This is a genomic window from Cupriavidus sp. MPR-AND1C, from assembly GCF_058809705.1.
In genome coordinates this window covers 1-46,078 of sequence record NZ_JBXASU010000060.1, presented here as the reverse complement: position 1 = coordinate 46,078, position 46,078 = coordinate 1, and the positions used below count along the sequence as shown (strand labels likewise).

35 protein-coding genes, 1 pseudogene and 1 riboswitch are annotated in these 46,078 nt (G+C 65.2%); of the genes and pseudogenes, 21 read left to right on the top strand and 15 right to left on the bottom strand.

Annotation, left to right across the window (positions count from 1 at the left end):
• Nucleotides 1-114: 114 nt before the first annotated feature.
• Genes AC1RWI_RS26350 through AC1RWI_RS26340 form a run of 3 tightly spaced genes read right to left on the bottom strand, consistent with a single transcriptional unit; the run spans nucleotide 115 to nucleotide 3,135 of the window.
• Nucleotides 115-1,137 carry a cytochrome d ubiquinol oxidase subunit II gene (locus tag AC1RWI_RS26350; RefSeq protein WP_492869763.1) on the bottom strand — a complete coding sequence of 341 codons (1,023 nt, stop codon included), beginning with the start codon at nucleotides 1,135-1,137 and terminating at the stop codon, nucleotides 115-117.
• Nucleotides 1,134-2,513 carry a cytochrome ubiquinol oxidase subunit I gene (locus AC1RWI_RS26345; protein WP_492869762.1) on the bottom strand — a complete coding sequence of 460 codons (1,380 nt, stop codon included), beginning with the start codon at nucleotides 2,511-2,513 and terminating at the stop codon, nucleotides 1,134-1,136. Before AC1RWI_RS26345 ends, AC1RWI_RS26350 begins: the two co-directional genes overlap by 4 nt.
• Before the next feature lie 4 nt (nucleotides 2,514-2,517).
• Entirely contained in the window at nucleotides 2,518-3,135 is a 618-nt protein-coding gene (locus tag AC1RWI_RS26340; protein ID WP_043354194.1) for a GbsR/MarR family transcriptional regulator, read from the bottom strand.
• A 637-nt stretch (nucleotides 3,136-3,772) separates the two neighbouring features.
• Here AC1RWI_RS26340 and AC1RWI_RS26335 point away from each other — a divergent pair.
• From AC1RWI_RS26335 to AC1RWI_RS26325, 3 genes are all read left to right on the top strand, one after another.
• On the top strand, nucleotides 3,773-5,353 hold the full coding sequence (locus tag AC1RWI_RS26335) for an isocitrate lyase (protein WP_043354195.1): 1,581 nt from the start codon (nucleotides 3,773-3,775) through the stop codon (nucleotides 5,351-5,353).
• A 494-nt stretch (nucleotides 5,354-5,847) separates the two neighbouring features.
• The gene (locus tag AC1RWI_RS26330; RefSeq protein ID WP_043354196.1) at nucleotides 5,848-7,218 is read left to right on the top strand and encodes a class-II fumarase/aspartase family protein; all 1,371 of its coding nucleotides are present in this window, start codon (nucleotides 5,848-5,850) and stop codon (nucleotides 7,216-7,218) included.
• 23 nt (nucleotides 7,219-7,241) lie between these two features.
• Nucleotides 7,242-8,648, top strand: a complete 1,407-nt coding sequence (locus AC1RWI_RS26325; RefSeq protein WP_492869761.1) for a cation:dicarboxylate symporter family transporter — start codon at nucleotides 7,242-7,244, stop codon at nucleotides 8,646-8,648.
• A 49-nt stretch (nucleotides 8,649-8,697) separates the two neighbouring features.
• Here AC1RWI_RS26325 and AC1RWI_RS26320 read toward each other — a convergent pair whose 3' ends face one another.
• Nucleotides 8,698-10,095 (bottom strand): MFS transporter, encoded by a 1,398-nt coding sequence (locus AC1RWI_RS26320; protein ID WP_492869760.1) that lies wholly within the window; start codon nucleotides 10,093-10,095, stop codon nucleotides 8,698-8,700.
• Between the two features lie 97 nt (nucleotides 10,096-10,192).
• On the opposite strand from AC1RWI_RS26320, the gene AC1RWI_RS26315 reads away from it, so the two are divergent.
• A complete protein-coding gene (locus tag AC1RWI_RS26315) occupies nucleotides 10,193-11,068 on the top strand; it encodes a LysR family transcriptional regulator (RefSeq protein ID WP_492869759.1) in 876 nt (291 codons plus the stop codon).
• 97 nt (nucleotides 11,069-11,165) lie between these two features.
• Here AC1RWI_RS26315 and AC1RWI_RS26310 read toward each other — a convergent pair.
• A pseudogene (locus tag AC1RWI_RS26310) lies at nucleotides 11,166-11,276 on the bottom strand (MBL fold metallo-hydrolase); the annotation flags it as partial.
• Nucleotides 11,277-11,464: 188 nt separating this feature from the next.
• Here AC1RWI_RS26310 and AC1RWI_RS26305 point away from each other — a divergent pair.
• On the top strand, nucleotides 11,465-12,589 hold the full coding sequence (locus tag AC1RWI_RS26305; protein WP_492869758.1) for a sterol desaturase family protein: 1,125 nt from the start codon (nucleotides 11,465-11,467) through the stop codon (nucleotides 12,587-12,589).
• Between the two features lie 112 nt (nucleotides 12,590-12,701).
• Here AC1RWI_RS26305 and AC1RWI_RS26300 read toward each other — a convergent pair whose 3' ends face one another.
• Both AC1RWI_RS26300 and AC1RWI_RS26295 read right to left on the bottom strand, forming a co-directional pair.
• The gene (locus AC1RWI_RS26300; RefSeq protein WP_492869757.1) at nucleotides 12,702-12,893 is read right to left on the bottom strand and encodes a hypothetical protein; all 192 of its coding nucleotides are present in this window, start codon (nucleotides 12,891-12,893) and stop codon (nucleotides 12,702-12,704) included.
• A 105-nt stretch (nucleotides 12,894-12,998) separates the two neighbouring features.
• Complete coding sequence (locus AC1RWI_RS26295; RefSeq protein WP_492869756.1) at nucleotides 12,999-13,823, bottom strand: ParB N-terminal domain-containing protein; 825 nt, start codon at nucleotides 13,821-13,823, stop codon at nucleotides 12,999-13,001.
• 477 nt (nucleotides 13,824-14,300) lie between these two features.
• On the opposite strand from AC1RWI_RS26295, the gene AC1RWI_RS26290 reads away from it, so the two are divergent.
• Nucleotides 14,301-15,443, top strand: a complete 1,143-nt coding sequence (locus AC1RWI_RS26290) for a GGDEF domain-containing protein (protein ID WP_492869755.1) — start codon at nucleotides 14,301-14,303, stop codon at nucleotides 15,441-15,443.
• 247 nt (nucleotides 15,444-15,690) lie between these two features.
• Nucleotides 15,691-16,782, top strand: a complete 1,092-nt coding sequence (locus AC1RWI_RS26285; RefSeq protein WP_043354210.1) for a branched-chain amino acid aminotransferase — start codon at nucleotides 15,691-15,693, stop codon at nucleotides 16,780-16,782.
• A gap of 148 nt (nucleotides 16,783-16,930) precedes the next feature.
• Here the strand turns inward: AC1RWI_RS26285 and AC1RWI_RS26280 are convergent, their stop codons facing one another.
• Entirely contained in the window at nucleotides 16,931-17,839 is a 909-nt protein-coding gene (locus AC1RWI_RS26280) for an IclR family transcriptional regulator (RefSeq protein WP_082055108.1), read from the bottom strand.
• Nucleotides 17,840-17,972: 133 nt separating this feature from the next.
• On the opposite strand from AC1RWI_RS26280, the gene AC1RWI_RS26275 reads away from it, so the two are divergent.
• The 6 genes from AC1RWI_RS26275 (at nucleotide 17,973) to AC1RWI_RS26250 (ending at nucleotide 24,954) form a co-directional block, all read left to right on the top strand.
• Nucleotides 17,973-18,749, top strand: a complete 777-nt coding sequence (locus AC1RWI_RS26275) for an enoyl-CoA hydratase/isomerase family protein (RefSeq protein ID WP_043354211.1) — start codon at nucleotides 17,973-17,975, stop codon at nucleotides 18,747-18,749.
• A gap of 9 nt (nucleotides 18,750-18,758) precedes the next feature.
• Entirely contained in the window at nucleotides 18,759-19,967 is a 1,209-nt protein-coding gene (locus AC1RWI_RS26270; RefSeq protein WP_492869754.1) for a CaiB/BaiF CoA transferase family protein, read from the top strand.
• A 31-nt stretch (nucleotides 19,968-19,998) separates the two neighbouring features.
• The gene (locus AC1RWI_RS26265) at nucleotides 19,999-21,165 is read left to right on the top strand and encodes an acyl-CoA dehydrogenase family protein (protein ID WP_043354214.1); all 1,167 of its coding nucleotides are present in this window, start codon (nucleotides 19,999-20,001) and stop codon (nucleotides 21,163-21,165) included.
• A 91-nt stretch (nucleotides 21,166-21,256) separates the two neighbouring features.
• Entirely contained in the window at nucleotides 21,257-22,258 is a 1,002-nt protein-coding gene (locus tag AC1RWI_RS26260) for a Bug family tripartite tricarboxylate transporter substrate binding protein (RefSeq protein WP_043354216.1), read from the top strand.
• A gap of 377 nt (nucleotides 22,259-22,635) precedes the next feature.
• On the top strand, nucleotides 22,636-23,322 hold the full coding sequence (locus AC1RWI_RS26255) for a hydrolase (RefSeq protein WP_043354220.1): 687 nt from the start codon (nucleotides 22,636-22,638) through the stop codon (nucleotides 23,320-23,322).
• Between the two features lie 98 nt (nucleotides 23,323-23,420).
• Nucleotides 23,421-23,517: riboswitch (glycine riboswitch) on the top strand.
• Nucleotides 23,518-23,685: 168 nt separating this feature from the next.
• Complete coding sequence (locus AC1RWI_RS26250; RefSeq protein ID WP_043354222.1) at nucleotides 23,686-24,954, top strand: D-amino acid dehydrogenase; 1,269 nt, start codon at nucleotides 23,686-23,688, stop codon at nucleotides 24,952-24,954.
• 17 nt (nucleotides 24,955-24,971) lie between these two features.
• Here the strand turns inward: AC1RWI_RS26250 and AC1RWI_RS26245 are convergent, their stop codons facing one another.
• Nucleotides 24,972-27,398 carry a DUF3772 domain-containing protein gene (locus AC1RWI_RS26245; RefSeq protein WP_082055294.1) on the bottom strand — a complete coding sequence of 809 codons (2,427 nt, stop codon included), beginning with the start codon at nucleotides 27,396-27,398 and terminating at the stop codon, nucleotides 24,972-24,974.
• A gap of 436 nt (nucleotides 27,399-27,834) precedes the next feature.
• Here AC1RWI_RS26245 and AC1RWI_RS26240 point away from each other — a divergent pair, with 436 nt between their 5' ends.
• Both AC1RWI_RS26240 and AC1RWI_RS26235 read left to right on the top strand, forming a co-directional pair.
• Nucleotides 27,835-28,752 (top strand): helix-turn-helix domain-containing protein, encoded by a 918-nt coding sequence (locus AC1RWI_RS26240; RefSeq protein WP_043354223.1) that lies wholly within the window; start codon nucleotides 27,835-27,837, stop codon nucleotides 28,750-28,752.
• A 187-nt stretch (nucleotides 28,753-28,939) separates the two neighbouring features.
• A complete protein-coding gene (locus AC1RWI_RS26235) occupies nucleotides 28,940-30,571 on the top strand; it encodes an MFS transporter (RefSeq protein WP_043354225.1) in 1,632 nt (543 codons plus the stop codon).
• A 16-nt stretch (nucleotides 30,572-30,587) separates the two neighbouring features.
• On the opposite strand, the gene AC1RWI_RS26230 is transcribed toward AC1RWI_RS26235, so the two are convergent.
• The gene (locus tag AC1RWI_RS26230; protein ID WP_492869753.1) at nucleotides 30,588-31,790 is read right to left on the bottom strand and encodes an MFS transporter; all 1,203 of its coding nucleotides are present in this window, start codon (nucleotides 31,788-31,790) and stop codon (nucleotides 30,588-30,590) included.
• Between the two features lie 5 nt (nucleotides 31,791-31,795).
• A complete protein-coding gene (locus AC1RWI_RS26225) occupies nucleotides 31,796-32,179 on the bottom strand; it encodes a response regulator transcription factor (RefSeq protein WP_492869752.1) in 384 nt (127 codons plus the stop codon).
• A gap of 374 nt (nucleotides 32,180-32,553) precedes the next feature.
• Between AC1RWI_RS26225 and AC1RWI_RS26220 the strand changes: the two genes are divergently transcribed.
• The 5 genes from AC1RWI_RS26220 (at nucleotide 32,554) to AC1RWI_RS26200 (ending at nucleotide 40,310) form a co-directional block, all read left to right on the top strand.
• Nucleotides 32,554-36,867, top strand: a complete 4,314-nt coding sequence (locus AC1RWI_RS26220; protein ID WP_492869751.1) for an ATP-binding protein — start codon at nucleotides 32,554-32,556, stop codon at nucleotides 36,865-36,867.
• Between the two features lie 305 nt (nucleotides 36,868-37,172).
• Nucleotides 37,173-37,832, top strand: a complete 660-nt coding sequence (locus tag AC1RWI_RS26215; protein WP_043354230.1) for a response regulator transcription factor — start codon at nucleotides 37,173-37,175, stop codon at nucleotides 37,830-37,832.
• A 124-nt stretch (nucleotides 37,833-37,956) separates the two neighbouring features.
• Complete coding sequence (locus AC1RWI_RS26210) at nucleotides 37,957-39,114, top strand: acyl-CoA dehydrogenase family protein (RefSeq protein WP_043357934.1); 1,158 nt, start codon at nucleotides 37,957-37,959, stop codon at nucleotides 39,112-39,114.
• A gap of 94 nt (nucleotides 39,115-39,208) precedes the next feature.
• Complete coding sequence (locus AC1RWI_RS26205) at nucleotides 39,209-39,448, top strand: DUF2789 domain-containing protein (protein ID WP_492869750.1); 240 nt, start codon at nucleotides 39,209-39,211, stop codon at nucleotides 39,446-39,448.
• Nucleotides 39,449-39,668: 220 nt separating this feature from the next.
• Nucleotides 39,669-40,310, top strand: a complete 642-nt coding sequence (locus AC1RWI_RS26200; RefSeq protein ID WP_492869749.1) for a hypothetical protein — start codon at nucleotides 39,669-39,671, stop codon at nucleotides 40,308-40,310.
• 90 nt (nucleotides 40,311-40,400) lie between these two features.
• Here AC1RWI_RS26200 and cyoD read toward each other — a convergent pair whose 3' ends face one another.
• The 4 genes from cyoD to cyoA all read right to left on the bottom strand — a co-directional run bounded on the left by cyoD (nucleotide 40,401) and on the right by cyoA (nucleotide 44,352).
• Complete coding sequence (gene cyoD / locus AC1RWI_RS26195) at nucleotides 40,401-40,775, bottom strand: cytochrome o ubiquinol oxidase subunit IV (RefSeq protein WP_043354233.1); 375 nt, start codon at nucleotides 40,773-40,775, stop codon at nucleotides 40,401-40,403.
• Nucleotides 40,772-41,374 carry a cytochrome o ubiquinol oxidase subunit III gene (gene cyoC, locus AC1RWI_RS26190; protein ID WP_492869747.1) on the bottom strand — a complete coding sequence of 201 codons (603 nt, stop codon included), beginning with the start codon at nucleotides 41,372-41,374 and terminating at the stop codon, nucleotides 40,772-40,774. The genes cyoD and cyoC overlap by 4 nt, the downstream gene beginning before the upstream one ends.
• Before the next feature lie 3 nt (nucleotides 41,375-41,377).
• Complete coding sequence (gene cyoB / locus AC1RWI_RS26185; protein WP_174425386.1) at nucleotides 41,378-43,354, bottom strand: cytochrome o ubiquinol oxidase subunit I; 1,977 nt, start codon at nucleotides 43,352-43,354, stop codon at nucleotides 41,378-41,380.
• 80 nt (nucleotides 43,355-43,434) lie between these two features.
• Complete coding sequence (gene cyoA / locus AC1RWI_RS26180; RefSeq protein WP_492869745.1) at nucleotides 43,435-44,352, bottom strand: ubiquinol oxidase subunit II; 918 nt, start codon at nucleotides 44,350-44,352, stop codon at nucleotides 43,435-43,437.
• Nucleotides 44,353-44,658: 306 nt separating this feature from the next.
• Here cyoA and AC1RWI_RS26175 point away from each other — a divergent pair, with 306 nt between their 5' ends.
• Nucleotides 44,659-46,062 carry an aminotransferase-like domain-containing protein gene (locus tag AC1RWI_RS26175; RefSeq protein ID WP_043354236.1) on the top strand — a complete coding sequence of 468 codons (1,404 nt, stop codon included), beginning with the start codon at nucleotides 44,659-44,661 and terminating at the stop codon, nucleotides 46,060-46,062.
• The last annotated feature ends 16 nt before the right edge of the window (nucleotides 46,063-46,078 follow it).

Here is a 46,078-nt window from a genome sequence, read left to right as displayed (position 1 = left end):
GGCGTGGAGGGTGGGGTGCCGGGTTGTTGGCCTTGCGAGCCGCTCATAGGTGCCAGGTGTGCGTGATATGCGAGGTTGATCGACCGCCGCTCAGTCAATGCTCAGTAGCCATGCTCAGTAGTAATGCAGGTCGGTCGCCTTCCCCCAGAATACACGGTAGGCATACACCGTGTAACCCAGGATGGTCGGCAGCACCACTGCCGCGCCTACCAGGATCACCCCCAGCGACTCCGGCGCGCTCGCAGCTTGCCAGATATCGATCTTGTCCACCACCAGGTACGGGAAAATGCTGTAGGCCAGGCCGTTGAACGCCATCAGGAAGATCACCGCCGTGCCGGCGAAGGGCACCCAGCACCAGCGGTCGTTGCCGCGGTCGTGCATGGCCGGCAGGCGCCGCAGCAGGCGGTCGATGAGGATGAACAGCGCCACCGTGATTAGCGGGATCGGCGCCAGCAGGATGATGTTGGGCAGCGAGAACCATTTGTCGAAGATGCGCTGGCTCACCATCGGCGTGACCAGCGAGATCGCCGCCACGCCAATGCCTGTCAGCCAAAGGCTGCGGCGTGCCCAGTACATGGCGCGCCGCTGCAGGCTGCCGCTGGTCTTCATGATCAGCCAGCCCGCGCCCAGCAGGCAGTAGCCCGCCACCAGGCACAGGCCCACCACTACCGCAAAGGCCAGGTCGAGCCAGCCGTGCTGGAATCCCGTGATATACAGGCCGAGCATCAGGCCCTGCGAGAACGCGGCCAGCAGCGAGCCGGCGTAGAACGCGCGGTTCCACCACGGCTTGTGGTGCGCGCGTGCCTTCACGCGGAAGTCGAACGCCACGCCGCGCAGGATCAGCCCTGCCAGCATCAGCGCCACCGGCAGGTAGAGCTGGGTCAGGATCACGCCGTGCGCAATGGGAAAGGCCACCAGCAGCAGGCCCACGCCCAGCACCAGCCAGGTCTCGTTGGCATCCCAGAACGGGCCGATGGAGGCGATCATGGTGTCCTTGTCAGCATCGTCCGCGCGGCGCAGCAGCACGCCCACGCCCAGGTCGTAGCCGTCCAGGATCACGTAGACCAGCATGGAGATGCCCATCAGGGCCAGGAACACCAGCGGCATCCAGCCGGCGGGTTGGGTCAGGTCGGTCATTCTGCGCTCCGCGGTTCGCCGGGCAACACGGCTTGAGGGGGGGCGGTCCGCGGGCTGTCCACCTTCGGGTCGGTCCCGGCCTTGCGTGCCAGGTGGAACACCACCGAGACATAGGCCGCGATCAGCGCCAGGTAGAGTGCCAGGTACATCGCCAGCGTGGAGGCGATCATCGCCGCCGGCACCTTGGACGCGGCCTGCGCTGTGGTCAGCACGCCGTACACCAGGTAAGGCTGGCGGCCGATCTCGGTCACGTACCAGCCAGCCACCAGGGCCACCCAGCCGGAGAAGGTCATGGCAATCAGTACGCGCGCCATCCACGGCGCAGGCTGGCCGCCACGGCGCAACTGCCACGCCGCCGCCCATGATGCCGCCAGCATCAGCAGGCCCACGCCCACCATGATCCGGAAGGCGAAGAACAGCGGCGCCACCGGCGGGTGCTTGTCGCCAAAGGCATCGATGCCCTTGATCTCGCCATCCATGTGATGCGTCAGGTAGAGCGAGGCCAGCTTTGGAATGGCGATCTCGAAATCATTGCTTTGCGTGCTTGCGTTGGGCACGCCGAACAATACGGCGGGCGCGCCCTTCTCCGTCTTCCAGATCCCCTCCATCGCAGCGATCTTGGCCGGCTGGTGGTGCAGCGTATTCAGGCCATGCAGGTCGCCCGCCACGATCTGCAGCGGGATCAGCACCGCGGCAATGGTCACGCCGGTGCGCAGCGACGACAGCACCTCCGGCGCGCGGTCGCCACGCAGCCAGCGATAGGCCGAGATGCCTGCCAGCAGGAACGCCACGGTCAGCCCCGACGCCAGCAGCATATGCACGAAGCGGTACGGGAACGATGGGTTGAAGATCACCGCCAGCCAGCTCGTCACATGCACGCGGCCATCGATGATCTCGAAGCCCGCCGGGGTTTGCATCCACGAATTCAGCGCCAGGATCCAGAACGCCGACAACGTGGTGCCGCCCGCCACCAGCAAGGTGGCGATGGTATGCGTGCGGTTGCTCACGCGGCGCATGCCGAACAGCATGATGCCGAGGAAGGTCGCCTCCAGGAAGAACGCGGTGAGCACCTCGTAGGCCAGCAACGGGCCGGCCACGTTGCCCACGGTCTCCATATAGCCCGGCCAGTTGGTGCCAAACTGGAAACTCATGGTGATGCCGCTGACCACGCCCAGCGCAAAGGTCAGCGCAAAGATTTTCACCCAGAAACGGTACGCTGCCATCCAGCGTTCATCGCCGGTCTTATTGAAGCGCAGCTTGAAAAACAGCAACACCCAGCCCAGCGAGATGCTGATGGTGGGAAACAAGATGTGGAACGTGATGTTGGCGGCAAACTGCACGCGCGCAAGCACCACCGGGTCGAGCGACGAGAACATGCAACTACTCCTTCCGGGTGCGGGTCGTCCTGGCTTTCACGGCACTGGCGGGGGGTGTGCCGGCGCGGGCTTTTCCGCCGATGGCAAGGCTGAGCTTGTCCTTCACGTCCAGCAGCTTGTTGACCTTGGAGCCGAGCTTCATCAGCTTCTCCAGCGTGGCCACATCCAGCTTCTGGATTTCGCCGAACCAGCTCGTCACCAGCAGGATCAGCCCATACATCTCCTTCATCCGCTCCTGCGCATGGCGATCGCCCGGATCGCTCACGGCCTCCAGCTGGACCTCGCGCAGCATGGACAACGTGGGGTCGATCTCGCGCCGGCGGCGTTCCTCGGCCAGGGTGCGGAAAATCGCCCAGACATCGTCAGGTGCCGAGAAATACTCTCGGCGGTCGCCCGGCTGGTGAGACAGCTTGACCAGGTTCCACGACTCCAGCTCCTTCAGCCCGATGCTGACATTGGAGCGCGAGAAGCCCAGCGCCTCGGCGATTTCGTCGGCGTTGAGCGGGCGGGAGGCGGTAAACAGCAGGGCATAGATTTGCCCAACCGTGCGGTTGATGCCCCAGCGGCTGCCCATTTCACCGAAGTGAAGCACGAAGCGCTGGATCAGGGGCGACAGATGCATCTTGTTTGTTTTGAATTTTTAGGAAGTTGTGAAAGTTTAGTATGAAAAGGCGGGCTGTGCTGCGGTGCGGGGTGCGGCAACGGGTCGCTGCTGTCCGGCCTCGGTTGTCACCTCCCAAAGTTGTTGGGTACACCGAAGCTGCGAAGGCAAGGGGTTGCCTATTGGGATGGCGCTTTGTGACTGGAGGTCATGTTGATGAGATCTGCGCCAGCCTCCTGGCAGAGAGGTGGCAAGGCCCGTGAGCGGTGGACATCCTGAGGGGCACTGGGCGCGAAGGTCAGGGCTGCCGCAAGCGCCCATGACACGGTTCGGTCGACAGGCGTCTACAAAGTCCCCCCAACTATCGTGGCTCAAGCCATCCGTGCTCGCCTTGCTTCTAACAATTGAAAACGCTTTTCACATTGCGGGATTCGCGCCGAGTTTCCCCAGGATTTCGTTTTCGTTTCTCGAAAACACGTTCCACATTGCGAAATTCAATCGCTATCTCATTGAAAAATAAGGATAAACCAACTCTTATGTCTTATATAAGACTTCACCGCAGTGCACCAGAAGCGCCATACAATGATTCCACGCTGCTTGCTTCGATATCCGTAGCGGCACACGCACCCCTTTCTTCAAACGCGCTTAGGAATTTCACATGGCCCAGTATCAAGACGACATCAAGGCAGTTGCTGGTTTGAAAGAGAACCACGGCAGCGCATGGAATGCCATCAACCCCGAGTATGCCGCCCGCATGCGTGCCCAGAACAAGTTCAAGACGGGCCTGGACATCGCCAAGTACACCGCCAAGATCATGCGCGCCGACATGGCCGCCTACGATGCCGACTCGTCCAAGTACACCCAGTCGCTGGGTTGCTGGCACGGCTTCATCGGCCAGCAGAAGATGATCTCCATCAAGAAGCACTTCAACAGCACCGAGCGCCGCTACCTTTACCTGTCCGGCTGGATGGTGGCCGCGCTGCGCTCCGAGTTCGGCCCGCTGCCGGACCAGTCGATGCACGAAAAGACCTCCGTCAGCGCGCTGATCCGCGAGCTGTACACCTTCCTGCGCCAGGCCGACGCCCGTGAACTGGGTGGCCTGTTCCGCGAACTGGATGCTGCCCAAGGACCCGCCAAGGCCGCCATCCAGGAAAAAATCGACAACCACGTCACCCACGTTGTGCCCATCATCGCGGACATCGACGCGGGCTTCGGCAACGCCGAGGCAACGTACCTGCTGGCCAAGCAGTTCATCGAAGCGGGCGCATGCTGCATTCAGATCGAAAACCAGGTGTCCGACGAGAAGCAGTGCGGCCACCAGGATGGCAAGGTCACCGTGCCGCACGAGGACTTCCTGGCCAAGATCCGCGCTATCCGCTACGCCTTCCTGGAACTCGGCGTGGACGACGGCGTCATTGTGGCCCGTACCGACTCGCTGGGCGCTGGCCTGACCAAGCAGATCGCCGTGACCAACACGACGGGTGACCTGGGCGATCAATACAATTCCTTCCTCGATTGCGAAGAATTGTCGGCCGACGAACTGGGCAATGGCGACGTCATCATCAAGCGCGACGGCAAGCTGCTGCGCCCTAAGCGCCTGCCTAGCAACCTGTTCCAGTTCCGCGCCGGCACGGGCGAAGCGCGCTGCGTGCTGGATTGCGTCACCGCACTGCAAAACGGCGCTGACCTGCTGTGGATCGAGACCGAAAAGCCGCATATCGCCCAGATCGGCGGCATGGTCAGCGAGATTCGCAAAGTCATCCCGAACGCCAAGCTGGTGTACAACAACAGCCCATCGTTCAACTGGACCCTGAATTTCCGCCAGCAGGTGTATGACGCGATGAAGGCCGCAGGCAAGGATGTGTCGGCATACGAGCGCACCCAACTGATGAACGTGGAATACGATCAGACCGAACTGGCGAAGCTCGCCGACGAAAAGATCCGGACCTTCCAGGCCGACTCGTCGCGCGAAGCAGGTATCTTCCACCATCTGATCACGCTGCCGACCTACCACACCGCCGCGCTGTCGACCGACAACCTGGCCAAGGAGTACTTCGGCGACCAGGGCATGCTGGGCTATGTGGCTGGCGTGCAGCGCAAGGAAATCCGTCAGGGCATCGCCTGCGTCAAGCACCAGAACATGTCCGGCTCGGACATCGGCGACGACCACAAGGAGTATTTCAGCGGCGAAGCAGCTCTGAAAGCGGCAGGTAAAGACAACACCATGAATCAGTTCTGATAGCAGTAGTACGCTTCAAACACAGCGCCAACCCAGAACGGGTTGGCGTTTTTCTTTTTGTGCGCCCGGCAGGGCGCACTCACTTGAGGGCGCAAGTCCCTTACACACCTGGCAAGGTGAAGTGTTAGCCAGAGGCAAGGGTTCCCCGGGCGACCGGGGGTCTGGAGGAAGCCCGAGACAACGCGCTGGCCTGACGAACAGGAAGCGGATACGGGGCGACGCATCGGGGTAAGGCAGAAAAGGCCAAAGCCAGGTGCCTGCACGGAACGATGCGGCGTAAAGCACTTGTGGTTCGGTCGGCAGCAATGTGCCGAGCGGGAAATGACCGGGTCGAATGCCTTGCGTCAGATCGCGGGCGATGGCCGAGACGTCGAGCTTCGGCATGGTGCTAGGGTAAACCCATGGTTGCGAATATGTTTGAACATATTATAGTTTTATATGTTCGAACATATTGGAGCGTGTTCGCGAAACCAGCAATTACCTCAGAGGCCGATATGTCCACTTTCTCCGTCCCCATGGCTAGCACCGTCGTTGATTCGATTTTGTTCCGCGATGCCTTTGGCACCGCCAGGATGCGCGAGATCTTCTCCGACCGGGCGCTGATCCAGCGTTACATCGACGCCGAGATCGCGCTGGCGAAGGCCGAAGCGCGCGTCGGCGTGATCCCGGCCGAGGCGGCGGAAGTGATTGCGCGCGAGTCGCGCATCGAGCGCATCGACTTTGACCATATGCGTGAGGAGACGGACATCGTCGGGTACCCGATCCTGCCGCTGGTGCATCAGCTTGTGGGCATGTGCGGCGATGCCGGCCGCTATGTGCACTGGGGCGCGACCACGCAGGACATCATGGACACCGCGGTGGCACTGCAGGTGCGCGACGCGCTAGACAGCATCGACACCGATATCCGCGAACTGCGCGCCATCCTGGCAGACCTGGCGGTCAAGCATCGTGACACGCCCATGGCCGGCCGCACCCACCTGCAGCAGGCGCTGCCGGTCACTTTTGGCTACAAGGTAGCCATCTGGCTCGCCATGTTCGACCGCCACCAGCAGCGTCTGGCGGAATTGCGCCCGCGGGTGGCCGTGGTGGAGTTTGCCGGTGCGGCGGGCACCCTGGCCTCGCTGGGCGACAAGGGCTTCGCGGTGCAGCAGGCGATGGCCGGGGAACTTGGGCTGGGCGTGCCAGCAACCACCTGGCATGTGGCACGTGACGGCTTTGCCGAGGCGGTGAACCTGCTCGCACTGATCACAGGTTCCCTTGGCAAGATCGCGCTCGACATCATGATCATGGCGTCGACCGAGTTCGCCGAGGTCTACGAGCCGTTCGTCAAAGGCCGTGGCGCCTCCAGCACCATGCCGCAAAAGCGCAATCCGATCTCCAGCGAACTGATGCTGGCCGCCTCGAAGGCAGTGCGCCAGCACGCGGGCCTGATGGTCGATGCCATGGTGCAGGACTTCGAGCGCGCCACCGGCCCCTGGCATGCGGAATGGATCGCCATTCCCGAGAGCTTCATCTTTTCCTCCGGCGCCCTGCACCAGGCGAAGTTCGCGCTTGGCGGCCTCGTGGTCGATACCGAACGCATGAAGCACAACCTCGGCATCACCCGAGGCCTGATCGTGGCCGAAGCGGTGATGATGGGCATGGCCCCATTCACCGGCCGCCAGCAGGCGCACGACATCGTCTACGACGCCTGCCGCACCGTGAACGAGAAGGGCGGCACGCTGGCCGAGGCGCTGATGGCACTGCCTGAGGTCACGCAACACTTCGATCGTGCGGCGATCGACCGTTTGACCGATCCGGCCAACTATCTTGGCCTGGCTCCGCAGATGGTGGACCGCGCCGTCGCTTTGTCGAGCGGCGTGTAAGAAGCAGCATCGAGGAGACAGCTATGGAAAACCACTCATCCGGCGCAGACGCGCTGATCTCGCCCCCGAGAAAATTACCCTGGTATCGCAAGCTGGGTATGCAAGTGCTGGTGTCGCTGGTGCTTGGCATCGCGGTGGGCTTCATCTTCCCGAAGTTCGCCTCGCAGCTCAAGCTGCTCGGCGACATGTTCCTCTCGCTGATCAAGGCGGGCGTGGCGCCGCTGGTGTTTCTCACCATTGTCCACGGCATTGCATCGGCGGGCGATGTGAAGAGTGCCGGCCGCGTTGGCTGGCGCTCCATCTTCTACTTTGAAGTGCTCTCGACCATTGCCCTGGTCGTGGGCATGCTGGCGGGTAACCTGTTGCAGATCGGCAAGGGCATGACCACGGTAGCCACCGGCGCCGCCCCGCCCATGGTGGCCAAGGCCGGGCCGCACGGCTTCCTGGAGTTCATGGCCCACATCGTGCCAGACAACTTTGTGGGGGCGTTTGCCAAGGGCGAGCTGCTGCAGGTGGTGGTGCTTGCGGTGATGGTCGGCATCGGCATCCTCGCCATTCCGGAAGGCCGGCGCGAGAAGATCAACGAGGGCCTCAGCCAGATCTCCGAGGTACTGTTCTCCTTTATCAACCTGGTGATGAAACTGGCGCCGATCGGCACGTTCGGCGCAGTAGCCTATTCGGTCGGCAGCAACGGCACCGCCGTGCTGATCGCGTTGGCCCAACTCGTGTTCAGCTTCTACGCGGTGGTGGCGGCTTTTATCGTGGTGGTTCTGGGCCTGGTGGCACGGCTGGCAGGCTTCAGTCTCTGGCGTTTCCTGCGCTACATCAAAGACGAGATCCTTATCGTGCTCGGCACCGCATCGTCGGAGAGTGCGCTGCCCCGCCTGCTGATCAAGCTGGAGCGATTAGGTTGCGCGAAGCAGACCGTGGGCCTGGTGCTGCCAACCGGCTACGCATTCAACCTCGATGGCACCTCGCTCTTCATGGCCATGGGCGTGATGTTCATCGCGCATGCCTACGGCGTGCCGCTGTCGCTGGATCAGCAGATTGGCATCCTGTTGCTGATGCTCCTGACTTCCAAGGGCGCGGCGACCGTCTCCGGCGGCTCCTTCGTGGTCTTCGCTGCAACGGTGACTTCGACCGGGATGCTGCCGGTCGAAGGACTGGCCGTTATTTTTGGCGTCTACCGCTTCCTGTCGATGGCGATCTCCACCTGCAATACGATCGGCAACAGCGTCGCGACCGTGGTCATCGCCAAGTGGTCCGGCACCTTTGACCACGAGATAGCGCAGCGGCATCTGTATCCCGAGCGCTTTCCTGAAACGGCCAACGCCGATGCCGCGCTCGACGATGGCAACCTTTTGCCCGAGGACTCCGGGCAAGGCAATCCACACACTGCCGGTATCCCGCTCTCGAAATCCGGAGTGTGATCGGTCCATCCCGCCATGGAATCGAAGGCGCCAATTCAAGCGCATTGGTTCAAGTGGCGCCTTGCTGCCCGTCCTTGCCAGCGGCTGGACGTTCCGCACGAATGCCAGACCAGCACATCACGGCACCCACCAGCAGCAGTGCTGCCGCGAAGCCGAGCGAGAGGTGCATGCCGCGCATGAAGGCTTGCGGGGCAGTGTCGTGCACCAGATAGCCGAACCCTGCCACGCCGAGCATGCCGCCTACCTGCCGCGCCGAGTTGAGGACGCCGGAGGCGATGCCCGCACGGGAGCCATCCACGGCTGAAAGCGTGACATTGGTCATGGTCGGCACCATCAGCGCAATGCCGCTGGCGGCCAGCAGCATCGGCGGAGCGAGCAGCCAGTAGGGGCCATCGATGCGCACCGGCAACAGCATCAGGTAGCCCAGGGCGGCCAGGAGCAATCCCAGCACCATCAAGTACCTCGCGCCCATCCGCGTGATCAGGCGGCCGGCGAGCACGTTGACTGCCATCAGCACCGCCGTCATCGGGAGGAACGCCAGCCCGGTCTGCTGTGGCGACAGTCCCTGCTGAAGCTGGAAGAACAGGCTGAAGACAAAGATCTGGCCATAGTAGGCAAAATTCACGATCACACCGGCAAGCGACGCCACCCTGAACGCCGGGATGCGCAGTAGCGCCAGCGGCAGCATCGGCGCGGCACTGCGGGATTCGATGCGAATGAAGACGGCCGCCGATGCCAAGGCCAGCCACAGCCCCGCCTGCACCCAGGCGTGTCCCCAGCCGAGACGGCTGGCTTCGGTGACCGATGCGGTGAGTGCGGCCAGCGCCAGTATGGCTGCGCCTTGCCCGGGCCAATCCAGGCCGCGGTGGTGTCCGCCGCCATCGGCGGCGACATGGCGCAACGTCAGATACAGGCCAATCAGGCCCAGCGGCAGGTTGATCAGGAAGATGCTGCGCCAGCCGAAGTGGGTCACCAGCAGGCCGCCCAGCACCGGCCCGGCCGCCAGCGAGGCGCCGCCGATCGCACCCCACCAGCCCACTGCGCGGCTGCGTTGTTCGCGATCGGGAAAGGCCCGCTGAAGCATCGACAGCGAGTTCGGCACCAGCAGGGCCGCACCAATGCCCTGGCCCAGCCGGGCCACTACCAGCATCGCCAGGCTGCCCGCCGCGCCGCACGCCACCGACGTTAGCGTGAACAGCGCGAGCCCCATCAGGAACACACGCCTGGCGCCCAAGCGATCTCCGATCGCTCCGCTGGTCAGTAGCAACGCCGCGAACACCAGCGTGTAGGCGTTGATCAACCATTGCAGTCCTGCCACATCGGTGGCGAATCCTTGCCGCAAGGTATCAAGGGCGACGTTGACGACGCTGACATCCAGCAGGACGACGACGAAGCCGAGCGCAGCGGCCAGCAGGGTGGCCCGTTGTGCATTGGTGGTGGTGGGCATGACATGGATTCCAACGATAGGATCCCCGGATGCTAGGTTGCAGACATGTCTGCGTAAATTCCCTAAAATCTCCACCAAACCTGGAGAAAACGCACAGATGCTCGATTGGGAAAATCTTCGCCACTTCCTGGCGGTTGCCCGCACCGGCACGTTGTCCGGCGCAGCGCGCGATTTGCAGGTGGATCACGCCACGGTAAGCCGCCGGCTGGCCGCGCTCGAAGCCGGGCTGCAAGCGCTTCTGGTTGAACGCTTGCCGCGCTCGTGCCGCCTGACGCCGCTTGGGGTGTCGGTCTTCGAGCAAGCCAAGACGATGGAAGCTGCCGCGTTCGCAATCGAGCGGCAGACGCGTGCCAGCCACGAGCCCGTGAGCGGCAAGGTGTCGCTCAGTGCGCCACCGGTACTGACCACGCATCTGCTGGCCGGCCGGCTGGCGGATTTCCGCGCGGCTTATCCGGGTATCCAGCTCTGCGTGTCGGCGCAGGCCCGCGCGGTGTCGCTGACACGCCGCGAGGCGGACGTAGCGCTACGCCTGGTTCGGCCCAGCGAGTCGAGCAGTGTGGTGCGCAAGTTGGGGCAGATGCCATTTGCCTTGTACGCAAGCCTCGACTATCCGGCATTGCGCAATCCCCGCGACTGGACCTTTATTGCCTACGATGCGCAGTTCGCCGACATGCCGCAGCAGCGCTGGCTGCTGGAGCTGGCGGGGCCGCGGCCTGTGGGCTGCGAACTCAGCGATATCAGCAGCCATTTCGCCGCTGCCCGTGCGGGGGCGGGCGTGGCAGGCCTGCCTTGCTTCCTGGGGGATGCCGATGCGGGCCTGGTACGGCTGGAGCACGAGGGCGCTGCATTCTCGCGCGACATCTGGCTGGTGGTGCACAGGGACTTGCGGCGCTCGGCCCCCGTGCGCGCGGTGATGGACTTTCTTAGCGAGGTAGTGGCCGGGCACGGCGCATTTGGATCCGGTTCGGAGTAGGCACGTGGTAGGCACATGGACTCTCAAACGGCAGCTTGGGGCCGGCTTGATCCATGACGAGCAGGCGGCGGCTCATCCTCTGCCACAAACGGCAGGATTATTTCCCGGGTTCTCCGACATAGTTCAGGGGCACCCATTCATATTTGTTTCCCGCTCTTCGAATGTGCCCCAAGCCGGGGAAGGCGATGTGGGCCGCACCTACCGTGTAATGTGCTTGTCTGCCGCAGGTAAAGCGCGCATTGCACTGCACAAAAAATTTGCCGGATTTCAAGATACGCGCCATAAAAAATGACATTTTTTGCCATAATAACGACCGCTTCTGACCAGTCTCTGACCCGTTCCGGCAAGGGGTAGGTCAATCGTTTGTCGGCCGTAAGGCACTTTTTTGAATGGCGCATGGAAGAACAAATCACCGTCTACGCTTTCCCGGTATTCCTGCTATTGATGCTGGTGGAGCTGGGCTACGGCCTGTTCGTCGGTCGCAATACCTATCGCCTAAGTGATGCGCTCAGCAACCTGAGTCAAGGCTTGCTAAGCCAGCTGGTGGCCAGCGTCAGCCAGCTCTTCCAGATCGGCCTGTATATCTTGACGTGGCGCCGGGTGGCGCTGTTTCCCCATGCCGGCCTGTGGGGCAGCGTCTGGGGCTGGCTGCTGGCGATCGTGATGTTCGATTTCTGCGACTACTGGCTACATCGGGCCGGGCATGAAAGTGCTGTGTTCTGGGCCGCCCATGCCGTGCATCACCAGAGCCAGGACTTCAATCTGTCCACCGCGCTGCGGCAGGAGAGCACCGTTGCCTTCCTGGGATGGCCGTTTTACTTGCCGATGGCGCTGGCTGGAGTTGCACCGCAGCAGTTTGCACTGGCCGGCCTCGTCGTGCTGCTATACCAGTTCTGGATTCACACCGAGCACATCGGCAAGCTGGGCTGGTTTGACCGGGTATTTTCCTCGCCGTCCAACCATCGTGTGCATCATGCGGTCAACGACCAGTACCTGGACAAGAACTACGGCGGGATGCTGATCATCTGGGACCGGCTGTTCGGCACGTTTGCCGAGGAAGCAGAGAAGCCGGTGTATGGTACCCGCACCCCGCTCAACAGCTGGAGTCTGCTAGGGGCGGTGGCTTCCGGCTATGTGCCCCTGTGGCAGATGGCGCGCCGTGCGCCACGCTGGCAGGACAAGATCAAGGTGTGGTTCAAGGCGCCGGGCTGGCTGCCGCCCGGCGTGAGCGATGATAGTGCGCCCTTTGACTTGGAGCGTGCACGCCAGCGCTTCGATCCACCGCTGGTGGCCGGTGCCGCGCCAGTGGCTCTGCTGCAGTTCGCTCTGCTGATGGCGGCCGGTGCCGGCTATCTGTGGCAAAGCGATACGATGGGCAGCGGCCTGCTGTGGGGGCTGGCACTGCTGCTGGTCACCGGTCTGGCCGGTCTGGGCGGCCTGCTGCAGGGGAGGTTGCGGCCACGCAGCCTGCTGGGGCTGGATGTGCTGCTGTTGCTGCTGGCCGGATTGCTGCTGCGCTGACTGGCAACCAGTCGCCGATTCGCCAAGTGGCCAAGTGGCCAAGTGGCCAAGCGGCAAAACGGCTGGGCAGCCCATGGCTCTGCCTATAAGCATCTTGCCGCATGCGGCGGGCTCAGGCCCCGCAGGCTGATTTCATGAAATGCCGCAGCAGCGTGCGTTCGCACTCCAATAGCGACAGCATATGTTCAAGCCCGGCAATGTGGTCAAACAACGGTGGCGCGATCACCACCATGGCGTCCTTGCCCGCGCCGGCCAGCTCTTCCAGCGGCACGCACGTGCAGCGCCGCCATCGATAGGCGATCATCACGGGCCTCGGTTCAGGCGAGCAGCACCACATCGGCGCGCTCTCGACCTGCGCAGGTAGTGCTTGAGCCAGGACGCATGCACCCGCTCACCCGATAAGAGTGCCTCACGCAGTCGCCAGCCCGCCGCGGGCCTCTGCGAGTGCAACCGTCAGGTGCTGCACCTTCTTTTTCAGCTGATCGCGCTCTTCTGTGAGCTGCGTCACCAATTGCGTCAGGCGATGAATTGCCAGTTGATCGGGGGTGGCGTCGCTGGGTGGGGGCACCGGCTCAGGCTTGGGTGGCACGCGGGCCTCGCGCACCTGTCTCGCCACCTGGCGCAGTTCCTTCTTGCCCCCGGCAACCGCCGCTACCTGCTTCTCGCCAGGCAAGGAGGCTACGGCAGCCGCAGCATTGATGGAAATCACGCCCGCCTTTACCGCGCTGACCAATTCGGGCGCAGCGGTCTTCTGGATCTTTTCGATCTGGCCAAGTGTCGCACTGCTCACCCGCGCTGTGCGCGCGACGGCCTCGCGAGTCAACACGGCATCGGTCCCGGATTGCAGGGCGACTTCAGCCCCGGCAGGCTTTGCAGGACCCGGCTGGGCTTGGGCTTGTGCTTGTGCCAGACGCGCGGATACGATTTCCTTCTTCCGCAATGCGAGTACACCGCGCTGGAAATCCGATACGCTGCGCCGCCCGAGGTGATTGTCGATCATCCACAGGTGCACGTCCTCCATGGACTGGAACGTCTGGTTTTGCACCGTATTGAACGGGACGCCGTGCTTCTGGCAGATGCTGTAGCGGTTGTGTCCGTCCACCAGGAGATCGCCCCACAACACCAGTGCATCGCGGCACCCTTCGGAGAGCAAGCTGCGTTCTAGTGCCGCGTATTCGTCTTCTGTCAGTGGATCGATATAGGCACGGAGGTCTTCGTTGATAGTGATCGTCATGGGTCAAGCGGAAAAGGTAGGGCGGTAGTGTACACACTGCTCGCCATTCCAAGACGTGTATGCCGCGCCGAGTGCTACCTGCCAGGCGACAGCCGACCTGCCGGCTGGGCGGTGGCTAACGGCCAGTACAATGTGCGCAAAATGCCATGTGCGTAAATCGCCACACTCGAAAATCGGCCGCCGTATCGTCGAGCCCAAGCAGGAAGTCAGCCAGATGCCGGATCAGCACGCTCATGCTCAACTGGTTCGGAGCCAAATCGCGTATGCTTCGCCCTGTCTCGCCCGGGCGCAGGAAGGTCTTGCGTCCGTAGTTTCCCTATGCATGCCTCTGCGGTGGGGTTGCCGATTGCCACTGCCATGCCGAGGCTTGCGGGGTTCAATGCCAGCTAGAACGGGCACACTGACATGACCGCACTTCCTGACAGCATCCCGACCGGTCAACGACCAAGGTCTATCCTGTACCTCTACGGCTGACCAATGCTGAACCTGGACCTGCGCTCCATGTCGGTGATGACGGGGATGATCAATATCGCCCTGGGCATCGTCCTGCTGGCCTTTCGCCGCGCCTATCCCGCCTCTATCAAGGGGTTGCTACCCTGGGCGCTGGCACCGCTGCTTTGCGCGCTTTCCACCGCCTTCTATGCGATGGACGGGCAGTGGCCGGCCGTGCTCGTCGCACTTGGCGGCAACGCGCTGCTGCTATCGGGCTGCGCACTGTTCTACTTCGGCAGCCAGCGCTTCTACGGGGTGCTCTGCACCTGGAAATGCTGGCTCGCCCTGGGCATTGGCTGCCTGGCTGGCATCACGTGGTTCCTGCTGGTCCAACCCGACTACCGGATCCGCGTGTTGCTGCTGACCGCGGTGCTAGCTGCGATATGCCTGACCCATGCGCGGCTGACCTGGGAGCACGGCCGGGGATTTGCGCCGCGTTTCATGGCAGGTGTCCTCGCTTTCCAGGGGCTGGCCTTGCTGATGCGGGCTGCGACGACGATTTTCCAGGATGCCGCCGATACTTCGCGGTTTGCCCCTTCGGCTATGCAGGCCGCGTACATTGCGGCGTATTGTTTCGCGTCGCTCTTCGTCTGCCTTGGACTGCTCCTGACTGTGAGCGAGCGGTTACGCGCGCAGTTCGAGTACCTGGCGCAACGCGACGACCTGACGGGAATCTTGAGCCGCCGCGCTGTGCTGCACGCAGGTAGCAATGCACTGAGGAACCGGCGCGGCGGCCAGCCACTGTCGTTGCTGCTGATGGATATCGACCACTTCAAGCGCATCAACGACCAGCACGGACACCTGGTCGGTGACCGCGTGCTGGCGCATTTCGCACAAATCGTAGGGCGGGCGCTGCGCCACACGGACCATCTCGGCCGTTTTGGCGGCGAAGAGTTTGTCGTGCTGCTGCCGCATACCGGCATGGAGACCGCGCTTGTCATGGCCGAGCGCGTGCGCCAGGCAGTCGAGCAGCAATCGGCCGTCGCGGGGCAGCCCGCCTGCACGGCAAGCCTGGGGTTGGCCAGCATCGAAGCCGGGGAAGCGACCCTTGACGAATTGCTGGCACGGGCCGATTCGGCGCTATATCGCGCCAAGGCTGAAGGACGCAATCGTGTTGAGGCAGGCTAAGCCGTGACTCCCTCGGTTCTGCGGGTGCCCCGTCTGCTTGGGCGGTGGCGCTGACGGATGAAAGACCGGGCGATACCCCAGGCTGGCGATGGGGCGGGCCTGCAATGACATGGAAGACAAACCGGGCGCCAGCATGCGATCATCGATACCCTCGGATTTCACGTAAAACCACGTGCCATGCCGGTGGCAGACAGGGGTGTTCGCTCTGCTGCCAATCCCCAACGCCAGCGAAGGAAGACGCGCGCTCATGACGCAACAAACCACTTTCAGCCTCGAACCCAACCCGAACGCGCTCGACGCGGCCACGCGGGATGCACTGATGCGCGACCCCGCGTTCGGCCGCGTCTTCACCGACCATATGGTGACGATCACCTGGCGCGAAGGACAGGGGTGGCAGGACGCCAAGGTTACCGCCCGCAAGCCGTTCTCGATCGATCCGGCGTGCTCGGTACTGCACTATGGCCAGGAGATCTTCGAGGGCATGAAGGCCTATCGCGGCGCGGATGGCGCCGTGACGCTGTTCCGCCCGCTCGAGAACGCGCGCCGTTTCCAGGCGTCGGCCAAGCGCATGGCCATGCCGGCGTTGCCCGAATCGCTCTTTCTGGAAGCGATCGAGCAACTGGTGCGGATCGACCAGGCCTGGGTGCCGCACGGCTCGGGCAGCCTCTACCTGCGTCCTTTCATGTTTGCAAACGAGGTGTTCCTCGGCATCAAGCCCGCCTCCGAATTCATTTTCTGCGTGATCGCCTGCCCGGTGGGCCCGTACTTCAAGGGCGGCGACAAGGCCGTCTCCGTCTGGGTATCCGAGAACTACACGCGCGCCGCGCCCGGCGGCACCGGCGAGGCGAAGTGCGGCGGCAACTATGCCGGCAGCCTGGTCGCGCAGAACGAGGCCACCGCGAACGGATGCGACCAGGTGGTCTTCCTGGATGCCGCCGAGCACCGCTGGGTGGAGGAACTCGGTGGCATGAACATCTTCTTCGTGATGGACGACGGCACCCTGGTCACGCCGCCTCTTAGCGGCTCGATTCTTCCTGGCATCACGCGGGCTTCGGTGATCGAGCTGGCCAGGGAGATGGGCATGGTGGTGGAAGAGCGCCGGTATTCGTACCCCGAGTGGGAGGCGGATGCCAAAAGCGGACGCCTGGCCGAGGCCTTTGTCTGCGGAACGGCGGCGACGCTGGTGGCCATAGGCGAAGTGCGGTCCGCGCGCACGCGCTTCGCGATCGGGAACGGCACCGCCGGCAACACCGTCAAGGTGCTGAGGGACCGGCTGGTGGAGATTCAGCGCAACCAGGCCGCAGGTCCTGCCGGCTGGGTCCATCACGTCGCTCTGTAAGGGTGCCTTGCGGCGCGCTTGCCGAGACGCTTACGTTCGGGCTTGCCTGATCTGCCGCCTGGCAAGCGGCAGGCCAGACCGGAAGCCATCGCACAGTCTGGATGCTAACCTCGCTGCGCCATGCCGGCCCCGCGCCAGCCGGCGGCCGTCATGCTGGCTCCGCGCTGTCCTCCATCCCGCATGACGCGCTGATCTTCTCGATCAGACCCAGCAGGAGCGGTGCATAGCGCGCCACATCACGCGGCTTTTCGCTGGGCTTGTGCGGGAAACTGATATTGAGTCCGTACCACTGGTGGTCCGGCCCGCGGAACGCCGCGCCCACGGCGGTCAGGTGACCCGGCTGGTAATTGGCGCTGCAATAGCCTTGTGCCTGGGCTTGGGCAATGCCACGCGACAGTTCCTCGTGCAAGGCCGGCCATTCGCCGCCGGCCTTCTCCTCGATCCGTGCGAGGAACTGGTCGCGCACGCCGGCCGGCACCGCAGCCAGCCACGCCATGCCGATCGAGGTCAATTCCATGGGAACGCGCGTGCCGGGCGCTACGCGCCGGGTGCGCGATACGCTGTCGCGGCTGTGGCGCACCGCGGCCAGGTAGACCATGGCGGTCTGGTCGGGCACGGCCAGGCCGACATTGACCTTTTCCGCTTCGGCGATCTTGCGCATCAGCGGTAGCGCGATATCGGGCACCGCGGTGGCGTGGTGGAAGGCGTCCGCCAGGCTCACCACCACGGCCGCCAGCCGATAGGCGCGCTCGGTGGCGTCGTAGCGCAGGAAGCCGCTGTCCACCAGCGAGCGCGTGAGGCGGCTGACGGTCGGGCGCGGCAGGCCGGTGCGCGCTGCCAGGTCCGCATTGGTCAGGCTGGAAGAGCCGACGCGGAACGCGCGCAGCAGCATCAGGCCACGTTCGAGCGACTGACTGCCTTCGGTCTGCCGCGTGAACCGGCCGGTACTGTGCGTGAGTTCGCGGCTCGAAGGCGGTTTGGCGCGCGAGTCCGGGTGGGAGCCGAGGCCGGAAGCCGGGTTGGAAGCGGGGTCGGAACAGGGGTGCGGATCAGGCATGTGGTTGGCCGCAGGCCCGCCAATCCAGCATCGGGGCGCTGCAAGTAATTTCGGTATCCGAAATTGTAGTGTAGCGCGGGGATCCGCATCGGCGAATACTGGGTGCCTTTCCACCCTCCCGGAGCCCTTCGCCATGACCTCGGCATCCACCCCCGAAATCGTCCTGACGCGCGACCAGCATGTTGCGCAGATCGAGATATCCCGCCCGCCCCATAACTTTGTCGACGCCGATGTCATGCGCCGGCTGGCTGAAACGCTGCTGCAACTCGACGAGGACGATAGCTGTCGCGCCGTTGTGCTGTCGTCTGGCGTGGGCGCCTTCTGCGCCGGGGCCGATTTCAGCGGCGCCGGCCAGGGCAGTGTCTCGCGCGACCCATCGGCCTTCTACGCACAGGCCATGAAGCTCTACCGCAACCGCAAGCCCATCGTGGCGGCGGTTGCGGGTGCCGCGATCGGCGCGGGGCTGGGACTGGCGCTGGTGGCGGATTTCCGCATCACATGCCGCGAAGCGCGCTTCAGCGCCAGCTTCAACAGGCTCGGCTTCCATCCCGGTTTTGGGATGAGCGTGACGCTGCCGCGCCTGGTCGGCGAGCAGCAGGCTGCGCTGCTGTTGTACACGGGCAGGCGCATCGACGGCGAAGAAGCGGTGCGCATCGGGCTGGCCGACGAACTGGTGGCGCAGGCCGAGGTGCGTGCCCGCGCGCTGGCGCTCGCGCACGATATCGCGGCCTCGGCGCCACTGGCCGTGGAAAGCACACGCGAGACGCTGCGCCTGGGGCTGGCCGACCGCATCGTGGCGGCCAACCAGCGTGAACTGGCCATCCAGCGCGTGCAGTTCGCCACCGCGGATTTCCGCGAAGGCGTGGCGGCGATGGCCGAGCGCCGCGTGCCCGTCTTCCAGCGCCGCTGAGGGGGCCGCATGCCACATCAGAAACCCGTCTGCGCGGGCCCGCTTGAGGGAATTCGCGTACTCGACCTGACTTCGGTGGTGCTGGGCCCCCTGGCCACGCAATCTCTGGCCGACCTGGGCGCGGACGTCATCAAGATCGAAGGGCCGGAGGGCGACCTCATGCGCGCCAACGGCGTATCGCGCAACGCCGGCATGAGTTCGATCTACCTGGCGCTCAACCGCAACAAGCGCTCGGTGGTGCTGGACCTGAAGACACCTGCAGGCGCGGCTGCGCTGCGCCGCCTGATCGCCGGCGCCGATGTGCTGATCCACAACATGCGCGTGGCCGCCATCGAGCGGCTGGGCTTTGGCTACGGCGCGGTGGCAGCGTTGAACCCGCGCATCGTCTACTGCGTGGCCACCGGCTTTGGCCAGGACGGCCCGCACCGCGACAAGCCGGCCTTCGACGACATCATCCAGGCCGCTTGCGGGCTGGTGTCGCTGGGTTCCGTCGCCGGCAGCCGGCCCGAGTACGTGCCTAGCCTGATCGCCGACAAGACCACCGGGATGGCGCTGGCCAACGCGGTGATGGCCGCGCTGCTGCACCGCGAGCGCCACGGCAGCGGGCAAGCGGTGGAAGTACCGATGCTGGAAACCATGGCCAGCTTCGTGATGGCCGAGCACCTGGCGGGGTTGACCTTCGAGCCCGCCACCGGCGCGGCCGGCTATGCGCGCCTGCTGCAGGGCGGGCGGCGGCCGGCGCAGACTGCGGACGGCTGGATCTGCGCGCTACCGTACACGGACCGCCACTGGAAGGCCTTTTTCCACGCCGTGGGCCGCGATGACCTGGGTGACAAGTACAACATCGCCAGCCGCGCGCAGCGCAACGCCCATATCCGCGCGCTTTACCAGCACCTCGCGGAAATCACGCCGACCCGTACCACAAAGGCGTGGATGGCGCTGTTCGAGACGCTGGATATCCCCGCCACGCCGATCTATGCGCCGGACGAATTGCCGACGCATCCGCACCTGGAGGCGGTCGGGCTGTTCCAGCAGACCGAGCATCCCACCGAGGGCCCGTTGCGCGAGATGCGGCCCACGGCGCGCTTCTCCGCCACGCCGCTGTCGCTGCGCCGGCACGCGCCCACGCTGGGCGAGCACACCGATGAAGTGCTGCGCGAAGCCGGACTAGCCCCTGAAGACATCGCCCGGGTGACGGGCGGCCGGGACGCCGCCTGAAGCGGCACGCAAACAATCAAGGAGATATTGCATGAACTTCGTACTGGAAGACGAGCACCAGATGCTCAAGGATCTGGTGGCGCGCTTTGTGCGTGAGCAGTTGATCCCGCTCGAAGCGGGCGTGCTGGCCCGCGAGGCAGAGGGCGGCCAGCTTACGCTGTTGCCGCAGGAGCAGGACAAGCTGGACGGACTCTCGCGTGAGCTGGGCCTGTGGGGCCTGGATGCGCCGGCCGAGATGGGCGGCGCCGACTTGCCAGTGGTGGCCATGGTCGGCGTCAACGAGGAGCTGGGCAAGACCGTCACCCCCTACGACCTGCCGCCCGATTCACCGAACCTGCGCATGCTGCTCAAGACCGCCGACGCGGCCCAGCGAGCGCGCTACCTGGAACCGTACGCGCGCGGCGAGACCATCTCCGCCATCGCCATTTCCGAACCCGGTGCCGGCGGCGACCCGGCCATGATGACCACCCGTGCCGAACGCGACGGCGACGACTGGGTGCTCAACGGCCGCAAGATCTGGATCAGCCGCGCTGCCCGCGCCGACTGGACCATCGTGATGGCCGTGACCGACAAGGCGCGCGGCGCCCGCGGCGGCATCTCCGCGTTTCTGGTCGACCGTGGCACGCCCGGCTTCAAGGTGGAACGGCGCATCCCCATGATCGGCGGCGCCTCCACCTACGAGGTGGTGCTGGAGGACTGCCGCGTTGCGCACACGCAGCTGCTCGGCGTGCAAGGCCAGGGCTTCGCGCCGATGCAGGCACGGCTTTCCAGCCGGCGCGTGCAGATGGCGGCCTGGTGCATTGGCCGCGCCCAGCGCGCGCTGGACATGCTGTGCGAGTACGCGCCGCAGCGCCGGACCTTCGGCGCCGCGCTGGCGGACCGGCAGGCAATCCAGTGGTGGGTGGCCGATGCCGCCACCCGCATCCACGCCTGTCGCCTGATGACTTACGAGGCCGCGGCACGCATTGACGCCGGCGACGAGGCGCGTACCCAGGTCTCGATGATCAAGGTATTCGCCACCGAGATGGCCTGGGACGTGATCGACCATGCCATGCAGGCCTTTGGCGCGATGGGCATGACCAAGGAAATGCCGTTGCAGCAGATGGCCAACGAGACGCGGTTGATGCGCATCTACGAAGGCCCGTCCGAAGTGCACCGATGGGTTATCGCGCGGGATCTGCTTGGCCTCAAGCGTTAGCCCGCCGCCAAAGCGAATCACTGAACCACGGAATCACAGACGCACCCGCACTGGCGGAACCCACTGCCAGGCGCAAGACCAAGGAGACAACATGACCCGAACCGTGAACGGTTCCCGGCGCCGCTTCGCCATCCTGGGCGGCACCGCCGTCGCAGCGAGCCTGGCAGGCGCGCCGTTCGTCGCGCTGGCGCAGCCGCAGGCATTTCCCACCCGGCCGATCCGCTTTATCGTGCCGTTCCCGTCAGGCAGCGGTACCGACATGACCGCCCGCATGTTCGCCAAGAAGATCGGCGAGCTGACGGGGCAGGGCGTGGTGGTGGAGAACAAGCCGGGTGGCAACGGCTTTATCGGCGTGCAGACGCTGCTCAGCGCGCCGGCCGACGGATACACGGTGTTTATCGGCAGCAACTCCACGCTGTCCACCAATGCCGCCACCTTCCGCAAGCTGCCTTACGATCCGCTGACCGACTTCACGCCCATCACGCTGCTGTCGCGTGGGCCATGCCTGATCATCGTACCGGCCAGCTCGCCGTACCACACGCTCAGGGCGCTGGTGGAGGACGCGCGCAAGCGGCCCGGCGCGCTCAACTACGGCACCGGCTCGGTGTCGTACACCCTGTACAGCGAATGGCTGAACGAGCAAAGCCGCATGAAGACCACCGGCGTGCCCTACAAGGGCGCGGGCGACGCGATCAACGGCGTGATGGCCGCCAACGTGGACTTCGCCGTGGTGGATGCCAGCGGCGCGATTGAGCTGGTCAAGGGCGGCAAGGTGCGCGCGCTGGCTTACACCGCGCCCCAGCGCTCGCCGCTACTGCCGGGCGTGCCGAGCGCGGCCGAAGCCGGCGTGCCGGACTTCCTGGCCTATAACTGGGTGGCAGCGGCGGTCTCCGCCAGGACACCTGCGCCCATTGCGCAACGCCTTGGCGAACTGTTCGCCCAAGCCGGCGCCGCCGATGACGTCAAGGAGTACTACCAGCGCCAGTCCACCTCGCTGATCCTGTCCACGCCGGCAGAACTTCGCGACTACCAGAAGGACGAGATCGCGCGCTGGAAGCGGCTGGCGGCGATCGCGAAGATCGAGCTGCAGTAAAGAGTGCGCGGAGACGATGGCGGACACCAGATCCGTTGTCATCGGGTCGCCACCAGAAAGCCGGCGCACGCCGGCAGCCCCCCCTCGCAGAAGTCCGCATTGCGCTCGGTGGCCATGGCCACCGAGCCGCCGCCGATATCGCGGCGGCTGTGCGCTCGCCAAGGCTGCGAGTCTCGCGTGGCCCGATGTCCGTGGGGCATCGCCAGGTTCTTCGAAATATCAATCAATAAAATTGAATAAGTTATCCGACGAATTCATCACATCGTCGGCCGGCGCTGCCATAAAGTTCAACCCATGGACGGATCGACGCCAAAGACGACGTTCTAAATAATTCAACCAGATAGCCAGATAGCCAAACAGCCAAAGAGAGAGAAATCATGACCAACGCCAAGCTCGAAGTCCTGACCCCGCAAAACAGCCAGCTGATTTTCATCGACCACCAGCCGCAGATGGCCTTCGGCGTGCAGTCGATGGACCGCCAGGCGATGAAGAACAACGCGGTGGGTTTGGCCAAGGCAGCCAGGATCTTCAATATCCCCACCACCATCACCACGGTGGAGAGCGAGTCTTTCTCCGGCTATACCTACCCCGAGCTGCTTGACGTATTCCCCGGCCAGCAGACGCTGGAGCGCACCTCGATGAACTCGTGGGACGACCAGAAGGTGCGCGACGCGCTGGCCGCTAACGGCCGCAAGAAGATCATCGTGGCCGGCCTGTGGACCGAGGTCTGCAACACCACCTTCGCGCTGTCCGCGATGCACGACAGCGACTACGAGATCTACATGGTGGCCGACGCCTCCGGCGGCACCAGCAAGGAAGCGCACGACTACGCCATGCAGCGCATGGTGCAGGCCGGCGTGGTGCCGGTAACCTGGCAGCAGGTGCTGCTCGAATGGCAGCGTGACTGGGCGCGCCGCGACAGCTATGACGCCGTGATGAAGCTGGTCAAGGAACACTCGGGCGCCTACGGCATGGGCGTGGACTATGCCTACACCATGGTGCACAAGGCCGCGCAGCGCACCGCCACGCCGCACGAGTCGATCGCCCCGGTTCCGGCCCGCTGAGATTCGCGCGCTGAACCCGCAGGAAACTTCCCCAGGCAGTCAGACTAGTGCTACAGTTCCAAGCCATGCCGCCTGGTACTGCCGGGCGGCATCATGCAAAGTTGATATCGGGAGAGACTGCCTGGCCAAGCGCCGGGCGGCGCCGAAGGAGCAACCGCCCCGGAAACTCTCAGGCAAAAGGACCGGTATCACGTTTGAACTCTGAAGAACCCCGGCGCTCGTCAGCCGGCGGTACCGAAGGAGCAAGCGATCCCCGCCACCCCCAAAGTGGCGTATCGTGAATCTCTCAGGTCAAGGACAGAGGGGGCGTCTTTTGCGCATGCCGCGCAAGAGGCCCCCATCCGACGTCCTGGAACCATAGAGATGAAGACAATCGCCGTTATCGGTGGTGGCATCACCGGCGTGACCACTGCCTACGCGCTCGCCAAGCGCGGTTTCTCGGTCACCCTGCTCGAAAAACACCGCTATGCCGCCATGGAAACCTCGTTCGCCAACGGCGGCCAGCTTTCCGCTTCCAACGCTGAAGTCTGGACCCACTGGTCCACCATCCTCAAGGGCATCAAGTGGATGCTCAAGAGCGATGCGCCGCTGCTGGTCAACCCGCGCCCCAGCTGGCACAAGCTGTCCTGGTTCGCCGAGTTCATCGCCGCCATTCCCCACTACCGCAAGAACACCATCGAGACCACGCGCCTGGCGATTGCCGCGCGTGACCACCTGTTCTCCTGGGCGGCGGCCGAAGGCATCGATTTCGACCTGAAGAAGGAAGGCATCCTCCATATCTATCGCGACAAGGCGGGCTTCGAGCACGCCGGCAGGGTGTCGAAGCTGCTGGCCGAGGGCGGTCTTGCGCGCCACGCCGTCACGCCGGAAGAAATGCGCGCCATCGAGCCGACCCTGGCCGGGCAGTACTACGGTGGTTATTTCACCCAGAGCGACTCCACCGGCGACATCCACAAGTTCACCAGCGGCATGGCCGCGGCCATCGACCGCCTGGGCGTGCGTTGCCTGTACAACCAGGATGTCCAGTCGGTCAGCACCGATGGCCGGCAGGTCACCATCGTCAGCGGCGACGGCCGGCAGGCCGAATCGCGCGTGTTCGACGGCGTGGTCGTCTGTGCCGGCACTGCCAGCCGGGCGCTGGCGGCCAGCCTTGGCGATCGCGTCAACATCTATCCGGTCAAGGGCTATTCGATCACCGTCAACCTGAACGACGCGCAAAGCCAGGCGGCCGCGCCCGTCGTGAGCCTGCTTGACGACGAGACCAAGCTGGTCACCAGCCGCCTGGGCGTTGACCGCTTCCGCGTGGCGGGCACGGCGGAGTTCAACGGCTATAACCGCGACATCCGCGCCGACCGTATCCGTCCGCTGGTGGAGTGGGTCAACCAGTGCTTCCCCGGTGTCAGCACGCGCAGCGTGGTGCCCTGGGCCGGCCTGCGGCCGATGATGCCTACCATGCTGCCGCGCGTGGGCCGGGGCCGTGCGTCCTGCGTGTTCTACAACACCGGCCACGGCCACCTGGGATGGACGCTGTCGGCGGTCACCGCGGACATGATCGGCGATGTGGTGCAGCAAGCCATGGGCGCCAGGCGTGCGCATGGCGTGCAGGAACCGGTGGCGCTGGTGACCCCGTAAGGGGCCGGCAGGGCGCGTTACGCGCCAAGCGCGGCCATATTCTCCACCCGCAAGGTCTGCGGGACCGACAGCGAGATATCGGCCGCGCGCAGCCGCTTCAGTATCTCGAACAGCAGGTCGCTCTTGGTCGCGGTGGCGATTCGCGGGCTGCCTACGTAGCCCGTCACGCTAAGCGTGATCCCGTTCGGCGCCAGCTGGCTGAACGTGACGGATGGCGCGGGCTTGTCGAGGATCGCCTCATTTTCCCGATAGGAGTCGAGCAGCAGTTCGCGCACCTGTTCAGGATCGATGTTCAACGGGAAGGTGAGCAGCAGCGTGGCGACGCCTTGCGTGCTGTTGCTCATCGTCACGTTGCGCAGGTTCTGCGAGATCAGCTGCGAGTTGGGCACGATCACGGTCGAGCGGTCGCCCAGCAGGATCTCTGTTGCGCGCACGTTGATGCGCTTGATGTCGCCTTCCACGCCGCCGATGCTCACCATGTCGCCGACCTTCACCGGGCGCTCGGTCAGCAGGATGAGCCCAGACACGAAATTCTTGACGATCTCCTGCAGGCCGAAGCCGATGCCCACGGACAGCGCGCTGACGATCCAGGCCAGGTTTTCCCATCTGACGCCCAGCAGCGACAGCGTCAGCAACACGATCAGCACATAGCCGATGTTGCTGAACAGCGTGATGAGCGATGCGCGCAGGCCCGCTTCCATGCAGACCTTCGGCAGGAGTTCCGCGTCCAGCCAGCGCCGCACCGAGCGCAGCAGGCAGGTGCCGACCGAGAGCGCGATGACCGCGTTCAGGATGCGCTCGGGCATGATGTTGAGGCTGCGCAGCCGCTCGCCGCCGAGCATCGTCAGCAGGCTGTTGAGCAGGTCGCTCGGCGTGGTGCCGAAGCCGCCGGTCAGCAGCGCGATGACGGCCACCAGGAGCAACAGGCTGGTGCCGATCCCCGAGAGCACCGTCGACGCCTGCGCGAGATGGCTGTCCCCGAGTCCGAACAACTGCTTGATGACCTTGCCGCTTGGATGGTGCGCGCTGAACACGCTTTCGCAGACGTCGCGGGTCAGTTGCGTCAACAGGTACAGGCTGCACAGGACGATGTCGATCCAGACAAGCTCGTAGGTCAGGAAGCGCGCGAACGTGATGTAGCCGATCAGCAGCGCCATCAGCGAGGCGACGACCGTCACCGTTACGCCAGCGTGGATCAGGCCGGCGAAGGTGGAGCGCGCTTCAGGCCGCTCGCCTGCCGCGGCGAGCTTCGTGCGCACACGGTTGGCGCGCAGCAGCGCCGCGCCGATTGTCAGTACCACCACAAGCGATACCAGGCCGCGGCCTAGCAAGGTCACCTGCAGGCTTGTGTCCGCGGTCCGGTTGAGTTGCTCGAGCGTGCCGGCGATCAGCAGCAGGCCCGCGAGGACACTTGGGAAAGGACGCATCGCCAGCGCGACCTTGTCGGCGAGCGCCGGCACGCGCCATGAGGGATGGTGCGTGCACAGCAATGCCCGTCCCAGGCCCGCGATCAGCGCGCTCGTCAGCGTCAGCTTGCCGAGTTCGCTGATCAGGTCCTGCACCTGAGCTGGCAGTTCGCCCGGCGGGACGAAAGCAAAACACACAACCTGCACCGCGATGGCGGTCGCCGCAACCGTCGCGAGTACCGTGGCAAGCGCGAGCGCGCTGCGCCGCAGCCGGCTCTCGGGCAAGCGCGTCAGGCAGAACCATGCCAGCGCCCGCTCGATCAGCCGTCGGCCGATGGTCCAGACGCCGATCGCAAGCAGCAGAAGCAGGGCGGTGACCGTCTGCCGCCCGGGCTGCCAGGCCATGCCCCACAACGGGGTGACTTGCCCCATGAACGCGCTCAGCCGCTGCTGGTCCTCCTGGCTCGGCGCGAACAACGGCTCCCAGAATGCCGTGCCGAGAATGCTGGCCGACCGCAGCGCGAGCTGGTTCTTCAAGCGGCTGCGCTGCAGCTTGGCGATCTGCTCGCTCAGGTTGGTGACATTGCCCTTGACCTCGGCCGCTTGCTTCAGTCCGCTGTCCAGTTGGGCCTTGCGCGCGTTCAGGTCCGCCCGCTGCTGTGCGACAGCAGCCGCCTCTGGCGTGGTGCCGGCGGCGGGCGGCGGCCCGAGCACGTCGAGCTGTGCCTGCAACTGCGCGCGCTGGGGCGTGAGCGCCGCGCTCAGCTTGTCGACGTCGCTTGCCAACTGGTGGATGGCGTCATCCAGCCCTTCGAGCTGCGTGCCGCTGGTGGGCGACGACGCCAGTTGCTTGATGCGGTCCTGCTCTGTCTGGAGCCGTTTGAGCTCGGCAACGGCATCCGCGCGCGATGGCGGCCGGGTGGCGGGCGCGTCTGCATTCAAGGTGGTGTCGGCGGTTGCGGCCGGGAGCGCGGTGGGGATCAGGTGCAATAGCGCAACCAGCACAAGGCTCAGCACGAGCCTGGGGAGTTTGCTCATGGAAAGAGAAATATCTTTGCTGATCGGCTTGCCGGGCCGGCAATCGCGCAGGTTCGCGTGAATTGCCATGGCTCGTCGGACGGTCGATGGCCGGCGGGCGACGATCAGGATGTTGGGCGGACGCGCGGCGATCGGCATGGGAGCCGATCGGAGCGCCGGGGGAGCGATCTTGCCGGCGCGTGCTCTATAGTCAGTCGGACTACTGGCGATGGCGCGTGATTGGCACGCCGCTTGATACGGGAGAATTGCCTGAAAGAGCCTGAATTATACAGAAGGCATCGCGCCCTTGGTTTTCAGCAGGCAACAGGCGCTTGCGTCACTCGACCTGTGCCATCCAAGGTTTCACGCGGGCTGCCTGCAAGCTCTGCTATTCTTGGTCAGCCGGTGCTGCCACGGCGTGGGTTTTCATGGCGGTGGTTTATTCCCGTCTGAGATCATGCCTGTCAACGCCAAAGCCTCCTTCCCGCACGCAGCTCCTGTATCGATCGACGCATTCGGGTGCGCCGCGGAAAAGCTCTCCAAGGATCAGAAGCTCACCGGCAGCGAGATCCATTTTTTCCGCAAGAGCTCGCCCGGCGAGAAGGCGAGCCAGGTTATCACTTCGGCGTCGCATCGCGGCTTTCTGGTGGGGATTTCGCTGTGCACGGGCCATCGCCGCCGGGTGTTTCATGAGCGCCGCGCGAGCACCCACGAATTTGAAAATAACTCCATCTATATCCGGAATTTCCTTGAAGACTATAAAGCCGATTTTTATGGTTTTTTCGACTTCATCCTGCTGGAGATTTCCCGCACCTTTATCGAGCGCACCAGCGCGGAACTAGGCCGCTCGCGCATCCTGGGGCTGCGCAGCGCGGCGGGAGAGCAAGACCAGGTGCTGGCGCATCTCGCCCAGGCGGCGGCGCCGGCACTGAGCCAGCCCGGGATGGCCAGCAAGCTGTTCGTCGATCAGCTGGGCTTCACGATCGGGACCTATCTCGTCGAGCGCTATGGGAATGGCTCCGTCGCGACGCCCAAGACAAACCGGTTGCTGTCGCAACGCAGCGTGGAGATGGCCAAGGAAATGCTGATCGCCAAGATCGATGGCGATCTGTCCATTGCCGACGTCGCCGACGCCTGCAACCTGTCGCGTAGCCATTTCACCCGTGCCTTTCGGGATACGACTGGCCAGACACCCCATCAGTGGCTGGCGGCCCAGCGCCTGGAGCGCGCCCGCGGGCTCCTGCGCGAAACCGGACTCTGCCTGGCGGAAGTGGCAATGGCTTGCGGCTTCTCCGATCAAAGCCATTTCACCCGCGTGTTCTCGCAAGCGGTCGGCGTCTCTCCCGGCAACTGGCGCCGCAGGGTTCACGCCTGACGCGCCGGGCGCAAGGATGGTGCGCCGATGCCGATGCCGATGCCGATGCCGATGCCGATGCCGATGCCGAGGCACAAGACCATTGTCCCTTGGTATAGGTAGACGGCGCCCGCTGTGCTCCACACAATGCGGCTGTGCCACTGTTGGCATTGCCACCTTCAGTGCCTGAGCAACTTGCGACCAAGCCATGAATGACTCTCAAGCCGGCTCAGCCGGCACGCCCGCCGCGCAGCGCGGCAGCGCCGGTGCAGCCGGCTCGCCGTGGAGCCCGCTGCGGTACAGCACTTTCCGGATGCTGTGGATCGCCACGGTGGCGTCCAATGTGGGTACCTGGATGAACGACGTAGGCGCCAGCTGGCTGATGACGTCGCTCGACCCCGATCCCCTGATGGTCGCCCTGGTGCAGGCTGCGGGCAGCCTGCCGATGTTCCTGTTCGCCCTGCCGTCCGGGGTGCTGGCCGATATCGTCGACCGGCGCAAGTACCTGATCTTCGCGCAGCTTTGGACGCTGGCGGTGGCGACCACGCTGGGCGTGCTTGCGCTCACCGGCCTGGTCAACGCCCATGTGCTGCTGCTGGCTGCATTTTTGCTGAGCACCGGCGCGGCGATGAGCTCGCCGCCGTTCCAGGCCATCGTGCCGGACCTGGTCGACAAGGCGGACTTGCCGCCGGCCATTGCGCTGAACTCCCTGGGGATCAATATCAGCCGTGCGATCGGCCCTGCGCTGGGTGGCTTGATCCTGTCGTTCTCCGGGCCCGCGGTGGTCTTTCTGCTCAACGCGCTGTCGGTGCTGGGCGTGACGCTGGTGCTGTACCGGTGGAAGGCCGAGCCCGCCCGGCGGAACCTGCCGCCCGAGCATTTCCTTTCGGCGGTGCGTGCCGGCCTGCGGTATGTGGAGGCCGCGCCGCTGCTGCGGGTCGTGCTGGTCAGGGCGGTCGCGTTCTTTCTCTTCGGCAGTGCCGGCTGGGCGCTGCTGCCGCTGGTGGCCCGGCGGGAACTGGGCCTCGGCCCGGGCGGATATGGCTTGCTGCTGGCCAGCATCGGCCTGGGCGCCGTCGGCGGCGCGCTTGTGCTCCCCAAGCTGCGCGGCCGGGTCAGCGCCGATCGCATGGTGGTGCTGGCAAGCCTGCTGTTCGCGCTGAGCTTGCTCGCGCTGGCCTATGTGCGGCATTTCTGGCTGCTGGCAGCCGCACTGCTGTTTGCCGGGCTGGCCTGGATCGCGGTACTGTCCACGCTCAATGTGGCCGCCCAGCGCAGCGCCGCGGGCTGGGTCAAGGCACGCGCGCTGGCGGCCTACCTGACCGTGTTCTTCGGCGCCATGACCGCGGGGAGCGCGCTATGGGGCAAGACCGCCGCGCTGCTGGGCATTCCCGCCGCCCTGATGCTAGCGGCAGCCGGGCTGGCCCTGGCTTGCACCGCTGCGCTGCGGTGGCGCCTGGGCATCTCGCCGGAGCTGGACCTGGCGCCTTCAGGCTTTCTGCACCCGGGTGAACTGGACGTGGCCCACGACCGTGGGCCAGTGATGATCTGCGTGGAATACGAGGTCGCGCCCGAGGATGCGGCAGCGTTTGGCAAGGCCGTGCAGGAGATGCGCCGGATTCGCCGCCGCGGCGGTGCGCTGTCCTGGGGGGTCTACGAAGACCTGGCCGCGCCCGGGCGCTTCATCGAGACCTTCCTGGTGGAGTCGTGGCTGGAGCATCTGCGCCAGCACGAGCGCCACACCATGAACGACAAACTGATCCAGACGCGCGTGCATAGCTTTCACCGCGGTGCCGCGCCGCCCGTCGTGCGCCACCTGGCAGCACCCGATGGCAGCTGACCACACCTGCGCCGGATCAGGGCGGGGTGGCGTCCAGGCGCGGCAGCAGTTGCCTGGACAGTTCCAGGATCAGCAGGATCACGAGCGCGCCGCTGATGGCGAACAAGGCCGGGATGCCGGCCGTGTCCACCAGGCGCGCCGCTAGCAGCACGCCAAGGCCCTGGCCGGCGAACAGGCAGAACGCAAACAAGGCGACGGCGTTCGCGCGTTGCGAAGGTGCCATCTGCGTGGCGGCGGTCTGCATCGCATTCAGGACGATGTAGTAGCCACAGCCGGCGCACAGGCAACCCGCGGCAATCCAGAGCCAGTGTTGCCCAAGTGCGATGCAGGCCATCCCCACGCCAAGCAGCGCGGCCGCCAGCCTGGCCAGGCGCCGCCGTCCCACGCTGCGAATCAGCGCCGGCGCGAAGCCGGCGTACAGCAGCCCGCCTATGCCGTGCATCGACGTGATGGCGCCGGCCGCCGCCAGGGACAAGGCAAAGTGGAGCTTGAGATAGGTCGGCACAAAGGCGAACACGCTCGGGCAGAGCAAGCCCAGCAGCAAGGTCATGCACAGTACCCGGCGCACCCATGCGGATTTCAGCAGCGTTGCGGGTCCTGGCCGCGGGCCGGGTGCCCCGCGCCGCCAATCGCCGGCCGTTTCATCGCGGCGTGCCAGGCTGACCAGGATCGCGGCCACGCAGGCGAAGCCGGCGGCCAGCAGCACGAAGGCGGCACGCCAGCCCAGCGCATCGGCGACGAGTCCGGATACCCATTGGCCGGTCATCAGTCCGCAGATGGTGGCCACCGAGTAGCGCGCGAGCAGGCTCTGCCGCGAGACCAGTGGTTCGGTATCGCCGAGGCGCGCCAGGCAGATCGGAATGACGCCAGCCGCCGCCGCGCCGGCGATCGCGCGCAGTACCACCAGCCATGCGAAGCCAGGCGCCAGCGACTGGCTGAAATTGGCAACGGCGCAGGCCAGCAAGGCAGCCGCGATGACACGCAGCTTGCCGTAGCGTTCGGCCAGGGGCCCGTAGATCAGCTGGAATGCGGCATAGGCAAGCATGAAGCTTGTCACCGCCACACCGGTCTTTCCCGCGGAGATCCCGAAGTCCCGTGACAAGGCCGGCAGCAGGGTGTCGGCGGCCCGGATGGAGGCGGCGGCAAAAAAGCCGCTCAGGCCCAGGGCAAGCCGCTCGTGGCGCATGCCGAGTGCCAGGGGCACCGCGATTTCGGGCATCGTCTTCAGTCCCCTGGCTGCGGCCCGGACTTCGCGCTTCGCGCCAGCACGTTCCCGATGCACCGGATGATGTCGGCTTCCATGAACGGCTTGCCGAGAAAGCAGGCAGCGCCGATCGCCTCGGCGCGTTGCCGGTAGCATTCGTCAGGGAAGGCCGTCATGAAGATCACCGGCGTGGAAAACCCGCGTGCGCGAAGGTGTTCGCACAGCGCGAAGCCGTTCATCGCGGGCATCTGCACGTCGGCGACCAGGCAGGAAATGGCATCGATGGTGTTTGACTGCAGCAGATCGTTCCCGCTCGCATAGAGTTCGACGCTCATGCTCAAGGAGCGCAGCAGGCTTCCCAGGGCTTGTCGGACAGCAGCATCGTCGTCGACGATGGCGATCACCGGGGTAGCTATCACACGGTGTTCCTCCTTTTGTCATGAGCGGTGACGAAGCGGTCGGAGGCCCCCATCGCTTGCATCGAGGATATCGTGCTGCCACGTTCTCTGGAATCATACGGTGGTATTGCCGGCCTCGGTCAGGGATTCCCACCGGGCGCGCGGGCAAGAGCGGTCCGGCCGCGCCGTGCGCCCCGTGCCCACGCGCTCTCGGGTCCGGCCAGGCCCGCCCGGGCCAGGCCTGGCGTGGCAGGGGGTAACACCAAAGTATGAGACGGCGACACCGGCGGGCGCATCCTCTGCCGCTGATTGCCCCTGTCGGGCGGAATATACTCCGAGCTTCCGAGCTTTCCGGCTTTCATGATGCAGTCCCAGGTTCGATGAATTCGTTGCGCAACTACAAGCTCGAATATTTGCTGGACGGCGAGATCGCGCTGCTTCGCGGGACTGCCGCCGGATGCCCGCCCGTGCTGCTTTCGCTCGCCGGCCCGGCTGCCAGCGTGGCCGGCGTACAGCGCCGGCGCCTCGAGCACGAATTCACCTTGCGGGACCTGCTGCGATCCGATTGGGCAGTGCTTCCGGTGGCGTTGATCCGCTATGACCGCAGGCCGGCCCTGCTCGCGGTCGACGAGGGCGGCTTGCCGCTGGCCCCGTTGCCTGGCGAGCCGTTTGCGCTGGATGCCTTCCTGGAAATCGCGATCGCCGTGTCCGCCGCGATCGCGGCCATGCACGAATCCGGCATCGTCCACCGCGACATCAAGCCTGCGCATCTCCTGGTCGCACCGAACCGGGAACGGGCCTGGATTACCGGGTTCGGCATCGCCACCGTCGCCTCGTCTGGCACCTTGCCCGGCACCTTGCCCGGCGCGCGACCACCGATGCTGGCGGGAACCCTGGCCTACATGGCACCCGAGCAGGCCGCCAGGGGAGAGTCAGCGGTCGACGCACGGGCGGACCTCTACGCGCTGGGCGTGATCCTGTATCAGATGCTCACGGGTGTCCTGCCGCTCGAAGCCAGCGAGCCGGTAGGCTGGGTGCACAGCCATTTCGCAAGACTGCCGGTGGCGCCGTCCGAGCGCAACGACGCCGTTGCGCCAGTGTTGTCGGCCATGGTGATGCGGTTGCTGGCCAAGGCGCCCGCGGAACGCTACCCCAGCGCGAGCGCGCTTGTCGGCGAACTGCGGCGGTGCCAGCAGGCGTGGCGCAACCACGGCAGCCTGGATGAGGTCGCAAGCGCCCCATTGCCTGACTTGCCGGATAGCCAGGGCGATGCGCCGGGTTTGCTTGCCGAGGGCCTGCAGCGGCTGCCGCCGGAAACAGGCGCCTTGCTGATGGCCCTGTCTTGCCTGGGCAGCACGGTGCCGGCGGCAACCGCGGCTCAGGCGTTGGATGTCAGCGAAGCACGGCTTGGCGGCCTGCTGGCGCAAGCCGTGGCCGGGGGCTACATCGTGGTCGGCGATGCCTGCTATCGCTTCGCCCACGAACGGGTCCAGGAGGCAGCCTATGCCTTGATTCCTGTTGCCGATCGCCCGGCCTTGCACCTGCGGTTTGGCCGCCGGTTGGCGCACGGTGACAATGGTGACGGCGGCGTCTTCTGCGCGGTTGACCAGTTCAACCGCGCAGCCGGCATCCACCTCGATGACGGCGAGCGGCTCCAGGTTGCCCAACTGAGCCTGGAGGCCGCGCTTCGCGCGATGAAGACAACCGCCTACGACACCGCCAGTGCTTGTTTTTCCGCCGGCGAGCGATGGCTGCCAGACGGGGCATGGGAGACCCATCACGCGTTGGCGCTGGCGTTGGCGATGGGCCGCGCCGAGTGCGAATTCGTTGACGGCCGGCTTGGCGCCGCCGCGGCCAGTTTGCTGGACCTGAGCGCCAGGACGCGGACACCCGCCGACCTGGCGGCGGTCACGCGGCTGCAAGTGGCGGTGCATACGGCGCTTGACCAGTCCGACCACGCCGTCAGGCTGGGGCTGGGGTTCGTCCGCACGATGGGCCTGGACTTCCGGCCCGACGCGCCGGGGCAGGTGGAGGAGGAGTACCAGCGCTTGCTTGCGTTGCTGGGCGATCGGCCGGTCGAGTCGCTGGCCAGCTTGCCGCGCATGCATAGCCCGGTGTGGCGCGCCACGCTCAGCGTCCTGGCCGAGGTGATGTCGCCCGCGTCGTTCATGGACCGGAACCTGCGCGACCTGATACCGCTCTGGATGGCGCTCATCAGCCTGGAGCATGGCAACGACGAAGCCTCCTGCATTGCGTACGTTCACCTTGGCATGACGATCGGGCCGCGTTGTGGCGACTACGGGCTGGGTTATCGCCTGGGCCAGGCCGGCCTGGCGCTGGTCGCGCAGGAGGGCATGGGCCGCTTTCGCGCCAAGGTCCATATGTGCTTTGGGGCGTTGCTGCTGCCGTGGACCCAGCCCATCCGCGGCGGGCGCGAACTGATCGAGCGCAGTTTCGAAGAGGGCCGGCAGACGGGGGATTTCAATTTCGCTGCCTATAGCCGCAACCAGCTGGTGACCCATCTGCTCGGTTGCGCGGAGCCGCTGGCCAGCGTGGAGGCGCAGATCGAGACTGGCCTGGCTTTCGCCCGCTCTCTCGGCCTGGGGCGGGTCGTCGATATCCTGAGCGCGCAGGCCAGGTATGTGGCGGTGCTGCGGGGCAGGGCCGCAGGCTGGATGGCGCGGGAGGCCGGCGAGCCGGGGCTGCTGGAAGCCGAGGCAAGACTGCAGGCCGATCCCCGCCTCGCCGTCGCCGCCTGCTGCTACTGGATTCGCAAGCTGCAGGCCTGTTTCGCCGCGGACGACTATCGGGGGGCGCTGGACGCGGCCCGCAAGGCGGAGCCGCTGCTATGGACCGCCCCGTATTTCCTGGAGATCGCGGACTATCATTTTTTCGCGGCGCTCACGTTGGCGCGGGCGCCGGTATTCCCGGGCCACGCACCAGGCCACACATCCGGCCACGTGCCTGGCGGCGCGCACGCGGCGGCGTTCAAACGCCATCACGACCAGCTGAGCGCCTGGGCACGGGAGAATCCCGCCAACTTCGGCGCGCGCGCGGGCATCCTGTCGGCCGAAGCCTCGCGCATGGCGCGAGATCCCTTGCAGGCCATGCGGCAGTACGAGCAGGCGGCCCGACAGGCGCGAGAGCGGGACCTGGTGCATGACGAGGCCCTGGCCTACGATCTGTGCGCGCGCTGCTGTTTCGAACAGGGCCTGGCGGCGCCGGCAATGGCTTACTTGCGCAAGGCCCGCGATGCCTATGGCAGTTGGGGCGCCGAGGGCCTGGTGCGCAAGCTGGAGGCGCGCGCGCGCGCCCATGACGGCACGGATCTGGACACGGGCCGCACGGCCATCGAACGGACCGACGCGGCGGCCCTTCAGCCCGCTACCTATATCGGCCCTGCCTCCCAGCTGGACCTCGACACCGCCATCAGGGCGACGCAGGCGCTGGCCGGCGAGATACAGCTCGACCGCCTGATCAACACGCTGCTGACGACCACCCTTGAGCAGGCGGCCGCACAGAGAGCATTGCTGTTTCTCTGGCAGGACGGTGCACTGCGCCTGGCCGCGCAAGCCCGGACCGAGCAATCCGGCATTGTGGTCGACCTGGACCCGGCCGGCGCCGTGCCCTATCCCCGCGCCATCATCGACGCGGCGCTCACGACCCGCGCGGATTTCGTCCTCGACAATGCCAGGACGCATGCGAAGTTCGGGCAGGATGCGGACGTCCAGGCGCGCAGCGTGCGCTCGGTGGCGTGCCTGGCGCTGGCCAAGCAGGCCGCGCCGATCGGCGTGCTCTACCTGGAGAATAATCTGGCGGATGGGCTGTTTACCGGCCGGAGAATCAACCTGCTGGCCATGCTGGCCTCCCAGGCAGCCATCTCCCTGGAGAATGCCAGGCTCTATGAAGAGTTGCTGCGCCAGAACCAGGAGCGCCAGCGGGCACAAGCCGAACTGGCGCACGTCTCCCGGGTCACCACGCTTGGCGAGCTGGCGGCGTCGATTGCGCACGAGGTCAATCAGCCGCTGACCGGTATCGTCACGTATGGCGGCGCGTGCCTGCGCTGGATCAACCGTCCCGAACCCGATCTCGATGAAGCGCGTCATGCGGTGGAGAACATGATCGCGGAAGGACTGCGCGCAAGCGAGGTGATCCGGCGCATCCGGGCGCTCGCGCGCAAGGGGGAGTCTCGTCGCTTGCCGTTGCAATTGAGCGACCTTGTGGCCGAGACCGTGGCCATGGTCAAGCACCAGGCCGAGGCTCAAGCCATCGTCATTGCCCAGGACTGCGCGGCCGGGCTGCCGCAAGTGCTCGGCGACCGCATCCAGTTGCAGCAGGTGATCATCAACCTGCTCGTCAATGCCATCCAGGCAATGTCATGCCGCCGTCCGGGGCGCCGTCACCTTCGGGTCACCACCGCGGCGCCCGCCGACGGCCAGGTACTGTTGCGGGTGGAGGATACCGGCCCGGGTATCGACGCGGGAAAGCTGGGCAAGCTGTTCGAGGCGTTCTACACCACGCGCGAGCAAGGGCTGGGCATGGGCCTGTCGATCTGCCGATCGATCGTCGAAGCGCATGGTGGCTCCATATGGGCCGAGTCTCCCGTGCGTGCCGAGGCGCAAAGCGGCCAGCATCCGGCAGGCCCCGGCGCGGCCTTCTCCTTTACCCTGCCGGTGCCGCAACCACAGCCGTGACCGCAGGCCTGGGCGGCGCCCTGGCGAGCGTCTATTGAGCGTCTATTGTCTTTTGGCATGGGTCAGCGGGTCCTTGGGCAAGCGCTGCCCTTAAAGTGATCGTTAGTAATCTTCGACTGTGAGGCACGCATTAACAAGCCACAGTAGACAAAAGCCGGCACAAATCGACAATACGCCGGCAGGGCAAAAGCGTAGAGTGCCCATGGGCAAGCCATGCGGCGACACCGCCCCGCACAGCCCGAAACAACGATTGACGTGGTCCGCGTTCGTGCTGGCGCCTTTGAATCTGACTGGAGAAACTGACCGTGACAATTCAAAGTCTGGAGCCTGTCGAGACGATTGACCGGGACGAGGCGTTGGTGCTGGTCGTCGACGACGATGCGTCGCTGCGCGGTGCGCTGGGCACCCTGTTCCGCTCGGTCGGCATGCGTGCCGCGCTGTTCGGCTCGGCCGCGGAATTGCTTGAGTACCGGTTGCCGGAAGCGCCTTGCTGCCTGGTGCTCGATGTCAGGCTGCGCGGCCAGAGTGGACTGGACCTGCAGGCGCACTTGGGGCAATTGGGCATCCGTGTCCCGATCATCTTCATGACGGGCTATGGCGATATTGCCATGACCGTGGCAGCGATGAAGGCTGGCGCGGAAGACTTCATGGCCAAGCCGTTTCGCGATCAGGACCTGCTCGATGCGGTATCGGCGGCACTCGAGAAGGACCGCCGGCGACGCGAAGGAATGCGCAAGGCCCAGGGGCTTCGCTGCAGTTTCGAGACACTGACGCCGCGCGAGTCGGAGGTGATGGGACTGGCCGCATCCGGGCTGATGAACAAGCAGATTGCCGGGCGCATCGGCATCAGCGAGGTGACGGTAAAGATCCACCGCGGGCAGGCCATGCGCAAGATGAAAGCGCGCACGTTTGCCGATCTCGTGCTGATGGCCCAGCAACTTGGCGTGTGCCACGTCGCGTGCTAGCCGCGCAGGGATAGCCACGCCGGCCTATCCACACACCTCGCGCCGGGACACCCGCCTCGCCTACAATGCATTGCGCATGGCTGCAACGGCCAAATCGGAAAACGAAGCAAGGCGAGGCAAGATGATGGACTTCAGTTTGACGCCCGTTCAACGGGAGTTGCAGGCACGCACCCGCCAGTTCATTGCGGAGCAGGTCATGCCCATGGAGCGCGATCCCCGGCAAACGGCGCACGGCCCGACCGAGGATCTGCGCACGGACCTGGTGGACAAGGCAAGGGCGGCGGGCTTGCTGACACCCCACGCCAGCACGCAGGCCGGAGGCCTCGGGCTTTCGCACCGGGACAAGGCCATTGTCTTTGAAGAGGCGGGCTACTCGCCGCTGGGGCCGGTGGCGATGAACATCCACGCGCCGGACGAAGGCAATATCCACCTGATGGAACTGGTTGCCACGCCGGAGCAGAAGGCGCGCTGGCTGCATCCCCTGATCCTCGGGCACACGCGCTCGTGCTTTTGCATGACCGAGCCGGCGCCAGGCGCGGGGGCCGATCCGTCGATGCTGCAGACCACGGCGGTGCGCGATGGGGATCATTTCGTGATCACGGGCAGGAAGTGGTTTATCACGGGCGCCACCGGCGCCACCTTTGCCATCATCATGGCGCGGATGGAAGACGGCACCGCCACCATGTTCCTCGCTGACATGAACCAGGCCGGTGTCGAGATCGAGCGGCAGATGGAGGCGCTCGATACGTGCTTCACGGGTGGGCATGCGGTGGTGCGTTTCGATGGCCTGCGCGTGCCCGAAAGCGATGTGCTCGGCAAGCTTGGCGAAGGATTCCGCTACGCGCAGCTGCGCCTGGCCCCGGCGCGGCTGACGCACTGCATGCGCTGGCTCGGGGCGGCCCGGCGCGCGCATGACATTGCGGCCAGCTATGCGCGCCAGCGCCTTGCGTTTGGCCGGACCCTGGTGGAGCATGAGGGCGTGGGGTTCATGCTGGCCGACAACGAAATGGATATGCACACCGCGCGCCTGACCATCTGGCACTGCGCCTGGGTGCTGGACCAGGGCGAGAAGGGGCGCGACGAGTCCAGCCTGGCCAAGGTGTATTGCTCGGAGGCGTTGTGGCGGGTGGTGGATCGTTCCGTGCAGGTGCTTGGCGGCAGCGGGGTGACGGACGAAACCATTGTTGCGCGCATCTTCCGCGACATGCGCGCCTTCCGGATCTACGATGGCCCCTCGGAGGTGCATCGCTGGAGCATGGCCAAGCGGATTGCGCGGGGCTGAGCCGGTTTCAGCGCGCAGGGCCGCGCAGTGATGCATGTGATTCAGTGATTCAGTGATGCAGTGATGTGTCTTCACCATAGGAGGTACGCACGCCATGGACAATTCCTTCCACCATTTTTCCGAGTTGTTTGCGCAACTCGGCCTGCCCGCCGACGACCGGGCGATCCGTGAATTCCTGGCCGCGCATTCTCCCCTGGCCCCCGATGTCGTGCTTGCGGACGCCCCGTTCTGGACGCCCGCGCAGGCCACGTTGCTGCGGGAGGAAATCCTGGGAGATGCTGACTGGGCGGAAGTGGTTGACCAGTTGAATGCCGCGCTGCGGCTGCCCGGTTAACGCTCCGGAGAAATTCGGCTCCGGAGAAATTCGGCCCCGGCGAAATTCGGCTCTGCTCCGCTCCAAATAGCGTACTTCTGCTCCTGTTCTGCATTGTTGCGGTGCGGCAACATCCCCCGGACGCGCGTCATTGTCGACGCCAGGGGAAATCGCCGCAGCCATGAAGTACCAGTTATTTGTATTGGCCGGATGTCCGGCCTGCACCGCGCTTGAACTGTGCATGCGAGACGCCGGTCTCGCCTATGACCGCATCGTGCTGGCATCGCCGCGCCACGCTGCCGATGTGCTGCTTCTGCTTTCCGATTCCGATCCGCGTTGTCCTGCCCTGAGCATGGGCGAGCAAAGCGCAAGCGGCCTCGCGGCTTGCCTTGCGCTTCTCGGCCAGGCGCATCCCGAAGGCGTCCCGCTTGCACCGCCGGCATTCGCCGCCGCGGGTAAGGAACTGATGGATGGTGTGCTTAGTGGCCGTGTGCTGACGGCCAGGAATGAGCGGGCGTTCCTGCTCGCGCTCGGTGCGTTGCGTGCTGCCGTCCAGGCATGGGGCGGTGCGATGCCGGCGGCGCTGCGCCGCATCGGCCTGTTCGTGCCTTACCTGGACCTGAGCATCGCCGATGGCCTGTCGGGCGGGAAATTCAGGCTTGCTGGTGCGTTCGGCGCTGACGAAAGCGCGCTGGCCTCCATGGCCAATCGCTTGCCAGCCGGGTTTGAAGACGCCTATCTGGACCGCCTCAGAAGGGGCCGGAGCTGGGTCTATTGGGAAGGGGGCGCCAGCCTGCTTGGCGACCGGACCACGCGGTTTCAGAATATCCGCCACTGGCCCGCGGCCAGCCGCACGGCGGCCGCCGGCAGCCTGTTTTTCTGATCTTTCTCAAGCACGCCGCCTGAAGGTGGCGCGGGGCCGGCCCCCGCCGAGGGGGCCGGCCACGCCATGGTGCCCTTGGCGACCGTGGTGCTAGTCGCGCAGACGCGCGCGTTCCGGCGACATATCCATCGGCATCATGTTGACGTTCGCGTTATGCATGACCCACAGCGAGCCTGCCACGATGATGGCGATCAGCGTCCCGGTGCACACGAAGATCGCCGTGTTCATGCGCTGGTCCGCGGACGTCCCGATATGCAGGAAGAACACCAGCTGCACCACCAGCTGCGCAACGCAAAGCAGCACGATGGCGGCAAGGCCCATGCCCTTGGGCACGAACCCGCCCATCACCGCGCCGAACGACGCGAGGGTGAGCACCAGCGACAGCGCAAAGCCGATCGCATAGCCTTTCAGGCTGCCGTGCGCGGCGTGCGCCGCGGATCCTGTGTGGAGATGGGCGGTCTTCATACAAACTCTCGCAGATAGACAAAGGTGAACACGCAGATCCAGATCAGGTCCAGGAAGTGCCAGAACAGGCTGAGGCAGGCCAGGCGGCGCCGGGTCACGCCATCCAGGCCGAAGGACTTGACCTGGTGCATCATGACCAGGATCCACAGCAGGCCGCAACTCACGTGCAGGCCGTGGGTGCCCACCAGGGAGAAGTAGGCAGACAAGAACGCGCTGACGCCCGGCCCCGCGCCGGCATGCAGCAGCTCGGCAAACTCATACAGCTCCATGGCGATGAAGGCCGCGCCAAGCAGGAACGTGATGCCCAGCCACTGGATGACCTGGCGCTCCCGCCCGGGCTGCATGTTCAGCATGGCCACGCCGAAGGTGAAGCTGCTGATCAGCAGCAGCATGGTTTCGCCGAGCACGAACGGCAGCTCGAACAGCTCCCGGCCGCTGGGGCCTCCCGCTGTATTGCTGGCGAGCACGCCGAAGGTGGCGAACAGCACGGCGAAGATCAGGCAGTCGCTCATCAGGTAGATCCAGAACCCCAGCGTGGTCTTGGATCCGTCGTCGTGCGCGACATGCTCGTGCGTATTGTGAATGACTGTGTAGCTCATGGGTCAAGCCGCCTTGCGTAGCTGCGCATAGCGCGCGTTTTCGATGCGTTCGACTTCGGCCGCCGGGACGTAGTAGTCCACGTCGCGGTTGTAGGTCCGTGCGATGAAGGTGCCGATCACGCCCAGCAGGCCAAGGCCCGCGATTGCCCACATGTGCCAGACGAGCGCGAAGCAGAGCACCAGGCCAAACGCCGACACGATCACGCCCGCGCTGGTGTTCCTGGGCATATGGATGTCCTCGTAGTGGGCTGGCCGCACGTAGGCGCGCCCCGCCTCCTTGTCATCCCAGTGTTGTTCCAGCGAGGTGATGTGCGGCACATGGGCGAAGTTGTAGAAGGGGGCCGGTGATGCGGTGGCCCACTCCAGGCTGCGCCCATCCCACGGGTCGCCGGTGAGGTCGGGATTTTGCTTGCGGTCGCGCACGCTCACGGCCAGCTGGATGAGCAGGGCGACGATGCCGGCGCCGATGATCACGGCGCCGCACAGCGCCACGATCAGGTAGGGCTGCCAGTCGGCGTGCGTGTAGTGGTTCATCCGGCGGGTCATGCCCTTGAAGCCGAGCACGTAGAGCGGCATGAAGGCCAGGTAGAAGCCCACCAGCCAGCACCAGAACGAGATCTTGCCCCAGCGCTCGTTCAGGGTGAAGCCGAACACCTTGGGGAACCAGAAGCTCATGGCGGCCAGGCAGCCGAAGATGACGCCGCCAATGATCACGTTGTGGAAGTGCGCGACCAGGAACAGGCTGTTATGCAGCAAGAAGTCGGCGCCGGGCACGGCCAGCAGCACGCCGGTCATGCCACCGATGGCAAAGGTCACCATGAAGCCGATCGTCCACAGCGTGGACGAGTGGTAGCGGATGCGGCCGCGATACATCGTGAACAGCCAGTTGAACAGCTTCACGCCCGTCGGGATCGAGATGATGGTCGTCATGATCCCGAAGAAGGCATTGACGTTCGCCCCGGAGCCCATCGTGAAGAAGTGGTGCAGCCAGACGAAGAACGACAGGATCCCGATGGACGAGGTGGCGTACACCATCGACTTGTAGCCGAACAGCGGCTTGCCGGAGAACGTGGAGATGATCTCCGAGAAGGCGCCGAAGCACGGCAGGATGAGGATGTAGACCTCCGGGTGGCCCCAGACCCAGATCAGGTTGACGTACATCATGGCGTTGCCGCCAAGCTCATTGGTAAAGAAGTGCATGCCCAGGTAGCGGTCGGCGGTGAGCAGCGCGAGCGTGGCGGTCAGCACCGGGAACACGGCAACGATCAGGATGTTGGTGATCAGCGCGGTCCAGGTGAACACCGGCATCTTCATCAGCGTCAGGCCCGGGGCACGCATGCGCAGGATGGTGACGATGAAGTTGATCCCGGTGAGCGTGGTTCCCAGGCCCGATATCTGTAGTGACCATATGTAGTAGTCCACCCCCACCGTCGGGCTGTATCCCAGCTCGGACAACGGTGGATAGGCGACCCAGCCCGTGGCGGCAAAGTCGCCGACGAACATCGACATCATCACCAGCACCGCGCCCGCTGCCGCCAGCCAGAAGCTGAGCGAGTTGACGAACGGATAGGCCACGTCGCGCGCGCCGATCTGCAGCGGCACGATGACGTTCATCAAGCCGAGGATGAACGGCGTCGCCACGAAGAAGATCATGATCACGCCGTGGGCGGTGAAGATCTGGTCGTAGTGGTGTGGAGGCAGGTAGCCAGCCGCATCGCCGACAGCGATCGCCTGCTGCGCGCGCATCATGATGGCGTCGGCAAAGCCGCGCAGCAGCATGACCAGCGCCATGATGATGTACATCACGCCGATGCGCTTGTGGTCGACCGAGCAGATCCACTCGGTCCACAGGTACTTCCATTTGCCGAAGTAGGTGACGGCGCCGAGCAGCGCGACGCCGCCCAGAATGACGGCGGCCAGCGTACCCATGATGATGGGCTCATGGTACGGAATCGCCTCGAGGTTCAGTTTGCCGAACATGGATCAGTGCTCCGTGGCCGCGGCGCGGTGGCGTTGCGTGTGTTGCATGCAGTGCATGTGTTTCGGATTCATTGGCTTCATCAGTTGGCCGCCAGCGGGGGGCTTTGGGCTGTGCATACGTCGCCAAGCGCATTGCCAAGCGCGTTGCCAAGCGCGCTTCCACGCGCATCGCCACGCGCATCGCCACGCATGTTGGCGCGCATATCGCTATGCATGTACTTGTTGACGATGTTCTGGAACAGGCCGGGCGCAACGCCCGCGTAGACCGTCGCCGGCTCCTTGGTGCTCGGCAGCTCCAGCGTCTTGTAGGCCTTCTCGTCCAGCGTCAGCGGCGACTGCCTGGCCTGCCGTACCCACGCGTCGAACGCCTCGCGCGAGGTGGCCACGGTGTCGAAATGCATGTCGGAGAAGCCCGGGCCGCTGTAGGCCGCGGACATGCCCGCGTAGGTGCCAGGCGTGTCGGCGATCAGGTGCAGCTTGGTCTGCATGCCGGCCATGGCATAGACCATGCTGCCGAGCTGCGGGATGAACAGGGAGTTCATCATCGATTCCGCGGTGATGCTGAAATTGATCGGCGTATCGACCGGGATCGGCAGCCGGTTGACCGAGGCGATGCCGTAGTCCGGGTAGATGAACAGCCATTTCCAGTTCAGCGCCACGGCTTCGACGCGGATGGGCTTGACGGTCGACTCCAGCGGCTTGTAGGGGTCCAGCGAATGCGTGGTGTTCCAGATCAGCACCGCCAGGCCGGCCACGATCACGCACGGGATGGTCCAGATGACCACCTCGATCCGCGTGGAGTGCGCCCATTTGGGCGCATACGTTGCCTTGGTGTTGGAGGCGCGATAGCGCCAGCCGAAATACAGCGTCAGGAAAATGACGGGCACGACGACCAGCAGCATGATGAACAGCGAGACCAGGATCAGCGTCTTTTCCTGGTGCCCGATGTCGCCCTTCGGGGATAGCAGCTCCAGCTGGCAGCCACTGAGAAGGAGCATCGCTGCTCCACCGAGAAATAGCCCCGCATGGCGGAGCCCTCCCTTGCAAGCATTCAGCCAAGCGCTGGATTCTCGCCGGACAGCAGCGTCTGCCCCGGCAAATGAGTTACGCATAAGACACACCTTAGTTATGCATCACATAACCGGCGCGCGCGTCGGGACTGCCTGCCACGGCACGCTGGAAACCATCGCGAGAGAGGGGATTCCGCCGGACTGGCGGGAAACGCATACAAAGCGTTAAATGTATGGATTTGTGTGATGCTGCGGCGCATGATAATGTAAGACAAAGGCCATACATAAAGCAAAATGCATCCCAGTAAATCCATACAAGATGACGACGACGGTCCGGGCTGGGCCGCCGCCTTCGTGCGCGGCGAGGGCGCGCGCTACCGGCAGATCGTTGGCTTCATCGAGCGCGCGGTCGGGGACGGGCGCCTGAACCCCGGCGACCGCCTGCCGCCGCAGCGCGAGCTGGCCAGGCAGCTCGGGGTGGATCTCACCACGGTGACGCGCGCGTTCACCGAGGCCAAGCGGCGCAACCTGATCGAGGCGCGCGGGGCGCTGGGCACCTTCGTCGCCCCGCCCAAGGTCGAACTGGCGCAGATGGTTGACCTGAGCATGAACGTGCCGCCGCCGCCCGCCGGCGTGGACTTCCATGACTTGCTGCAGCGCGGCCTGTCGCAGGTGCTGCTGCGCACCGATGCGCACCTGCTCATGACCTACCAGCTTGGTGGCGGCAGCAGGGCGGACCGGGCCGCCGGCGCCATGTGGCTGAAGCCGGTGCTGGAGTCGGTCAGCCCGCAGCAGCTGATTGCCTGCCCCGGCGCCCAGGCCGCGCTGGCGGCGCTGATCCTCACGCTCACGCAGCCCGGCGACGCCATCCTCGCGGAGCCGCTGACCTATCCCGGCCTGCGCGCTGCGGCCGAGCAGCTCGGGCGCCGCGTGGTCACGGTGGCCACCGATGACGACGGCATGCGGCCCGATGCGCTGGAGCAAGCATTGCGCGAGCATGGCGCGCGCGCGATCTACCTCAACCCGACCATCCAGAACCCGACCACGCGGACCATGCCCGCGCACCGGCGCCGCGATGTCGCGCTGGCCGCGCAGCAGTGCGGCGCATGGATCATCGAGGACGATCCCTACTGGCTGCTCGGCAGCGACGCACCGCCGCCCGTGGCCCACTTCGCGCCGAGCCAGGTCTACTACGTTGCCACGCTGTCGAAATGCCTGAGCCCGGGGCTGCGCACCGCCTATATCCGCCTGCCCGAAGCGCGCAGCCGGGCGGGCGTGCTGGCCGCGCTGCGCTCGTTCGCGTTGATGTCCACGCCGCTGTCGACAGCCCTGGCCACGCAGTGGATCCACGAAGGCTCCGCCGCGCAGCTGCTGGCCGGGATCCGCACGGAAGCCTTCGCGCGGCGCGAGCTCGCACGGCAGTTGCTGTTCAGCGCGGACCAGGCTCCACCCAGCGGCATACACGTCTGGCACACCTTGCCGAGCTACTGGACTTCGCTGGCGCTGACGCAGGCCGCGCGTGCGCAGGATCTGCGTGTTACCGCTTCCGATGCGTTCCATGCCGGCCCCACGCCGCCCAATGCGATCCGCATCTCGCTGGGCGGCGTCGAGACGCGCGCCCATCTTGCTGCCGCGTTGAAGAAGCTGGCTGAGTTGTTGGTGCGAAGGCCGCAGATGTCGCGGGAGATTGTGGTTTAGGGGCGGGGCGTTGGGG

Bases quoted from the DNA above. Each gene is read 5' to 3' on its own strand.
- AC1RWI_RS26255 (WP_043354220.1), top strand. From the start codon at position 22,636: ATGACCAACGCCAAGCTCGAAGTCCTGACCCCGCAAAACAGCCAGCTG.
- AC1RWI_RS26320 (WP_492869760.1), bottom strand. From the start codon at position 10,095: ATGCCCACCACCACCAATGCACAACGGGCCACCCTGCTGGCCGCTGCG.
- AC1RWI_RS26220 (WP_492869751.1), top strand. From the start codon at position 32,554: ATGAATTCGTTGCGCAACTACAAGCTCGAATATTTGCTGGACGGCGAG.
- AC1RWI_RS26230 (WP_492869753.1), bottom strand. From the start codon at position 31,790: ATGCCCGAAATCGCGGTGCCCCTGGCACTCGGCATGCGCCACGAGCGG.
- AC1RWI_RS26250 (WP_043354222.1), top strand. From the start codon at position 23,686: ATGAAGACAATCGCCGTTATCGGTGGTGGCATCACCGGCGTGACCACT.
- AC1RWI_RS26350 (WP_492869763.1), bottom strand. From the start codon at position 1,137: ATGACCGACCTGACCCAACCCGCCGGCTGGATGCCGCTGGTGTTCCTG.
- AC1RWI_RS26270 (WP_492869754.1), top strand. From the start codon at position 18,759: ATGCCACATCAGAAACCCGTCTGCGCGGGCCCGCTTGAGGGAATTCGC.
- AC1RWI_RS26275 (WP_043354211.1), top strand. From the start codon at position 17,973: ATGACCTCGGCATCCACCCCCGAAATCGTCCTGACGCGCGACCAGCAT.
- AC1RWI_RS26200 (WP_492869749.1), top strand. From the start codon at position 39,669: ATGCGAGACGCCGGTCTCGCCTATGACCGCATCGTGCTGGCATCGCCG.
- AC1RWI_RS26235 (WP_043354225.1), top strand. From the start codon at position 28,940: ATGAATGACTCTCAAGCCGGCTCAGCCGGCACGCCCGCCGCGCAGCGC.
- AC1RWI_RS26285 (WP_043354210.1), top strand. From the start codon at position 15,691: ATGACGCAACAAACCACTTTCAGCCTCGAACCCAACCCGAACGCGCTC.
- AC1RWI_RS26205 (WP_492869750.1), top strand. From the start codon at position 39,209: ATGGACAATTCCTTCCACCATTTTTCCGAGTTGTTTGCGCAACTCGGC.
- AC1RWI_RS26265 (WP_043354214.1), top strand. From the start codon at position 19,999: ATGAACTTCGTACTGGAAGACGAGCACCAGATGCTCAAGGATCTGGTG.
- cyoD (WP_043354233.1), bottom strand. From the start codon at position 40,775: ATGAAGACCGCCCATCTCCACACAGGATCCGCGGCGCACGCCGCGCAC.
- AC1RWI_RS26280 (WP_082055108.1), bottom strand. From the start codon at position 17,839: ATGCCTGATCCGCACCCCTGTTCCGACCCCGCTTCCAACCCGGCTTCC.
- AC1RWI_RS26335 (WP_043354195.1), top strand. From the start codon at position 3,773: ATGGCCCAGTATCAAGACGACATCAAGGCAGTTGCTGGTTTGAAAGAG.
- AC1RWI_RS26175 (WP_043354236.1), top strand. From the start codon at position 44,659: ATGCATCCCAGTAAATCCATACAAGATGACGACGACGGTCCGGGCTGG.
- AC1RWI_RS26325 (WP_492869761.1), top strand. From the start codon at position 7,242: ATGGAAAACCACTCATCCGGCGCAGACGCGCTGATCTCGCCCCCGAGA.
- AC1RWI_RS26295 (WP_492869756.1), bottom strand. From the start codon at position 13,823: ATGACGATCACTATCAACGAAGACCTCCGTGCCTATATCGATCCACTG.
- cyoA (WP_492869745.1), bottom strand. From the start codon at position 44,352: ATGCTCCTTCTCAGTGGCTGCCAGCTGGAGCTGCTATCCCCGAAGGGC.
- AC1RWI_RS26245 (WP_082055294.1), bottom strand. From the start codon at position 27,398: ATGAGCAAACTCCCCAGGCTCGTGCTGAGCCTTGTGCTGGTTGCGCTA.
- AC1RWI_RS26300 (WP_492869757.1), bottom strand. From the start codon at position 12,893: ATGATCGCCTATCGATGGCGGCGCTGCACGTGCGTGCCGCTGGAAGAG.
- AC1RWI_RS26290 (WP_492869755.1), top strand. From the start codon at position 14,301: ATGCTGAACCTGGACCTGCGCTCCATGTCGGTGATGACGGGGATGATC.
- cyoC (WP_492869747.1), bottom strand. From the start codon at position 41,374: ATGAGCTACACAGTCATTCACAATACGCACGAGCATGTCGCGCACGAC.
- AC1RWI_RS26340 (WP_043354194.1), bottom strand. From the start codon at position 3,135: ATGCATCTGTCGCCCCTGATCCAGCGCTTCGTGCTTCACTTCGGTGAA.
- AC1RWI_RS26305 (WP_492869758.1), top strand. From the start codon at position 11,465: ATGGAAGAACAAATCACCGTCTACGCTTTCCCGGTATTCCTGCTATTG.
- AC1RWI_RS26240 (WP_043354223.1), top strand. From the start codon at position 27,835: ATGCCTGTCAACGCCAAAGCCTCCTTCCCGCACGCAGCTCCTGTATCG.
- AC1RWI_RS26260 (WP_043354216.1), top strand. From the start codon at position 21,257: ATGACCCGAACCGTGAACGGTTCCCGGCGCCGCTTCGCCATCCTGGGC.
- AC1RWI_RS26210 (WP_043357934.1), top strand. From the start codon at position 37,957: ATGGACTTCAGTTTGACGCCCGTTCAACGGGAGTTGCAGGCACGCACC.
- cyoB (WP_174425386.1), bottom strand. From the start codon at position 43,354: ATGTTCGGCAAACTGAACCTCGAGGCGATTCCGTACCATGAGCCCATC.
- AC1RWI_RS26330 (WP_043354196.1), top strand. From the start codon at position 5,848: ATGTCCACTTTCTCCGTCCCCATGGCTAGCACCGTCGTTGATTCGATT.
- AC1RWI_RS26315 (WP_492869759.1), top strand. From the start codon at position 10,193: ATGCTCGATTGGGAAAATCTTCGCCACTTCCTGGCGGTTGCCCGCACC.
- AC1RWI_RS26345 (WP_492869762.1), bottom strand. From the start codon at position 2,513: ATGTTCTCGTCGCTCGACCCGGTGGTGCTTGCGCGCGTGCAGTTTGCC.